Genomic DNA, 57,671 nt, shown 5'->3' with positions numbered 1-57,671 from the left:
CCAAGACCGGACCCAAACGGGGGCAATGCCATGCCTGTTTATATCGGCAAGCGACTTCTAGTCGCGATCCCGACGCTTCTGATCATTTCCATCTTCGTTTTCTCCCTGCAAAAACTTCTTCCCGGCGATCCGGTGCTTGCCATGGCGGGCGAGGAGCGTGATCCCGCGACGATTGAATTCCTGCGCGAGAAATATCGCCTCAACGATCCCGTGCCGCTGCAATATCTCAACTGGCTCGGCGGTGTCGTTACCGGCGATTTCGGCATTTCGCTGCGCACCAACCAGCCGGTGCTGGAACTGATTGGCCAGAAGCTGCCGGTCACCATCCAGCTGGCTGTCATGGCGATGTTCTTCGCCATGGTCATCGGTATTCCGATCGGCATTTTAGCCGCCGTCAAGAAGAATACCTGGATCGACTATACGGCCAATATCGTGGCGTTGTCCGGCCTGTCGATCCCGAATTTCTGGCTCGGTATCATGCTCATCCTCTTGGTGTCGGTGAAACTGGGTTGGCTGCCGGCATCCGGTTATGAATCGATCTTCGTCGATCCTGTCCGTTCCATCGAAACCATGATCATGCCTGCCTTCGTGCTGGGCAATGCGCTTGCGGCAACGCTGATGCGCCATACACGCTCGGCGATGGTGGCGGTTTTGAGTTCCGATTATATCCGCACCGCCCGCGCCAAGGGGCTTTCGCCTCGCGAGATCATCCTGTCGCACAGTTTCCGCAATGCGCTTCTGCCCGTCATCACGCTTTTGGCGCTGCTTTTCGGCGAATTGCTGGCCGGCGCGGTTCTGACGGAGCAGATATTCACCATCCCCGGCTTCGGCAAGATGACGGTCGATGCCGTCTTCACTCGGGATTATGCCGTCGTGCAGGGCATCGTGCTCTGCACCGCAGTTGGTTTCATTCTCATGAACCTTCTGGCCGATATTGCCTATGTCCTGCTCAACCCCCGCCTCAGGGCGACGATCTGAGGCTGAAATCATGACCGTTCTCGATCAAAACCTCTCCGTCCCAGCGACACGGCAGGAAAGCCGCGCCTGGAAGAAAATGAAGCGCAACAAGTCGGCGCTTGTCGGCTTGGTCATCGTGCTGTTTTTCGCCGTGCTTGCCATGGCCGCGCCGATCCTGCCGATTGCCGATCCGGTTGCGACCAGTTGGTCGGCCATCCGCAAGGCGCCGTCGGCGGCCCACTGGCTCGGCACGGATGATCTCGGCCGCGATATTCTCTCGCGCATGATCTATGGCGCGCGCGCCTCGCTGATGGCGGGCGTCGTCTCCGTGATGATCGCGGTGGTCATCGGCGTACCCTTCGGGCTGATTGCCGGTTATTTCGGTGGCTGGGTGGATATGGTCATCTCCCGCATCACCGAAGCGCTGCTCGCCATGCCCTTCCTGATCATGGCAATCGCGCTCGCCGCCTTCCTCGGCCCGAGCCTTACTAATGCCATGATTGCCATCGGCCTTTCCGCCATGCCGATCTTCGTGCGGCTGACGCGCGGGCAGGTGCTGGCCGTTAAGATGGAGGATTATGTCGAAGGCGCAAGGTCCATCGGCCTCAACCACATCGATATCATGACCCGCTACATCCTGCCGAATGTCTTTGCCCCGATCATCGTGCAGGCGACGCTGACGGTGGCGACCGCCATTATCGCAGAGGCGAGCCTTTCCTTCCTCGGTCTTGGCCAGCAAGCGCCGGCGCCCTCATGGGGTTCGATGCTGAACACCGCGAAGAATTTCCTCAGCCAGGCGCCGTGGATGACGATGTGGCCCGGCATCGCCATCTTCCTCGTTGTCATCGGTTTCAATCTTTTGGGCGACGGCCTGCGCGACGCGCTCGATCCGCGCGAAGCATGATCTTTTATAAGGAATATCGGAATGACTGAATTCACCACTCGCCCCGAAATCCTCGGCACCTTTGGCGTCGTCACCTCAACGCACTGGATCGCCTCGGCGGTTGGCATGGCGATCCTCGAAAAGGGCGGCAATGCTTTTGACGCTGCTGTGGCCACCGGTTTCGTTCTGCAGATCGTCGAGCCGCATCTGTGCGGCCCGGGCGGGGATATGCCCGCCGTGTTTTATTCCAAGCAGAAGGACAAGGTCGAAGTAATCTGCGCGCAGGGTCCGGCCCCGAGCGGCGCGACCATCGAGCACTATACGTCGGAAGGGCTGAAACTGATCCCCGGCGACGGGCTGTTGGCAACCGTTATTCCCGGCGCCTTCGATGGCTGGATGCTGATGTTGCGCGACTATGGCACGATGAGCGTGCGCGACGTGCTGGAACCCGCCATCTATTACGCCGAGCATGGGCATCCAACGCTGCCGCGTGTCTCCGCCACCATCAAGGGTCTGGCGGAATTCTTTGAGAAGGAATGGCCGACATCCCATGAGACATGGCTGCCCGGCGGTGCCGCACCTGAGCCCCACGCCAATTTCAGGAACCCGGTTCTCGCTGCGACCTATCAGCGGATCATCACCGAATCCGAAGCGCGCACCGGCCGTGAGTACCAGATCGAGGCGGCCCGCGATGCCTTCTATCGGGGTTTCGTAGCGGAAGCTATCGACAGTTACGTCAAGACGGCGGAAGTGATGGATGCCAGCGGCGCACGGCACAAGGGCGTGCTGACGGCGCAGGATATGGCCGGGTGGAGCGCGACCGTCGAAGCGCCGCAGACGCTCGACTATCACGACTGGACGATTGCCAAGACGCCCGCCTGGGGGCAGGGTCCGGTTCTCCTGCAATCGCTCGCACTTCTGAAGGGCTTCGATATTGCGGCCATGGACCCGTCCGGTCCCGATTTCATCCACACCATCGTTGAAGCCATGAAGCTCGCCTTTGCCGACCGCGAGGTCTACTACGGCGACCCTGAATTTGGCCAGATACCCACTGAATATCTTCTCTCTGAAGGCTATAATGCCGGACGCCGCGCGCTGATCGGCAGCGAGGCCTCGCTGGAGCTGCGGCCCGGCACGGTGCCGGGTTACGAAAAGCAGGTGGACGCCACCATGGCGATGCTGGCCGAGATGAGCGGCAAGGGCACCGTCTATGAGCCAACCATGTCGCATCTGACCGAAAAGCGCGGTGACACCGTGCATATCGATGTCATCGACCGCTGGGGCAACATGGTCTCCACCACGCCTTCGGGCGGCTGGCTGCAATCCTCGCCCATCGTGCCGGGGCTCGGCTTTGCGCTCAATTCCCGCGCCCAGATGTTCTGGTTGAAGGAAGGCCTGCCGACCTCGCTTGCGCCGGGCAAACGCCCGCGCACGACGCTGACGCCATCGCTTGCGCTGCATGAGGGGCGTCCTTCCATGGTGTTCGGCACGCCCGGCGGCGATCAGCAGGATCAGTGGCAGTTGCCCTTCTTCCTGCGTTATGCGCATCACGGCAAGAACCTGCAGGCGGCCATCGACATGCCTTTGTTCCACACCTCGCATTTTCCGGGCTCGTTTTATCCGCGCACCAGTTCGCCGGGCGAAATCATGGTGGAAGGCACGGTTGGTGAAGCGACACTCGAGGCGCTTCGTAGTCGCGGCCACCGGGTCACGGTCGCCGATGCCTGGTCAGTCGGGCGTCTGACGGCGGCGCGGCGGGACGCGGACGGCCTGCTGCGCGCCGCCGCGACCCCGCGGCTGATGCAGGCCTATGCGGTGGGGCGTTGACACCATGGAGATAAAACCCGTCCTTTCCGTCCGTAACCTCACCACGTCCTTTCTCGTTGACGACGAATGGAAGAGCGTCGTGCGCGATGTCTCCTTCGATGTCGCGCCCGGCGAAACCGTCGCGATTGTCGGCGAATCCGGTTCGGGAAAATCCGTGACCTCGCTGTCGCTCATGCGCCTGCTTAGCCCGGCGTCCAGCCGGATCGAAGGGGAAGTGCTGCTGAACGGGCGCAATCTGCTGGCGCTTTCCGAAAGAGAGATGCGCGGGGTGCGCGGCAACGATATATCGATGATCTTTCAGGAGCCGATGACCTCGCTCAATCCGATCTTCACCATCGGCCGCCAGATTTCGGAAGTCCTCATCCGCCACAAGGGGCTTTCAAAGCCGGAGGCGCGGGCGGAGACTGTGCGGCTTCTAGAAAAGGTTCGCATCCCCAACGCGGCCAGTCGTTTTGACGAATATCCGCACCAGTTTTCCGGCGGCATGCGCCAGCGGGTGATGATCGCCATGGCGCTGGCCTCGCGACCGAAGCTGCTCATCGCCGACGAGCCGACGACGGCACTCGACGTCACCATTCAGGGCCAGATCCTCGATCTCATCAAGCTGCTGCAGGAAGAGGAGGGCATGTCGGTTCTCTTCATCACCCACGACATGGGTGTGGTGGCCGAAATCGCCGACCGAACGATCGTGATGTATCGCGGTGACGCGGTCGAGACGGGAGCGACCGAAGACATATTCCGGCGGGGCAAGCATCCCTATACGCGGGCGCTGCTCTCGGCGGTGCCGAGGCTCGGTTCGATGCGCGACCGGCAATGGCCGACACGGTTTCCGGTGTTCGACATGAAAACCGGGCAGTCTACGCAAGCCGAGGAGGTGGCCGAGACGGTCGCAAGCGGGCAGACGCCGGTTTTGTCGGTGAAAAACCTCGTGACGCGTTTTCCCATCCGCTCCGGTCTTTGGGCGCGCCAGACGGGTGCGGTCCATGCCGTCGAAAACGTCTCCTTCGATCTCTTCCAGGGCGAAACGCTGTCGCTGGTGGGCGAATCCGGCTGCGGCAAATCCACAACCGGCCGCTCGATCATGCGGCTCGTTGAGCCGTCGTCCGGTGAGGTGTCGCTCGATGGTTACGATGTCATGCGGCTCGATACGATCGGTCTGCGCACCATGCGCAAATCCGTGCAGATGATCTTTCAGGACCCGTTTTCGTCGCTCAATCCACGCATGACGGTGGGTACGGCAATTTCCGAACCCTTCATCAAGCACAAGCTGGGCAGCAGCAGGCAGGCGAAGGAAAAGACCGCTGATCTCCTGGAAAAGGTTGGTCTGTCGGCCGATATGGCCAGCCGTTACCCGCATGAATTTTCCGGCGGCCAGCGCCAGCGCATCGCCATTGCGCGTGCGCTTGCCCTTGATCCGAAGGTCATCGTTGCCGATGAAAGCGTTTCGGCGCTTGATGTGTCCATCAAGGCGCAGGTCTGCAACCTGCTGCTCGACCTACAGCAAAGCCTCAATCTGGCCTTCCTGTTCATCTCCCATGATATGGCGGTCGTCGAACGCGTCAGCCACCGTGTTGCGGTGATGTATCTCGGCGAGATCGTGGAAATCGGCCCGCGTGCCGCCGTCTTCGACAATCCGCAGCATGCCTATACGAAAAAGCTGATGTCGGCGGTGCCGGATCCGGCAAGGCGTGGGGTGAGACGCGGCATATCCAATGACGAGCTGAAGAGCCCGATACGGGCAATGGGATATGAAACACCGACGCGAAACTACAGGACTGTGTCGCCCGGCCACCTGGTGCAGGTGGCCTGAAACGACTGCTGCAGCCTGGATGTTCTGGAGAAAAAACCTTTATCAGGAGTTCTTCGGCGGAACGCCACGCAGGTGTTCCATGAGATAGGCGTGGGTCGCGGCATTGGCGACGATCAGCGTACCGCTCTTCTCATAGAACTCCGATCCGCGGCCCCACCAGTCGGTCACGATGCCACCCGCCTCCTGAACCAGCAGGATGCCGGCGGCGGTGTCGACAAATCCTGTTTCCTCGTAATAACCCGTGAGCCGCCCGCAGGCGACATAGGCGCAGGAATTGGCGGCGCTGCCGACAACACGGACTGCGCCGATGGGTGCGCGGATGAAGTCGAGGCGCTGATAGGCGCCTGGGTAAAGCTGGAGATTGGGCGTCGGCAGGCCGGTGCCGACACACATCAGGGCGACATCCGTGCTACTGTTGACCCGCAGGCGCTCGCCGTTCAGATAGGCACCGTCTCCCTTGATTGTGGCAAACATCTCGTCGGAGACGGGATTATAGACCAGTCCGCATATGGTCTCATTGCCGCGGCGCAGGGCAATGGTGATGGTGTAATGCTGGCCGAAGAGGAAATTGGTCGTGCCGTCGATCGGGTCCACCAGCCAGCGATGATCCTGATCCGCGCCCTCGACGGGTGCGAATTCCTCGCCGGTCAGCCCCCATGGATATTGGCCGAGCAGGCGCTCGCGGATCAGCGTCTCGGAACCCCTGTCCGCATCGGAAACGAAGTCTCCCGGTCCCTTGACGCCGATCTCGATGTCGCGAAAGCGTTTGAAGTGGTCGAGCGTCAATGCGCCGGCCTCGCGGGCGGTGGCGACCATATGGTCGAGGATTCTGCTGTAATTGACTGTCATCGGCTGAAAACCTCTGCGAGCCCTTCCGGGTCATCGGTGGTGATCTGGTCGACCTTCAGCCTCAGGAGCCGCTCGACCCAATCGGTGGATTGCGGCGTCACCCTGTTGATCGTCCAGGCATCGACGCGGCGGCCTGCAGCATGGATCGGTGCGATGATATCGACACCGGCATCCTCGGCGGCAAGCACGATTTCATAGGCGAGGTAGATCATGCCCGCATCAGGCGCGGTGGCGAGGGCGCTTTCGATGAAATGCAGATAATGTCGGCTCGCCTGTAGTTCGGCAAGTGTGCCGCGATGGCAGGGATCATAGCCGGTGCGCAGGCCGGGTGCTGATCCCGCCAGCTGGGCGATGGCGTCGAAATCACCACCCGAAAGGATCACCGAACCTGAGATCGGCGAAACGCTGACCCCGAAGCCGGTGACGATCTGCGGGGTAAGCGCCTGTCGGTCTTCCTTGAAATCGAGTTGCAGCAAGGCGTCGGGGTGTACGGTTTCGCTGGCGAGAAGAGCGCTGAGGTCTTCAAGCAGCATCACCTTCGCGTCGATCGGCAGGCCTTCATTGTCGCGCAGGTGAAGTTGGCGCAGCGTGGCTGCGGAGGTGTCGCGTACCCTGCCTGTGCCGGTGGTCTCCCGCTCCAGCGTCCGGTCATGCAGCACGGCACAACCATGATCGGCATGAATGACGAGATCGACTTCAATGCTTGCGCCAAGCCGCATCGCCTCGATGATACGTTCCCCGGTGAAAACAGGGTCGGTGGCGCGGCGGCGGGCGCGATGCCATTTGAGCCAGGTCCTGTGGCCATCGCGTTCGATGAAGATCGGCGGGTTCATGTCAGCTCCGGTGGATTGGGCGATTATCGCGATAAAGGGTGACGGCGCGGGGCGTGATCCGCACCCCTTGCCCGGCCCGGAAGAGATCCGGATGAGCGACCATGGATTTGATCCTTGTCCCATCGGCAAGGTCGAGATCGACAAGGCCATGGGTGCCATAATCCGTCACCCGGTGCACATGCGCGTCAGGTGTTTCGGATGTCGCGAGATCGATTGCTTCCGGGCGAATGGCGAGGGTGGCCGGCCCATCGGAAACCGCAAGCGGAAAAGTAAAGCCGGCGCGCATGAAGCTACCGACCGAAACCGCGCCCTCGATCAGGTTCATGGTGCCGATGAAGCCGGCGACGAACGGGGTCTGCGGTTCGCGATAGATGATATTGGGCCGGCCGATCTGTTCGGTCTTGCCGTTCGCCATGACGACGATGCGGTCTGCCATGGAAAGCGCCTCGTCCTGACCGTGGGTGACGAACAGCGTGGTGATGCCGAGACGCTGCTGGATATCCCGAACCTCTTCCCGCAGCCGCTCGCGCAGATGCTGGTCGAGACTGGCGAAGGGTTCGTCGAGCAGGAGGATTTTCGGTTCGAGAACCAGCGAGCGGGCGAGCGCCACGCGCTGCTGCTGGCCGCCCGAAAGCTGGCTGGTGGCGCGCTCGCCATAACCCGAGAGCCCGACGAGTTCGAGCACTGCCTCTACTTTCTCTTTGATCACGGCAGCGGGAATGCGGCGCAACTTCAGGCCGAAAGCGAGGTTCTGGAAAACATTCATGTGGCTCCAGAGCGCGTGGCTCTGGAACACCATACCGGTCGGCCGCCGCTCCGGCGGCAGATGGGTGACGTCTTCGCCGTCGATGGTGATCTGCCCGCCGGTCGGCTGCTCGAACCCGCCAACCATGCGCAGCAGCGTCGATTTGCCCGAACCGGAAGGGCCGAGAAGGCAGACGAGTTCGCCATCGGCGACATCGAGCGAGAAACTGTCGACTGCCTTGGTGCCGCCGGCGAAGGTTTTCGTGACTTGGCGGATGTGAAGTACGGACATGCTGATTTCCTAACCGCCGAAACCGCGGGCGAAGGCACCGCCACCGATGACGCGGCGGGCGAAGATGAGGGCAATGAAGGACGGCACCCAGAGCAGGACGGAGAGGACCGCGCCATACTGGATGACCATCTGGTTGTTGATGTAGCTGATCATCAGCACCGGCATGGTACGGATGCCCGGTGCGCCGATGAGCCATGCGCCTTCGGTCTCGTAAAAAGTGCTGACGAAGCTCAAAAGCACGGCGGCGGCAATGGTTGGTCCCGCCTGCGGCAGGGTCACTGACCAGAAGACCCGGAGCGGGCTGGCGCCGACATCGCGGGCCGCCTCTTCCATGCGCCGGTCGACGGCCTGGAAGGCGGCGACCGGAATCCAGATCATGAACATCAGCGTGCCGACGAGCTGGATCAGGACAACGCCCCAGAAGGTGCCGATGAGGTTAAGCTGCAGGAAAATGGCGGCAATCGCCACCAGCAGTCCGAATTTCGGAAAGGCATGGCCGGCCAGGAAGGAGAAGAACAAGAGATTGCGGCCCGGAAAGCTCATCCGCGCAAAGGCATAGGCGGCGGGAAGGCAGATCACGGCTGAAAGCAGGGTCACCACTGTGGTCAGTTGCAGGCTCAGCATCAGGGCATTCCACACATCGGCGCGCCCCAGTGTCTGGCCCCAGAAACGGAAACCGAATTGTTGCGGGATCACGTTGGGGAAACGCCAGACCTCGGTGAAAGCCCAGGTGCCGACAACGAGCAGAGGCCCGACGATGACGACAGTGAGAAGGGTGGCGAAGATGATGCCGGGCCAGTCCATGCGTTGCCGCGTCCGTGTCAGGGTCGTCATGTCATTTCCCCTGGTTGCGCGCGACGGAGCGCACGTAGAACAGGCCGAACGCGATGCAGAAGCCAAAAGCGATGACGGCCTGGGTCATGGCGCCGACGGGATCCTGCACGTCGCGCAGCGTGCGCTGCATGAAGGGGCCGAGCATTTCGGGAGATGCGGGGCCGAGGAGATAGGGCAGGGTGAAGGAGGAAAAAATGCCGAGCACCGAAAAGGAAAGCGCAACGAGAATGGAGTTGGAAATGCGCGGCAGGATGATATGCCGGAAGACCTGAAGGGCATTGGCTCCCACGTCGCGCGCAGCCTCCACCGACTGGTTGGCGACGCTGCCGAGGCCCGCGAGCAGGATGAGCACGGTCAGCGGAATATTGTCCCAGACAAGACCGATCACCGGTCCCCAAGGCGTGAGATAGGGCGTGCGGATCTTCGGCAGATTGACTGCATTGAGCAATATATCCACCATGCCGTTCGGGCCCAGAACGCGGATGAAGGCGAAGGCGAGGATGATGGAAGGCACGAACATCGGAAAGATGGCCAGCGCCTGCACATAGGCCGGAAGACGGCCCTGCGAAAAGCGAAGATAAAGTGCGATCGGCAGGCAGATCACCAGCAGGAGCGCCGCGCAGACGAGCGTGGTCCAGAGCGTCACGGCAAGATTGTCGAGGCTGTAGCGATCCGAGAAGAAGAAAACATAGCTCGACAGATCGAAGCGTGTTTGACCTTCGGCATCCGTGCGCCAGACGGTGCGGCCGATGGCGTTGATGGCCGGCCAGATCACAAGCCAGATCATCAGGAAAACGGGAATGGCCACGAGCAGGAGGCCCACTGGCCTCCTGCCTGCCGTATTGTCGATGAGCGGGCGAACCGCTCCTTCTGCAACCTCGGTCACGCTTTGCGGTCGACGTTCGGAGCGACGTGACGATACCAGCCATCATTGATGGCGGTTTCCCATTTGCCGCCCGGGAAGGTCGGAATGGTCTGCGGGATGATATCGGCGAAGCGCTTACGCAGGTCAGCCGACACATAGTCCCAGGAAACGCCGGGAAAGCCGCCGAGTTCGGTGAGGATGGCACCCTGAATTTCTTCCGACAGCACGAAGTTCGCGAGCTTGAGGGCGGCGTCGCGATTGGCGCCGTTCGCCAGTACCACGGCGCGCGAGAAATCGCCGCAAAGCGCCAGATCCTGGAGTTGGACGAGGCCGGTTTCCTTCGGCAGAACACCCTGATCGATGGCCTTCAGCACCTGATCGGACCAGACCGGGGTCATGGTGACGACGCCCTGGGAGAGAAGCTGCAGGGATTGAGTATTGCCGGAGGAATAGGCGCCCTTGTCATAAAGCGACGGGGCGATGTCGGTCAGTAGCGCCCATGCCTTGCCCAGAGCCTTGTCGCTGGCTTCCTGGGTGTAGTTGTCGACCGTGAAGGCCTTTGGATCGAGACCGTTGGCCTGATGGATGGCGCGGCGAACGAAGTTACCGCCGGAACCGCCCTTGTCGGGACGGTTATAAACGAACTGGCCTGGATTGGCCTTGATCCAGGTGACGAGTTCATCCCAGGTCTTCGGCGCATCCGCCGGCTTCAGCTTGCTGGTGTCATAGGCAAGCAGAACCTGGCTGCCGCGATAGGGCAGACTGTATTCGCTGCGGATGGCGAGCGGGTTGACGCGCGAATAGTTAGAAAGGCCGGCTTTCGCCATGTTCACATAGATACCGGCGTCGATGGCGCCGGCGGGCAGCAGCGGATCGGCGGTTTCGAAATAATCAGCCTGCGGATCGGTGCCCGTCTGTTTTGCGGCAATGGCGCGCTCACCGATGGCGATGACACCTGCACCGTCGCCGGCATCGACGAGATTGAGCTTCAGGCCGGGATTGGCGGCTTCGAAAGCGGGCTTGATGGTGTTGGACCAGAAGTCGAGGATATTGGTATCCGAACTGGTGTACCAGTCGATCGTGCCCGGAGCGGCAAAGCTCATGCGGGGCGCAAGGGCGAGACCGGCGGCGGCGCCTGCGGCGGACATCATAAAGGTGCGGCGTTTCATCTATGTCTCCGATATTTCGGCGCGAGTGGAACTGCGAAGCGCTGACCCCTCTAACGATGGGAAAGGCGCTGCCCGATCGTTGCAAGTGGTGCATTTTCTGGACGGGCTGGCGGCGGTTCTAATGGCTTTCCTTAACGCTTTCGTGACAGGCGCCGTGGGGCGAGCGCAGCTGCCGGCCTTAACCGCTGCCACGAAAAGATCACGATTCATTCAGCCACAGTTCACCCGGCCGGGCGCTAAATCCCCCCATCCCACAAGGAGGGAGATAAGATGCGCAAGATGATTTTAACTGCCGGATTGATTTTCGGCGCCCTGTTCGGCACCGGCGCGAATGCCATGCCTGTCGGCCAACCGTCCGCTCCTTCGGCATCCCACATTCAGACGGTGGATTATGCCTGCGGACGCGGCTTCCATCTGTCGCCGCGCGGTTATTGCCGCCCGAATGGCCCGCCACGTTATGAGCGCGGCTGGGACAGGCGCGATCGCTGGGAAGGCCGCCGGGAATGGCGCGAACGCCAGGCGAGACGGGAATGGCGTGAATGGCGCGATCGCCGGGACTACCGGGATTATCGCGACCGTCGCGACTATTATCGCTACTGATCGGGCAAGGCCCTCTCCAGCCGGGAGGGCCTTTCTTTTATGCATCGGTCAACTCATCCATCCGTCCCCGGCAGCGCGTCAACACAGCGTCGCACCCGCCGATCATCATGACCCGTGACAGATTTGCATCCGGCGAGGAAACCAGGGCCGTAGTTCGGGGTTAGTCCCATATCACCGTTCATGAGGAGGATATGATGGACATCACCAGACGCACCATTCTCACCGCCGGCGCCGCAATGGCCGCGGTCGCAATCTTTCCCCGCCCGCATGTCGCGCGGGCCGCACTGCCTTTGGCACAGCCGAAGCTTCCCTTCGCCGAGGCCGATCTGGCGCCGGTCATTTCGGCAAGAACGGTCGGCCTGCATTACGGAAAACACCACAAGGCCTATTTCGACAAGCTGAATACGCTTGCGGCCGGAACCCGCTATGCCGACATGGAACTGTCCGAGATCGTCAAGGAGTCGGCCAAATCGAAGGCGGCAGCGGATGTCAAAATCTTCAACAATGCCGCGCAGGCCTGGAACCACGTCGCCTATTGGGATCAATTCGTTCCGGGTGGGCCGAACCGGCCGACAGGCGATCTCGCTGCTTCCCTCAACGAGACCTTCGGAGACTATGACGGCTTCATCAAACGCGCGGTCGATGTGTCCGATACGGTGTTCGGCACCGGCTGGGTGTGGCTGACGCGTGGTGACGACAACAAGCTCGCGATGATCGGATATGAGGACGGCAACAACCCCGTGGCCGTCGGCCGTCCGGCCTATCTCGGCATTGATATCTGGGAACACGCCTATTACCTCGATTATGAAAACCGCAAGCCCGACCATATCCGCGCCGTGCTCGACAAGCTGGTCAACTGGCAGGTCGTCGAAGAGCGGATGAAGGCCTGACGGGTCTTTGCTGCTCAAAACCTGCCGGGATCGCCCGATACCCGGCGGGTTGCCCTGAGGTGCATTTTAGCTACTATGCGCGGATGGCGAGGAGGCCATGTATAAGGAGGGTTCATGATTTACCGGTCTTCAAAACGGCGCACCGTGTTGAAACTTGCCGCAGCAGCGGTGTCTTTCGGCATGATGGGAATGACGGCGAGTGCCGAGGGCTTTCCCGATCGAACGATCACGCTGGTCGTTCCTTTCGCGGCGGGCGGCTCCACCGACGTGGTGGCGCGTGTTATCGCGCAGAAGATGGGTGATGAACTCGGCCAGCAGATCGTGGTTGAAAATGTCGCCGGGGCCGGTGGCAATCTCGGCGCCGACCGGGTGGCCCGCGCCGAGCCTGATGGCTATACGATCCTGATGGGCACCGTTGCTACCCACGCGCTCAACCCGCTCATCCTCAAGACCAAGCCTTACGATCCGCAGAAGGATTTCGCGCCGGTCTCGCTGCTGGTGGTGGTTCCGAACGTGCTGGTGGTCAATCCGAAGCTCAACGTCAACAGCGTCGAGGAGCTGATCGCCCTCCTGAAGGCGGAGCCGGATAAATACGCCTATGCCTCTTCCGGCAATGGTACGCCGCTGCATCTTTCCGGTGAGCTGTTCAAGAGCATGGCGGGTGTCAGCATGCAGCATGTGCCCTACAAGGGGGCAGGCCCGGCGCTCAACGATCTTCTCGGCAACCAGATTTCCATCATGTTCGACAATCTGCCGTCCTCGTCAGGACATATAAAATCCGGCACCTTGCGGGCGCTCGGCGTTACCACCAAGGAGCGGGCTTCGTCCTTCCCGGATCTGCCGACGATTGCCGAAACCGTGCCGGGTTACGAGACCTATACCTGGAACGCACTCTTTGCACCCGCCGGCACGCCGGCCGATGTGGTCGACAAGCTGAACGCCGCCGCCAAGAAGGCGCTTGCCGATGCGGGCGTCGCCGCACGCATGGCGGATTTCAGCGCCAAGATCGTCGCCTCCTCACCGGATGAACTGAAAGACCACGTCGCAGCTGAGATCGCCAAGTGGGAACCGGTGGTCAAGAACGCGAATGTGCAGATGGACTGATAGGGAGCGGTAAATCTCGACTTCCGGCTCACCGCCGCGCATCCTGTCTGGCTGAGCGAAGGATGATGTTCACATCGAAAATCGTGGCCGCGCCCGGAGCGGCCACGATCATGACGACCGGTCGGCTGGTGTGTTATTTTCACATCACTTGCCACAAGGTTGCAAAAACCCGCTTGGCAAGGTCGAGCGGCTCAGCTACAAAATGCTCCACCGCGTCAGATCGAACAAAGGGAGGCGTTGCATGACACCAGCATTCATCAAAACCCTCCCGCAAGGTATGTCCCGACACTAGGTCATATCCATTCGCGGCCCGCCCTATGCGCGCCCGACATGCGGTTTGTTTTCCTTCATAGCCCGATTGATCTGACGGGATCATTTTGTCTCCCGCTTGGGCTGTGCCATCCAACTTCCGTTTTTGAGGACCGGTCGTCCTGTTTGCGGCGCCGGGCTGGTTAAAATGTCAAGCAAGAAGCTCGATTTCCGCGCCGATGCCTATCGCCATGTGCTCGGCTTTGTTTTCAACCATTGGAGCCACCGAAAGGCGCTCGTGGGTTTCATCATCGTGCTGGTGGTGGCCAGCACGCTCGCCGAGGTGATGGTGCCGGTCTTTTCCGGCCGGATCGTTGATGCCATCGCTGGTGACAATGGTGGCGCCAATGCGGCTGATGGCGCGCTGCGCGCCTTCGTCATCGTGGTGGCGCTTGGCTTTACCAGCGTTGTGCTGCGCTGGTTCATCTTCAACGGCATCATCCGGCTGACGCTGAAGACCATGGCGGATGTCACCAATAACGGCTTCCACAAGGTGCAGCGTTTCTCCACCGACTGGCACGCCAACAGCTTTGCCGGCTCGACGGTGCGCAAGATCACGCGCGGCATGTGGGCACTGGATTCGCTCAACGACCTGCTGCTCGTCGCGCTCCTGCCCTCTATCGTCATGCTGGTGGGCGCCACCATCGTGCTCGGCAGTTACTGGCCGGTGATGGGTCTGATCGTCGGCCTCGGCTCGCTGATCTATATCGGCGTCACGGTCGGGCTTTCGATGGGGTATGTGTCGCCGGCGGCACGGCTTGCCAATGCCTGGGACACCCGGCTTGGCGGCGCGCTGGCAGATGCGATCAGCTGCAACGCGGTGGTCAAGGCCTTCGGTGCCGAAACCCGCGAAGAAGAGCGGCTTGGCCATGTGCTGGTGAAATGGGACAACCGGACGCGCAGAACCTGGAAACGCGGTACGCTGAACGGCACGATCCAGAGCTTCATGATGGTTTCGATGCAGGCGGGCATCCTCGGCACCGGCCTCATCATGTGGCAGAAGGGTCTGGCGACCGCCGGCGACATCACCTTCGTGCTGGCCATGTTCTTCGTGCTGCAGGGTTATCTGCGCGATGTGGGCCAGGATATCCGCAACCTCCAACGCGCCGTCAACGACATGGAAGAGCTGGTGCTCCTCGACAAGATGCCGCTGGGTGTCGAAGACAGGCCGGATGCCAAGCGGATCAATATCGGCAAGGGCGAGATCGTCTTCGATCACGTCACCTTCCAGTATGGTGCGCATGCAACCCCGCTTTATGAGGACTTCTCGGTCACCATCAAGCCGGGCGAGCGTGTGGGTCTGGTCGGTCATTCCGGTTCGGGCAAGACGACCTTCGTCAAGCTCATCCAGCGCCTTTACGACATAAAGGCGGGGGCCATCCGCATTGACGGACAGAACATCGCCGATGTCACGCAGGCAAGCCTGCGCGGCCAGATCGCCATCGTGCAGCAGGAACCCATCCTGTTCCACCGCACGCTGGCGGAAAACATCGCCTATGGCCGGCCGGATGCCTCGCGTCGTGAGATCGAGCAGGCGGCGAAACAGGCGAGCGCCCATGATTTCATCATGTCCCTGCCCAAGGGATATGAGACCATGGTGGGCGAACGCGGCGTCAAGCTGTCGGGCGGCGAGCGCCAGCGTGTCGCCATCGCCCGCGCCTTTCTGGCAGATGCGCCGGTGCTGATCCTGGACGAGGCGACATCGAGCCTCGACAGCGAAAGCGAAGTGCAGATCCAGCAGGCGATGGAACGGCTGATGGATGGCCGCACCACGCTCGTCATCGCCCACCGTCTTTCCACGGTCCGGGCGCTCGACCGGCTGCTGGTGTTCGACAAGGGCAGGATTGTCGAAGAGGGTGACCATCAGGCGCTGATCCGGCTCCATGACGGCATCTACCGCCGGCTGTTCGAACGACAGGCGCTGGAACTGACCAAGGGCCTGGTGGCCTGAAAAAAAAGAAACGCCGGGGGCATCCTCCCGGCGTTTCCTCCGGAACACTGAACCTACGTCACGAACGCGCCGCTTTGTTCGCGTAAGGGCGTTTTATCCGCAATACCAACAGGATGGTGCACCATGGATTTCAACCCGATCACAAAGCCGCAACGCCTTGTCATCAGGAGAACCCGTATCCATGCCGCATTCCATCACCCTTTCAGACCTCTCGTGGGCCACACCTGACGGTCATCCGCTTTTTTCCAACATCAATCTTCGCTTCGGCCTTGAACGCGTTGGCCTTGTGGGGCGCAACGGTGTCGGCAAGACGACGCTTCTGAAGCTGATCACCGGTGAGCTGCTGCCATCAACAGGCACGGTCTCCGTTTCCGGCAGGATCAGCGTACTGCGGCAAAGCGTGCAGGTCGGCGACGATGACACCATCGCCGACCTGTTCGAGGCGCGCCATGCGCTGCAGGTGCTTTCGCGCGCACAGGCGGGAATGGCGACGCTCGAGGAACTCGGCGATGTCGACTGGATGCTGGAGGAGACGATTGCCGAGGCGCTGGCCTGGGTCGAGCTCGATGCATCACCCGCCACACCGCTTTCCGCGCTCTCGGGCGGGCAACGCACACGGGCAGCGCTTGCCGCACAGATCCACGCCGCGCCGGATTTCCTGATTCTCGACGAACCGACCAACAATCTCGATCGCGACGGTCGCATCTTCGTCGCCGATTTCCTGGCGGTCTGGCGTGGCGGAGCCATCGTGGTCAGCCATGATCGCGAACTTCTCGAAACGATCGATGCCATCGTCGAGATGACCTCGCTCGGCGCCGCCCGTTATGGCGGAAACTGGAGCCAATACCGCGCGCAAAAGGCGTTGGAACTGGCTGCTGCCGAACAGGACCTTGCCAGCGCTCAAAAACGCCTGTCCGAGGTCAGGAAGAAGTCGCAGGAGACGTTGGAACGCAAGGCGCGCCGCGATGCGAAGGGTGCCGCAAAAGCGGCGAAGGGCGATATGCCGCGCATCGTTACGGGTGGCATGAAAAGGCGCGCTGAAAAGACGAGCGGCGATAATGCCAATCTCGCCAGCCGCCTGAAAGCCGAAGCGACGGATGATTTGCGGATGGCGCGTGAAAGTATTGAAATCATGCAGGAGGTCACCGTCACCCTGCCGCCGAGCGGCTTGCACGCGACGAAAACCGTGCTGAGCCTGCAAAAGCTGGCGGCGGGAAATTCTGCCGACCGTCCCGTGCTTGCCGATCTGTCATTCGAGATCACCGGTCCGCAACGGGTCGCCGTCACCGGTCCGAATGGATCTGGAAAAACGACGTTGCTGTCCGTGATAACAGGGGATTTGCCACCCTTTGCAGGGAGGGTTCATCTCGGTGTCAAAGCGGCGTTTCTCGACCAGCAGGTCAGCCTGCTGGATGCGGGGCTGTCGATCCGCGAGAACTTCCTCAAGCTCAATCCGCAATCGGGGGAAAATGCCTGCCGGGCAGCGCTTGCGCGTTTCATGTTCCGCGCTGACGCCGCCTTGCAGAATGTCGGAACACTGTCGGGCGGTCAGATGCTGCGCGCCGGCCTTGCCTGTGTCCTCGGTGGTCCGCAGCCGCCGCAATTGTTGATCCTTGATGAGCCGACGAACCACCTGGATATCGATTCCATCGCCGCCGTGGAGGCGGGCCTCAGAGCCTATGATGGTGCCTTGCTGGTCGTCAGCCATGATGAGGCGTTTCTCACCGGCCTCGGCATCGACCGACGGATTGAACTTGGGGTGTTATCCCGCGCGCGTCAGTAGTTCACCGTCACGACGACCGTATCGGCGTAATTTCCCGGTGCCGGCGTGTTCTGCACCGGCACGCGCCCATAGACGGTCAAAGTCTGTAGGCTGCCGTTCCCGGTGCCGGTGGCGATTTGCCCGGCAGCGCTTCCCCACACATTGGTGCGGCTTATATCGCGATAGAGACCGTAGATGATCGACGCCGCACCTTGCACCATCTGGCGCGCGGCGGGCGGGCTGTTGCTCAGGCCGCCATTCAGCGCCACACTGTAGTTCAGGCCATTGGTGCAGGTGAGATTGACGGCGCCGTTCGCATCGACCGCCGTGTTGAGCACGCCGTGACTGCCGAAGTTGATGTTCTGAGCCGAGATGATGCAGGTGGGCGCCACGGCGGCCGACACGGTGAATGGCACCTGGGTGGGGTTCTGGGTGATGGAGGAGCAGCTCGGTGGAATGAGGGTATAGCTTGTATAAGTGAAACTGGTCTCTGCTCCGGCAAAGCTGGAGAGATAAAGTCCGCGCGCCGCCGAGGACTGGCTCGCATTGATCCGACCATAGACTGTGCGGCTGGCGGTGTTGATCAGCGGCGACAGCAGCAGATCGATCGGCGGAGGCGATCCGAGTGCTGGCTGCGTGATCGATCCCCAAGAGGTTGTTCGGGCGGAATTCTGATAGAGCTGGTAATTGAGGATGTTGCTGCCCTGAAGCATCCGGCGGATGCCGCCCGACTGTCCGCCGCTGCCGGCATTGATGTTGGGGCAGATGCGAATGGAAAGCGCCAGCGACAATGGGTTGTTGCAGGTTACTGACAATGTCGCCGTGGTGTCCACGGCTGCGCCGCCCGCGAGGTTGACGAAGCCGAAATTCATATCCGACATGCTGAAGGTGCAGCTTTGCGCCAGAACCGGAGAGGCGGCGAAAGAGGCGGCGATGGCAAGCGCAGCGCGGATCGGGACCTTCATTGAACGCTCCTGCATAGGGTTTCGAGAGTTGCGCGTTGAGCGCCTGCGGCGGGAACGGTGATTTCGGCCTCACATTTTCCCCTGGTGGGTTGCGTGATGCTGAGCCGATGGGTTTCGCCGATATTGTCGAGATAGGCCTGCCCGTCATAGCCGACCATGAATTCGCGCTTGCCGTCTATCGTGCCGGTCGATCCGGTTTCTATGAAGTCACCGCTCTCGGTCTTCAGTGTCACCAGCGCCACCTGGCCCTCGGTTTCCACCTTGAAGTTGACAACTGCGCCGGCCCGCTCGGTCGGCCGCACGGTCTGTTTCGTGTGGTCGATGCGGGCATCGACCGGCAGATTGCTGGGGTCGAGCGTGATGTTGTTGATGTCGTAGGAGCGCAAGTTCGGCAGCAATATCTTGCCGCGGCGGTTCGTCTGGCCTATCGGGCGGTTTTCCAGAAGTATATCGACACCGGGCGCGCCCGCATCCACAACGGCGAAGGCGTCATCGATCCGGTTTCCGATAAAGACATCGCCGCCGGCGAGCGCGATCGATCCTTCGATCTGGGCATAGGCCTGTGTCGTGCGGTTGAACTGGTCGATGCCGGCCGAAACGCGTGCGGCACTTCCGCGATAGCTGCCGGATGCGGAGGCCATGTCGTTGCCGCCGAGCGCCCCGCGCAGCCGCCAGCCGTAACTCCCTTCCGCCTGTTCTTCGGATTTCACGACTTCCGCCGTCAGCGAATATCCATCAGCATTGGACGACATGCCGGCGGAGCCCGAGACGCCGCCGCCGAACGACCAGGAGAGGCCGGCAAAAATGCCGTAGGAGTTGCTGTCTTCGAGGTCCTTATAGGCGGTAATGAAGATATTGCCGTTTTCGCCAAAGGGCCGCGTGGCGGAGAGACCGAGAAGGCGGGACCGGCGCTCATCGAAGGTTTCGAGCTGGGTGTAGGAGAAGTTGAGGCTCGTTTCATCGAAACCCAGCTGCGTGGAAACGGAAATCTGGTCGAGGGCGCGGGGCGGTCTCACGCTCAGCAGCCCGGATATTGGCTGGATTTTCGATGTATTGGCGGAAACGGAGGCCATGTCGTTATAGTCGCCGAATGCTCGTTGCGATCGTGCATTAAGTCTCACCCCGAGCAGTTCGGCCTCGACGCTTGCGGAAAGTTGATAGCCGCTTTCGTCGCCGAAACGGCTGGATGCGCCGGAGATTGCCGCCAATCCATGGGCTCCGAGCGTGAAGACACCGCCAAGGCCGATATTGTAGAAATCCTCGCCGCCTTCCGCATGGCCTTCGACCGTGAACCCGTCCGATACGCCGTAACGCACCGTCGCCGATCCGAGCAGCCTGTCGTCGTAATCGAAGGACGAGGTTCCGTAGTCGCGCCGGGCAAAACCGAGTTCGGCCGAGAAATCGACAAGACCCTGCGCCAGCAGGTCAGGCGAGGTATAAAATGGCGTTTCCGACACGATTTCGCGGCCGAGCGCATCCCGCACCACCAGTCTTGCATTGCCCGCGCCGCTGATGACGGGAAGATTGGTGATGGAGAAGGGGCCTTCCGGCACATCCTGCGACAGGCGGCGGATATTGTTGACATAGACATCGACCGTGGAGGGCACGGCGGCGGAACCGGCAAATTCGGGCATGGGCATGGTGATGATATCCGGCCGCAGATCGAAATTTCGGCGGATTTGCAGGCCGCCCAGCCGGGTCGGCCGGGTCCAGCTCAGCCCGCCCGTGATCAGGTCACCGGCGCGATAGGTCGTCAGCGTTTCTTCGTTCGAATAGCTCCAGGTGGTATCGAGGCGCTGCGTATCGAATTCAGACAGGCGCGACGTGCTCAGAACCTGGGACGAGGACAATACGCCGAGCGGGCCGAAAACCCGGCTTTCCAGAAGGGCGGAAACGCCGTTGAAATCGGCGATGTCAGACCATGTGCCACCGCCGGACGAGCCGTAGATCGTGTAATTCACCAGACCTCCAAAGTTGCTCGCGGCCTTTTCCTCGGTCTCTTCGCCTTCTTCGTGCGTGCTTTTGCCTGACGCGTCGATCACCTTGCTCGCCCGTGCCGCCATAGGCAGGGTGAAATGCACGGACTGGGTGCTTTCATCGTAACGCGCCGTCACTCCGGGCAGCCGGGAGACATCGATCCAGCCATCCGCGCCAATTGCGCTCTCGACCGGGGAAATCCCTATATTCTTCAGCTGATCCGGCTCGATGAGAAGCGATCCGGCGTCGTTTTGGCGAAATGTCGCGATCAGGTCTGTCGAAACATCATTGATGTAGACTTCGAGCTGCAATTGTCCCGCTTCTCCTGCGGCAACAGAAGGCGCTGCTGCCGCAGGGGGAATATCCTGCGCCATGGAGAAGCTGCCCGAAAAAAAGACCGTCAAACCGGCAATCGTCAAAACGGCAAGGTCAGCCGCCCGAGACGCGCGCCGTCGCATTGACGGGGCCGCCTTCGCTGTCTGCCGAAATCTTCAACGTGCCGCCAGCCTTGCCGCCCGTTGCAGGAACGAGGAAGGTTGCGGCGGATTTGCCGAGTACATAACCCACCAGCCCCTGCTGGCGGCCAACCGGCTGGCCGTTGCCGCTTGACAGTATCAGGTTGGCGATCCTGATGCGCCTTTCGCCTGCGTTCGACACAGAGACCTTGTAACCCTTGCCCTGCGGCGTCACTTTCCAGACTGGCTCTGCGTCACCGGTGGAAGCGGGCGAGAAGAAGACGGGTATGGAGTGGCGGACCACCAGATTGACGGTGCCGGATTGCGGTTTTCCCGCCGGCGGCAATTCGTCGACGATGATGCGGTAACTTTCCTCCGCCCTGACGGGTGTTTTGGAGAGCCGGACAATGCGGATGAGATTTTCCGCGCCGCCCTTCAGCTGCGTCATCGGCGGGCTGGCGACGACGTCGTTCACCGCCGTGTAGACGTCCTGGCCGTTCTGCTGGGTCCAGCGGAAAATCCGGACCTGCACGTTGATCGGGGTTTTTGCATCGTTCCAGATGCGAAGGCTGGAGGCCGCTGTCGGGGCCTTGAGATCGAGAAGAACGGGGGCGACCCGTAAGGATGCAGCCTGTGAAGGTGAGACACTCAAACCGGCAAAAAACGCAGCCGCTAAGGTAAAAAGACGCATGCGCGATCCTCCCTATGGCGATCAGTAATTGAGCGTGGCCGTCACCGTATCGGTATAGACGCCGACCGCAGGTGTCGTCTGGGCAGGTACGCGCCCAAAGACAGTGAAATTCTGTGGCGCCCCGGTTCCCGTGCCCGTTTGCCGGTCCGTTCCCACGGTATTTCCCCACACCGTGCTATGTGCCGCAGTCGTATAAAGCGAGTAGGAAATGGTCGCACCCGCAGTCGATGTCATCAGCCGGTTGGCAACCGTCGCGCCCGAGCCGGCGCCGGCGCTGAGACCGAGGCTGAACGGCGTGCTAGCAGTGCATTGCACGACGATCTGGCTGGTGGCGTCGATCGGCGCGCCGATCACGCCGTTGGTCCCGAAATCGAGGTTGCCGGCCGAGTTGATCTGGCATGCCGCCTGAATGGTGATCTGAACGTTGAAATTTGTCGAGGCGACCTGCGCAAGGCCTGATGCCGGTGTAAGAACCAGTGCCGCCAGCGATAACAAGTAGCTTGATGTCGAAAACTTCATGCTGCCTCCCAAGCTGTCGCGCTGCCGATTTGTCCGGGGCGCGCCCTCCAATCACGCCAATAACAGGTAATTAGAATGATCTAATATTCGCGCTGATTTGGTTAACAAATCCTTAATGTGAAAGGCCCGAAAAACCACTGGCTGAAACATGCCGGTTGCCACAATCGAAAGTATAGTGCCTGGGCAGATCCGGGGGCTCGGGAGCGATGCTAATCCCGTCTACGGGTTTTTTACTGAAATGCACCATCTTGTCAGCCGGCCCCGGTTGGCGTACTCGAAATTGGTAGAAACCCGGGCCGTTGAGCAATACCGTTGGGTGGCGCTCAGTATCGGCTTAATAGACATCATGACGTTGGGATTGCGATGAACCTTTACCTGGATTACCTGGCTGAAATCAAAAGCAGAGAAACACTGGGTCTCGCGCCCAAACCCATCGATGACGGCGCGCTGACGGCCGAAATCATCGAGCTTATCAAGGATGCCGGCAGCGAACACCGCGCCGATGCGCTGAGGTTCTTCATCTACAACACCCTGCCGGGCACCACGAGTGCTGCCGGCGTCAAGGCTGCCTTCCTGAAGCAGATCATCCTTGGTGAAGTGCTGGTGCCGGAAATCACGCCTTCCTTCGCTCTGGAACTGCTTTCGCACATGAAGGGCGGCCCGTCGATCAAGGTGCTGCTCGATATCGCGCTCGGTAACGATGCCGCGATCGCCGCCAAAGCGGGTGACGTGCTGAAGACCCAGGTCTTCCTTTACGACGCTGACATGTTCCGCCTGCGCGACGCCTACAAGGCAGGCAGCGCCATCGCCAGAGACGTTCTGGAAAGCTACGCCAAGGCCGAATTCTTCACCAAGCTTCCCGATGTCGATGACGAGATCAAGATCGTCACCTTCATCGCCGCCGAAGGCGATATTTCCACCGACCTTCTGTCGCCCGGCAACCAGGCGCATTCGCGCTCCGACCGCCAGCTGCACGGCCAGTGTATGATCTCGCCGGAAGCGCAGGCGGAAATCGTCGCGCTCCAGCAGCAGCACCCCGACAAGCGGGTGATGTTGATCGCCGAAAAGGGCACGATGGGCGTCGGCTCGTCGCGCATGTCAGGCGTCAACAACGTGGCGCTGTGGACCGGCAAGCAGGCCAGCCCCTATGTGCCCTTCGTCAATTACGCGCCGATCGTCGCCGGCACCAACGGTATTTCGCCGATTTTCGCCACCACCGTCGATGTGACGGGTGGTATCGGCATCAACCTGAAGAACTGGGTGAAGAAGCTCGGTGAAGATGGCAAGCCGATCCTCAACAATGACGGCAATCCGATCCTCGAGCAGAAATATTCGGTCGAAACCGGCACCGTTCTCAAAATCGACGCCAAGAACCGCAAGCTGCGGGACGAGAACGGCACCGAACTGGTGGACCTCGCTTCTTCATTCACGCCGCAGAAGATGGAATTCATGAAGGCCGGCAGCTCGTATGCCATCGTCTTCGGCAAGAAGCTCCAGACATTCGCGGCCGAGACGCTCGGCGTCGAGGCGACCCCGGTCTTTGCACCGAACAAGGAAATTTCGATCGAAGGTCAGGGCCTCACCGCCGTCGAGAAGATTTTCAACCGCAATGCCGTCGGCGTCACGCCCGGCAAGGTGCTGCACGCCGGTTCAGACGTGCGCGTCAAGGTCAACATCGTCGGTTCGCAGGATACGACCGGTCTGATGACCGCACAGGAACTGGAAGCGATGGCGGCCACCGTCATTTCGCCGCTGGTCGACGGCGCCTACCAGTCGGGCTGCCACACGGCTTCGGTTTGGGACAAGAAGGCGCAGGCTAACACGCCGAAGCTCATGTCCTTCATGCACAATTTCGGCGTTATCACCGGCCGTGACCCGAAGGGCGTCTATCATTCGATGACGGACGTGATCCACAAGGTGTTGAACGACATCACCGTGGACGATCGTGCGATCATCATCGGCGGCGACAGCCACACCCGTATGTCCAAGGGCGTGGCCTTCGGTGCTGACTCCGGCACCGTCGCGCTGGCGCTGGCAACGGGCGAGGCGACCATGCCGATCCCGCAATCGGTCAAGGTCACCTTCAAGGGCACGATGCAGCCTTACATGGACTTCCGCGACGTGGTGCATGCCACGCAGGCGCAGATGCTTCAGCAGCATGGCGACAACGTCTTCCAGGGCCGCATCATCGAAGTCCACATCGGCACGCTGCTCGCCGATCAGGCCTTCACCTTCACCGACTGGACGGCCGAAATGAAGGCCAAGGCGTCGATCTGCATTTCCGAGGACGAGACGCTGATCGAGTCGCTCGAAATCGCCAAGTCGCGCATTCAGATCATGATCGACAAGGGCATGGATAATGCCGCCCAGACGCTCAAGGGCCTGATTGACAAGGCGGATCAGCGTATTGCCGAAATCCGCTCGGGCGAAAAGCCGGCTCTGAAGCCGGACGCCAACGCGAAATATTTCGCTGAAGTTGTGGTTGATCTCGACGTCATCAATGAGCCGATGATCGCTGACCCTGACGTCAACAACAACGACGTCTCCAGACGCTACACGCACGACACGATCCGCCCTGTTTCCTATTATGGCGCAAACAAGAAGGTCGATCTCGGTTTCGTCGGCTCCTGCATGGTGCATAAGGGCGACGTGAAGATCGTTGCGCAAATGCTGCGCAACATGGAAAAGACCGAAGGCAAGGTCGAGTTCAAAGCGCCACTCGTCGTTGCCGCCCCGACCTACAACATCATCGATGAGTTGAAAGAGGAAGGGGATTGGGAAATCCTGCAGAAATATTCCGGCTTCGAATTCGATGACATCAACCCGAAGACCTCGAACCGTACCGAATATGAAAACATCCTCTATCTGGAGCGTCCCGGCTGCAACCTGTGCATGGGCAACCAGGAGAAGGCTGCGAAGGGCGATACGGTTCTCGCAACCTCGACCCGTCTCTTCCAGGGCCGTGTCGTGGAAGACAGCGCCGACAAGAAGGGTGAATCGCTCCTGGCGTCCACCCCGGTCGTGGTGCTCTCTGCAATTCTTGGCCGCACGCCGAGCATCGAGGAGTATCGCTCTGCCGTCGAAGGGATCGACCTGACGAAGTTCGCTCCGCCCAAGACAACCCCGATCGATTCCCAGTCGGTGCATTACTAAGCATCGGATTTCGCAGGCCTCGGCCTGCGAATGTGGGCCAGCCGACCGGCATCAGATGAATGAACGCAGCGGAAAGCGATTTCCGCTGCGTTTTCATTTGTATGGAGACGATTTTTTATAATTTACTGTAACGGCAGAAAAGCGTTTTTGCGTGCCGAATTGTCAGCACTTGCATGGCTCGGGTAACACTTCATTTAGTGATTTTGTGAAATCTAAAATACGCAGGTTCCAAGGGTTCATCCGGAGCCGGTAGAACAAGCCGTGCTACCTTTGAGCTGCCCCGGCGGCGGTTCAAAACGCATCCGCTTGTCGCCCTATGAGGAGGGGCAACAGCTACCCGCGATGTTTCATCATCTGGTTCCCCGGCCTCTCTTATGTGCGGCTGGCGAGCGCTTGCCTTGAGGCCATTCATGTCTTTCCTGAAGAATACCAAGATAAAAACGAAGGTCGTTTTTGTCATCTCGTTGATGAGCCTGATGTCGCTTTCCGGAATAAGCTACGTCAGCCTGCAATATAAAAGCACCGATGCCGTCTATAGCGATTTCATCGGTCATGAGGCCCTTGCTGCGGTGCTGAATGCCAGAACCAGCGGCAATCTCAATGCGCTCGGCATGCAGATGCTGCGCGCCAGCCTCAATGACCCGGCGAGCAGCGATTTCGAAGCTGCGGTCAAAACCTTCAGGGCGGACCGCAAGCAGCTCGAAGAGCGCCAGAACAAGATCATGGAGCTGGTGCCGGCGCGCACGGATGCCGCCCGCGACATCCTCAAGGGTGTTGTCGAGGTCGAGGAGATCGGCAATCAGGTCATAACCCTCATGCAGGCGGGCAAGCAGGCTGAAGCGCAGCAGATGGCGCTCAACGTACTCAGGAAGATAACCGAGGTCTCGCCGAAGATCAGTGCGGGCAACGAGCAGCTCATCCAGGTCATGAATGATGGCAGGGAGCGTTTGTCTGCCAGCACCAACACGACGATCTGGACGGGTCTCATCACCCTCGCACTGGTGTCTCTCGCCCTGATTGCGCTTGGTCTGCTGGTCTCGTCGCGCGGCATTACCACGCCGATTGCGCGGCTTCGCGCCCGCATGGAAGCACTCGCCGCCGGTGATACCGCAAGCGAGATTGACGGCATGGACCGCAGGGATGAAGTCGGCCAGATGGCTGCCACCGTGCAGGCCTTCCGCGAAAACGCCATCGCGCGCGTGCGGCTCGAGAATGAAACCGAAGCCAACCGGTCCATGTCCGAGAAAGATCGGATCGAGCGCGAAAAACAGAAGGCGCAGGAGGCTGCGGACGTTCAGTTCGCCGTCAGCAATCTCGCCACGGCGCTCTCCAGGATCGCTGAAGGTGACGTGACCTACCGCATTGCCCAGCCTTTCGTGCCGAGCCTTGACGGTATTCGCGGTGACTTCAACCGGGCTGCGGAACAGCTGCAATCGACGCTGACACAGGTGGCGCAGAATGCACGCGGCATCGATGCCGGCGCCAATGAGATCAGGTCCGCCGCAGACGATCTGGCCAGACGCACGGAGCAGCAGGCTGCGGCGGTTGAAGAAACGGCAGCGGCTCTGGAAGAAATCACCACGACGGTGAAGGACTCCACCAAGCGGGCCCAGGAAGCTGGCCACCTCGTTGGCCGCGCGAAAATCGGTGCGGAAAAATCCGGAGAAGTGGTTCAGAAGGCCGTCTCAGCGATGGAGCAGATCGCGACCTCCGCTAATGAGATTTCCAACATTATCGGCGTCATTGACGAGATCGCCTTCCAGACCAACCTTCTGGCGCTGAATGCCGGCGTGGAAGCAGCCCGTGCGGGCGATGCGGGCAAGGGCTTTGCCGTCGTCGCGCAGGAGGTTCGCGAACTAGCGCAGCGTTCCGCCAATGCGGCCAAGGAGATCAAGAACCTGATCACGACGTCGAACGGGCAGGTTCAGCAGGGCGTGCAACTGGTTGGTGAAACCGGCAAGGCGCTGGAACTGATCGTGACTGAAGTGCAGGAAATCAACCGGCACGTCGCCGCCATCTCGGAATCGGCACAGGAACAATCCTCCGGCCTGCAGCAGATCAATACGGCTGTGAACCAGATGGATCAGGACACTCAGAAGAACGCCGCCATGGTGGAAGAAAGCACCGCGGCAAGCCATGGCCTCGCCCGCGAGGCATCGTCGCTCAACCGGCTGATTGCGCAGTTCAAGCTCTCTGAAGCCGGTTATGCGGAAACCTCAGCACCCATGCGCACGGCATCGGCGGCCGACAGGCCGGCCGCTTCGCCCGCCCGTGCCCTCGGTGGAAGGATCAGAGCTGCGTTCTCCGGCAATGCCGCGTTGAATACCGCTGCGGACAACTGGGAGGAATTCTGAGCCTCAACCGCTTTCAGCCCTTGCATCCGGCAGGGCGCTGAGGGCATCGTTTCAGACATGGACACCGGGGATCAGGCTCTGATCTCCGGTGTTCTGCTTTTTACCTGCGTCGGCACTGAGCCGCCCCCGTTCTTTGCCTTTTGCGTTCACGCCCGCTAGACTCATCGCGATTGCCTGCAATGCGCCTGAGGGGGAGCCATGATCGCGGCCTATATCGATGAAGTCATCATGTTCTGCGCGGGCCTGTGGATGACGCTGGTGGGGTTCGGTTATCTGGCCCTCTCTAAAAACCCCGCTTACCAGCCGCGCGTGGTGCGTCACTTCAAATGGATGGGGCCGATGTTGATCGTGATCGCAATCATTCTGGCCATAGCATCGTGAGGCCTGATGATCGTTCTGTGCCGGCGCTTGGCCTTCGGCGCATTTTGGGCTAACCATGCTCCATGATTAAAGCCTCGAGTATCACCTGCATCTAGCTCCCGCCTGAGCGCGAGGAGCATCCGGCGCAAAACCGGTCGGTTTTGCGTCTGGCTTATGCTTGCCTGAAGGCAGGCGAATGCGAACAGATGCAGTGGATTATTTCAATGGAAAACTATTTCGAAAGCCCGTTCCGGGGCATTACGCTCGACAAGCAGGTGAAGAGCCCAAACCTCGTGGTCGGAAAATACAGCTATTATTCCGGCTATTACCACGGCCACGGTTTCGAGGATTGCGCCCGGTATCTGCTGCCGGATGAGGGCGCGGACAGGCTGGTGATCGGAAGCTTCTGCTCGATCGGTTCGGGCGCCGCCTTCATCATGGCGGGCAATCAGGGCCATCGCAACGAATGGATCAGCACCTTCCCGTTCTTCTTCATGCCGGAGGTGCCGGAGTTCGAGAATGCCGCCAACGGTTATCTGCCGGCGGGCGACACCGTCATCGGCAACGATGTCTGGATCGGCTCGGAAGCCATCATCATGCCCGGCATCACCGTCGGTGATGGCGCGGTGATCGGAACACGGGCGCTGGTGACGAAGGACGTCGAACCCTACGCCATCGTCGGCGGCAACCCCGCAAAAACGATCCGCAAGCGGTTTGACGACGACAGCATCGCCCTGCTGCTCGAGATGACGTGGTGGGATTGGCCGGCGGAGCGGCTGAAAGCTGCAATGCCGCTGATGACCAGCGGCAACGTCGCTGAGCTTTATCGTTTCTGGCGGTCCGATAGCCTCTAGCGGTAAAAATTGCCGGCCCGTCCGATCAGGGTGGGCCGGCGCTCACCACTCTGTCAGGTCGAGTTTGCCGGCAGGCCGCGGTTTACCGCTGCCGCCCGGATGAAGGGTTGCCGCTCCAGCTCCGACCTCTGTTGCGCCCGGCGCAGATGAAGCAGGTCCTTGCGTGTGACAAGACCGACCAGACTGTTCGAAGACCTGTCGACAATGGCGATCCTGCCGGTATCGGCGCTCAGCATCAGGTCAGCGATCAAACCGACCGGGTCGTCTTCATGCCCCACCGGGGCGTCACGATCAGCCAGCTTGTCGACCAGCGTCTCTTTCTCATTCGGCGGTTCCTGTTGCCACGAGAGGATGTCTCCCCGCGATACAAGCCCCAGCAGCTTTCCGTCAGGCTGCACGACCGGATATGTCCGGTGCGTCTCCTGTGAAGCGGTGAAGAATGAAATCGCCTCCGATACCGTCATGGCGGCAGGCAGCGTATCGACCTTGCGGATCATGATCTCCGACGCCCGGGTCAGTTCGAAGGAATCGATCGCATATTCGCGTGTGATATGCTGGCCGCGCCGGGCGATCTTTTCCGTCAGGATCGAGCGCCGCATGAGGAGGACGGTCACGGAATATGCGGACACGGTGGCTATCATGAGCGGGATCGCGGTGCTGAGATCACCGGTGATTTCGATTGCGAAGAAGATCCCGGTCAGCGGTGCGCGCATGGTTCCACCCATCATGGCCGCCATGCCAAGCAACCCCCAGAGAGCGGGTTCGCCGGGCAGGAACGTTCCGGTCAGATAACCCAATGATCCGCCGAGGATGAGGAGCGGCGCCAGCACGCCGCCGGATGTGCCCGACGACAGGGCGATGAGCCATATTCCGGACTTGACCAGCAGAATGGTGACGACGGCCTGCATGGCGAGATTGTTGTTGAGGAGGTCGGCGATAATGTCGTAGCCGACGCCGAGCGCTCGTGGCTCCATCAGGCCACCGAGGCCGACGGCGAGACCGCCGAGAGCGGGCCACCACATCCAGTGGATCGGAAGCTTTTCGAACAGGTCTTCGATCTTGTAGAGCAATATGGTCATCAGCCCTGACTGCAATCCGGCGAGCACGCCGATCAATATGCAGGGTGCAATTCCCCACCATGGCAGGTCATAACCGAAATTCGTGGGAAACAGGGGGCCTGCGCCGAAGAAGAACGGTCGCCAGCTGATGGCAACTGCTGCGGCGACTGCAACCGGTATGAAGCTTCTAGGCTTCCATTCGAACAGCAGCAGTTCGACGGCCAGCATGACCGCGGCGATCGGTGAACCGAAGATTGCCGTCATGCCGGCGGCTGCCCCGGCAACGAGCAGGGTTTTGCGTTCCGCGCTGCTCATGTGAAAACATTGGGCGAAGAGGGAACCGATCGCGCCACCCGTCATGATGATCGGGCCTTCGGCGCCGAAAGGGCCGCCGCTGCCGATTGAAATGGCCGAGGAAAGCGGCTTCAACAGCGCCACTTTCGGCGACATGCGGCTGCCGCCGATGAGGATGGCCTCGATCGCTTCCGGAATGCCGTGCCCCCGGATTTTTTCGGAACCGAAACGGGCCATCAGGCCGATGACGATCCCGCCGAGAACCGGTGCCGCGACCATCCACAGGGAAGGATGTATCTCCGCGAAACTGACATCCTGCGTGCTGAAGCGGCCAAGCCAGACGATGTTGGTGACAAGCTGGATGAGGCTGACGAGAAACCGGGCGGCAAGGGCGCCTAACGAGCCGACGATGGTCGCCATGACGATCAGCAGCAGCACGCGTTTGTCCGTCGTGAAATCTCCAGCCTGCCGCCGTGGAAAACCGGTGCCGAATTGGCTTGATCTGGAAGACGAGGAGGCTTGGGTCAACGGCTTATCCTTGCGTGCATGAAAACAGTGGCGCGACAGATATATCGTAATACGATATAAATCAACCGGTTTGTGGTCCGTTAAAATGCGATGTTCATTCGCGGACAGCCGGGCTAAAGAACAATGAGAGGTGACCAGCATAAGGGCTTGCGAAATATGACTTTACCCACCCAGTCGGAGTATGAGGCGCTTGCCGTCTTTCGCCACACCCTCAAGAAATTTATGGATTTCAGCACCTCGGCCGCGCAAGCCGCCGGCGTGCCGCCACAGCAGCATCAGGCGCTGCTTGCCATCAAGGGGCTGCCGCTGGGTGAGGTCATGACGGTCGGGCTTCTTGCGGAGCGGTTGCTAATCGCTCCGCATTCCGCAACGGAACTCGCCGGTCGTCTGTTGAGCGGCGGTTTCATTACGCGCGAAGCAGACCCGTCGGATCGGCGCCGCCAGACATTGCAGCTGACGGAAAAGGCCGACCAGGCAATGGCGCATCTGAGCGCCATCCACCTGACCGAAATCCGCGAAATGGCACCGCAACTGATCGCCATATTGAGTGAGCTTGGAAACGTGAAGAAGGCGTAGAGAAAAGACGTATCCGTCACCGAGGCGCCGGTTCGGCCGGCGCCCCGTAGCATGATCAGGACAGATGATGCGGCTTTTGCAGCCCATAGACGGGTGTCTTCAGCCCCGCCTGTCTGGCCTTGAGCTGGAGCGACAGATATTGCGAATAGTGCCGTGACTGATGCAGGTTGCCGCCGTGGAACCACAGGGCGTCCTGCCGGGTCGGCTTCCACATGTTGCGCTGTTCACCTTCCCACGGGCCGGGATCCTTTGTCGTGTCGGAGCCGAGGCCCCAGCATTTGCCGACCTTGTCCGCCACTTCGCGCGAAATGAGATCCGCTGCCCAGCCGTTCATCGAACCATAACCGGTGGCATAGACCACCAGATCGGCAGGCAGTTCCGTGCCGTCTTTCAGCACCACGGCATTTTCGGTGAGATGTGAGACGTCCACGCCGGATTTCAATTTGATCGAGCCGTCGATCACCAGATCGCAGGCCCCGACATCGATGTAATAGCCAGAGCCGCGGCGCAGATATTTCATGAAGAGACCGGACTCGTCATCGCCGAAATCAAGCATGAAGCCGGCTTTCTCCAGCGCCGCGTAAAAATCGGCATCCTGTTCGCGGATCCGGTCGTAAATCGGAACCTGGAATTCATGCATGATCCTGTAGGGCAGGGAGGCGAAGATGAGGTCGGCCTTGCGCGTGGTCATGCCGTTCGCAACCGCGCGCTCGGAGTAGAGATCACCGAGGCCGATCTCCATCAGCGAGTCCGATTTGACGATATGGGTGGAGGAACGCTGCAGCATGGTGACGTCAGCGCCCGCCTCCCAGAGTGCTGCGCAGATATCATGCGCCGAGTTGTTGGAGCCGATCACCACGACCTTTTTGCCGGCATAGGCGTCCGGGCCGGGGTGCTGCGAGGAATGCTGCTGCTCGCCCTTGAAGACGTCCTGACCGGGGAATTTCGGTATATTAGCCTTGCCGGACATGCCGGTCGCTAGCACCAGCTGTTTCGGCCGCAGTACGACTTCCTTTCCGGCGCGATCGACGACCACCGTCCATTCGCCGGTCGCCTCGTCATATTGCGCCGATTTGCAGGTGGTGGAGCCCCAGTAATTCAGCTCCATGACCCGGGTGTACATTTCCAGCCAGTCGCCCACCTTGTCCTTCGGTGTGAAGACCGGCCAGTTTTCCGGGAAGGGAATATAGGGCAGGTGGTCGTACCAGACCGGATCATGCAGGCAGAGCGATTTATAGCGCTTGCGCCAGCTGTCGCCGGGCCGCTCGTTCTTTTCGATGATGATCGTCGGCACGCCGAGCTGGCGGAGGCGCGCGCCAAGCGCAATGCCGCCCTGTCCGCCGCCAATGATGACGACATAGGGCTGCTCCGCATAGCCGAGTTCCGCTGCCTCGGCCTCGCGCTTTTCCTTCCAGGTCCGGCGGCCGCGGTCATGGCCGTGTTCGGCGCCCATGGGCCGGCGAATGCCCTTTGGTTCCTCGTGGCCTTTCAGTTCGCTCATGGTGGTGAGCAAGGTCCAGATCAGCCCGTCCTTCAGGCGGATATGGCCGTAACCGCGGGCGACCCCGGTCTCGAACTCGAACCAGCCTTCGGTGACGCCACCGCCTTCCGAAGCCTGCTCCTTCACATCCTGTACAAAACCGGAAGGTTTTATCGCCGCAAGCTGGCTGGTCAGCATGTCGTGGACCTGTTCGCGGCCCTCCAGCGTCTTCAGGTTCCAGGTAAAGGTCACGAGATCGCGCCAGTAACAATCGGCCTGAAACAGGTTGACGGCGGCGTCTATGTCGCCGGCTTCGAGTGCGTTGCCGAGCTTCGAAAGAACCGTATCGATTTTGGTGGCGGGACTGACATCAAGCATATTCATCTCCTCCATGGTGCTTGGTCTGATGGCGGAGCGGCGGTGTCGCCGCCCCGAAAGCCAATGGCCTGCGCAAACCGGGCTCCTCTTCCCGGCATGCGGATGCGAAAAGCTTATTTCGAAAGATCGATCAGGATTTTCAGATGCGTGCCGGCGGGGTCGAGCAGGGCATCGAACCCCTCGGTAACGGCCGTATCGAGCGTGATGCGTTTGGTGACGATCTTCGTCGCCGGCAGCAGGCCGGAGGCAATGAGCCGGATGACGCGCGGCCAATAGTGTGTCGGATAGGCCCAGGAGCCTTTGATCTCCAGATCACGGAACGTCACCTGGAACCAGTCGATCGGGTTTTCATGCGGGTGCAGCCCGGTTTGCACGACGACGCCCTGCTTGCGCACGGCGTCAACGCAGGCCTTGAGTGCATGTTCATTGCCCACGCATTCAATCGCCACCTCGCAGCCAACCTTGCCTTCGGTTGCCGAGCGGACGACATCACCGACATTGTCGCGCTTCGGGTTGATGGTGATGACATCGGGGATAATACTGCGGGCGAGTTCCAGGCGGGCATCGTTGAGATCGGAGACGAAAAGCTGCGCTGCTCCGGCTGCGCGGGCCGCCAGAAGCGTCAACATCCCGATCGGGCCGGCGCCCGTCACCAGAACGCTGTTACCGGCGGTGACGCCACCACGATCACAGGCATAAACGGCAACGGCCGTCGGCTCCACCAGTGCGGCCTCTTCGTCGGTCATGTCGTCCGGAATTTTCTGGACGTTATAGTCGTTGACCAGTGCTGCTTCCGCCATGCCGCCGCCCTCCCAGCTGAGGCCCACCAGTGCCAGCTGTGTGCTGAGATGGAAAAGGCCGCGATCAGCAAAATAATCGCCGGATCGCGGCATGACGAGCGGCTGGATGGAGACACGGTCACCGACGCTGACGGAGGTTACGCCTTCGCCGATTGCCTCAACCACGCCACCGAATTCATGGCCCAGAATTTGAGGGCCATGGGCACCGGTGAAGGGATGCGGTTCGGTGGGAATGAAGATCGGGCCGTAGCTGTATTCATGCAGATCGGTGCCGCAGATGCCGACGAAACGGTTGCGGACGAGGACCTGTCCCGGACCGGGCCGTTTCGGTTCGGCAATGTCTTCGATCCGCAAATCCTTGGCTGCATGAAATCTGAGCGCGCGCATATTTTCTCCTCGATGGCACTTGATGCCAGAGAAGGTGCAATGCCCATGCCAGCAGGGTTTTCTCCACCGGAGGCCTGAAATTGCTGGGTTTTACGGAAAGGCCCGTTTTCCATCCCGCCACAGCTGTGGCGCTACAGCTGTGGCATATGCCTCACCTTCAGTGCGGTTTTCCAATGCCGAGGCGCCGCATGCGGCGATGGAGGGTCGTGCGGTCGACGCCGAGCCGGCGTGCCGCCTCTGAAATGTTGCCGTTGCAGGCTACAAGAAGTGCGCGAAGATCGGTGCCGCGGCTGTCGATCATGGGCGTGGTGGATGCGGACATGAGCTGATCCGGGAGGTCCTCCACCGTAATCAGCCCGTCGTCGCAAAGGGCTGCCGCAAAGGCAATCGCATTGTCCAGTTCACGGATATTGCCCGGCCAGCGGTGGTGCAGGAGCGTCAGGTGGGCAGCGTTGGAGAGCGTCAGCGGCCGGCCGGGCAGGCCGTGTTTTTCGAGTATCCTGTCGAGAAGCCACGGAAAATCGTCGCGTTCGCTGAGTGCCGGCAGCGTCAGGACCGCCGCGTTCAGCCGGTAATAGAGATCTTCGCGGAATGCACCTGTTCGCACCATGTCACTCAGGGGACGGTGAGATGCGGAAATCACTCTGAAAACCACTTTCTGCGGGGTGGAGCCACCAACAGGCAGAACCTCGCCTTCCGCCAGAACGCGCAAAAGCCGGCTCTGCGCCGCAAACGGCATGTCGCCGATCTCGTCGAGGAAAAGCGTTCCGCCCTGCGCCTCTTCCACCAGCCCCTTGCGCCCTTTCGCCAGAGCGCCGGTGAAAGCTCCCGGCATATAACCGAACAGTTCGCTTTCGATCAGCTGTTCGGGAATGGCGGCGCAATTGACGGCGACAAAGCGGCCTGAAACGCCGCTGGCATCGTGAATGATGCGTGCGAGATGTTCCTTGCCGGTGCCGGTCTGGCCCTGCAAAAGGATCGGCAGTCTTGCGGGCGCGAGTTTCTCCACCTTCCGCCTCAGATTTCGAACCACCGGGCCGTCACCGCCGATCCTCTCCGTCATCGGCTGCGGTTTCATGCGCGCAAGCGGAACGGTCGACCTGCGCTGTTGTGGCTCGATGGCGTGTGCATAAAGCACGGTGCCGTCTCTGACGACGATGCGCCTGTCCTGCGGCAGGCTGGAGCGGGTCAGCGACGCAAGCTCATCGAAATCGGCTTCGAAAAACTCCTCCACCCGCTGTCCGAGAAGACGTTCAGGCCTGCGCCAGTCGAGGCCGCGGGAGGCGGCGAGGAGACGGGCTGCGGCGTGTGTCATGCCCGTGATCCGGCCGGAACCGTCGACCGACAGGGCCGCTTCCGGGTCGACATCCAGAAATTCCGGCGCACCCGCAAAGCGCAGAACGAGATCATGGCGGCTGCTGGCCATCAGATTGGCAAGCTCGATCCTCCGCACGGTGGAAGAGACCAAATGGCGGGCCATGTTCTGGCTCGTTTTCAGGATCGGTGAGCTGAGCAGTGAAATATCGAGCACAGCCGTCAGCGCGCCCTGCGTATCGTAGATCGGCGCTGCGGTGCAGGAGAGCGGCGTGTGCGTCACATCAAAATGATCGGTCTGGTGGATGGTGAGCGGCTCGCCGGTTGCGATGCAGGCACCGACGGCACAGGTGCCGGCGCGCGGTTCCGACCATTCCGAGCCAAGATAGAGCCCGGCCTTGCGCAGATTGTTGTTGAAGCAGGGATCGCCCAGGAACTCGACCGTCACGCCCTGCCGGTCGGAAAGGAGGAGGACGTAATTCTGCTCGGCCACCTGTCGGTAAAGCCGTTCCAGGCCGGAGCGGGCGATGTGCACGAGGTCTTCCGCCTGCTGGCGATGCTCCCGAAGACGTGTCTCGGAGACGATGACCGCTTCACGCGCCTTGGTCGGATCAAGCTGATAGGTGTCGAGGCAACGCCGCCAGGATTCCAGCACCACCGCATCCCGGCCGGTATTCCTGCCCTGACCGACGGTCTCGATTTCCTTGATATGATCCGAAAAACCCATAAACCACCGGCTCTGGACAGCCGCCTCCCGTGATTTTTCCGGCGATCATAACCAGTTTTATGAAGCCTGGCTAATCTTCCGGCGATTTTTTGGCATATGGAATCGAATGAACTTGCGCTGCCATCAACTGGCACTCCGGCTGCGCGTCTGCAGCCGCCGCAACCGGACCTCCATCTGCTTTTTCGCCTGTATGTCACCCCGTCTGATGGCCACTGCCACGCCTTCCACCCAGGCCGCGGCGGCACCGTCATGATCTCCCAGCCGCGCTCGGCATTCACCGAGTGCCGCCCAGACTGCCGAATAGTCGGGATTCTGCCGGATGGCCTCCAGCAGATGGTGCGCGGCGTCTTCGAATTGCCGCGCGTTCATCAGGGCCTTCGCGAGGGAAAAGCGCAGGACTGCGCTATCCCTTCCACTTTCCAAGACCTTCATGAGCTTTTCAATCATCGTTATTCCGTTGCAATGGTGGTGCCTGTTGCAAATCGGTACGACGTCAAGCGCGGTTGAGGTCAAGCGGAGATTTCGGCACTTTCGTGCATGCGTTTCACTTTGCCATACGGCGCAACGCAACCGGGTCCCATATGTCGTCCAGCGGTCCCTTAAGGGCGGTTCGTGGTGGGATGAGTTGCGGTTCGATGATGGTGACGTCGGGCTCCGTCCGGTTTTCTTCCAAGAGATCGAAGCCTTTTTCGAGCATCTGCGCGATATCTGGTTTGATCATGTAAACAGGGAAGGGAAGAAAAGACGCGAAAGGGTCATAGTCGAAGCAGCCGACGACGATGTCGCCGAATGCCTCGCCGTCATGGCGCCCCATGAAACGAAGCAGTCCCTCGAAATTGATCGATGAATTGACGAAGAAACAGCGGGGAAGGCGGCCCCTGCGGGCGAAGAAACGTTCGAAAGCCAGTTCCGTCATATGCGGCGAATAGCCTGTGATTTCGATATCGTCACCGCCCTCAACGCCGAAATAATCGGCTTTCGCGGCATGGAAGCCGTCTATGCGCTCGCGGCTGGCGTGGTCGTCATGGCCGCCGAACAGGATGACATCGTCGGGGCCAAGAGGACCTCCTTTTGCCGCATGGGCTAGGATCGCCGCTGTCAGCATTTCCGCGCCGTGCCGGTTATTGGAGATGACGGAGGACGCAAATTTGCCCGGTAGGTCGATGTTCACATGCGGAAGGGCCGCGCGCGCGCAGACCTGGTGAACGCCGTCGGGATCGGTCACGCCGGCAATGAAGAGGGCATCGATCGAATAGGCGATCAGGGTCTCGACGGTGCGTCGTTCTTCCTCGGGGTCGCGCCGGCCGGAAACCACCATGGGCGACAGGCCACGTTTGCGGGCCTGCCCCTCGAAGGTCTGCGCCATCGATGAAAAGAACCGGTTGTCATAAACCGGCACCAGAAGCCCGACGAGGCCGGATTTCGAACTTCTGAGGCCGCGCGCCTGCAGGTTGGTGGTGTAGCGCTGGGCCTTGGCGAGCGAGAGAATCTTGTCTGCGGTTTCTTCCGAAATCCGCCGCTTGCGCCATGATCCGTTCAACACCGCACTGACCGTCGAGGCGGAAGCGCCTGATAATATCGACAAGTCATAAATGGTGGCTTTCTTTGAACTTATGCCCGTCACTGTGATCTCCCCAACTGATTCCGATTATTAGAGCACGCATCCCCTTGACGGAAGGGCGCTTCATGTTATGGTTATTGCACCATCGATTGTGCAATTTGGCAATATCGATTGTGCATGATGGTTGCTGTGGGAGTGGCAAGGGAGAGTCTCGAATAAGCGAGATGAGGGATTTTTGAACGCGTCCGGGAAAAACGGGCTGCGGGCGGATTTCGTTTGCCGAATTTTTGAGGAGGAACATCAATGAAGAAAATTATTGCTGCGGCGGTTGGTCTGTCGCTTGCGTTGCTCTCATCCGCAGCTTTCGCCGAAGGGCCGAAGGTTGGCGTCGTTGTCAAGATCGGCGGCATTCCGTGGTTCAATGCCATGGAAGCCGGTATCAAGGAGCAGAGCAAGAAGCTCGGCGTTGACGGTTTCATGGTCGGCCCGACCAGCGCCGACCCGGCGCTGCAGGTGCGCGCCATCGAAGACCTGATCGCCCAGAAAGTCGATTTCATCGGTGTCGTGCCGAACGACGCCAAGGTGCTGGAACCGGTGCTGAAAAAAGCGCAGGCCGCCGGCATCAAGGTCATCACCCATGAATCCCCGGAACAGCTCGGCGCCGACTGGGATTTCGAGCTCGCCTCCGCCAAGGGTTTCGGTGAAGCGCATGGCAAGCTGCTGGCGGAAAAGATGGGCGGCAAAGGCTCCTATGCCGTCTTCGTCGGTTCGCTCACCGTTCCGCTTCACAATGCCTGGGCCGATGCCGCCATCGCCTATATCAAGGCCAATTATCCTGACATGAAGCTCGTTGGCGACCGTTACGGTGTGGCGGAAGACCTCGACAAGAGCCGTTCGACCGCGCTTGACCTGATGTCTGCCAATGCCGACCTCAAGGGCTTCCTCGCCTTCGGTTCGCAGGGGCCGATCGGTGCGGGACGTGCGGTTGAAGAGCGCCGGAAGGATGGCAAGGTCTTCGTCATCGGCCCGTTTTCGCCGGGGCAGGGCGCCAAGCTGATCAAATCGGGCGCCCTGACGGGCGGCTTCATGTGGAACCCGAAACAGGCCGGTGAGGTCTTCATCACGCTCGCCGACCGTATCGCCAAGGGTCAAGCACCCAAGTCCGGCGACAATATCGAAGGTCTCGGCACCATCAATCCCGAGGGTAACACCATCGTCGTCGATCAGCTTTTGAAGATCGACAAGGAAAGCATCGACAAGCTCGTTTCCATGGGCCTCTGATCCTCCCCAAGGCCGAAGGCGTCGCGCGGGAGAAAATGCCCGCGCGACGCCCATCCGAAATTTATGCCGAGCGCCACGTCTGCGATGCTTTCGCGGCGAAAGGAGAGATACGCTATCATGAGCGCAGAACCGCTCCTGTCCCTCAAAAATGTCAAGGTCACCTTTGGTGGCGTGCGCGCCCTGAAGGGTGTTTCCTTCGAGGTCAATCCGGGTGAAGTGCATTGCCTAGCCGGCGAAAACGGCTGTGGCAAAAGCACGCTGATCAAGGTCATTACCGGTGTCTACACGCCGCAAAGCGATGCCGAGCTTTATTTCGATGGCAAACCCATCGCTGCTATGACCCCGACACTTGCGCAATCGCTGGGCATCCAGGTGATCTGGCAGGATCTGGCGCTGTTTGATGAAATGACTGTGGCCGAAAATATCGGTTTCCAATATGCGGTGAACGGCAAATTCGGGCTGGTCGACAAGCGCGCAATCGAGAAAGCTGCCGAAAAGGCGCTGGCGCGTCTTGGCGTCTCGTTCGATCTCGACAGGCCGCTCAAGGAGTTGCCGATTGCCCAACGCCAGATCGTCGCGATTGCCCGCGCGCTGGTCGGCGAAGCCCGTCTCGTTTTCATGGATGAACCCACCGCATCGCTGACGCAGTCGGAGACGGATTATCTGATCGACATCGTCCGCAACCTCTCGGCGTCCGGCGTCGCGGTCGTGTTCGTCTCGCACCGGCTGGCGGAAGTGCTCGAGATATCGGATCGCATCACAGTTTTGCGGGATGGATCGCTCGTTGGCGTTTTCCCGGTTGAAGGCATGACCCAGTCGCGCGTGACCGAACTGATGACCGGCCGTAACTTCGACAGTGCCGTCATTGCCGCCGATCACGATGACAAGCCCGTCGTTCTTTCCGTGCGCGGGTTGGCCCGCGCCGGCGAGTTCGAGGATATTTCGTTCGATCTGCGGCGCGGAGAAACGCTTGGTATCACCGGCCTGCTCGGGGCCGGGCGCACGGAACTGGCCTTGACGCTGTTCGGCATGCACCGACAGCAGTCGGGTGAAATCCTGATCGATGGAAAGAAGATGGATTTCCATTCCAACCGAGATGCGATCCGGGCAGGCGTCGCCTATCTTTCCGAAGACCGGTTGTCGCTTGGCCTGAACCAGCCCCAGTCGATTGCCGACAATCTCGTCATGGCCTCGCTCGATAAGCTGTTGAGCGGCGGCCTTATCTCCACGTCGAAAAAGGCGGATGTCGTTTCCCGCTGGATTTCAGCGCTCGGCGTCAAGATCGGCCTGCCGGAAGATCCGATCCGCACGCTCTCCGGCGGCAACCAGCAGCGTGTGGCCATTGCCAAATGGCTGGCGATCGGACCGAAAATTCTTATCCTCGATGCGCCGACCGTGGGTGTCGATGTCGGTGCCCGCGCCGGCATCTTCGAAATCGTCCGCAAGCTCGCCGCAGAAGGCCTGTCGATCATCGTCATTTCCGACGAAGCGCCGGAAGTCTATTTCAATACAGACAGGGTCATCCACATGGTCGAAGGCCGGTTCCACGCCACCTATGATCCGCGACGTCTGTCGCTGACCGAACTGGAGGCCGCCATCTATGCGTAGGCTCATCCTCGGACATACGACCGAATTCACCCTGCTTGTGGTCATGGTCCTGCTCTGCACGGGGCTGTCCTTCGCCACCGACCGGTTCCTCACCATTTCGAACGCCTTCGATGTGCTGAATGTCTCGGCGGTCAACATCATCTTCGCGGTCGGCCTGCTCGTCGTGCTGATTTCAGGCGGCATCGACATCTCCTTCGCCGTTGCCGCCTCCGTCGTTCAATATGTCACGGTGCTGGCGCTCAATGCGCTCGGCGGCGGCAATTGGGCGGAAGGTTTCATCATCGCCGGTGCCGTCGGCCTCGGCCTCGGTTTCGTCAACGCCTTTCTGGTCTGGCGGCTCAACATCATCTCCATCGTCGCGACCATCTCCACCTTCAACATCTTCTTCGGCCTGTTGATGTTCTTCACCAAGGGCGTGTCGATCTATGACCTGCCGGAATGGCTTTCGACGCGCGTGGTGTTTTACGAGCGCGAGATGCCCGATGGTTCCTGGGTCGAATTGACGCTGCCCGTCGTGGTCATGATCCTCTGCTGCGTTGCCACCTGGTTCATGATTTCCCGTACCACTGTTGGACGCAAGCTTTATGCTTTCGGTGACAATCCGGAAGGCGCGCGCCGCTTTGGCATCAATATCGGCGCCATGCATTACATTTCCTTCGGCTGGCTCGGCCTGATGGCGGGTATTGCCGGGCTCATGCAGGCGCATTACGCGCAGGAGGTCGTGCCCAACGCGCTTTATGGTCGCGAACTGGATGTGCTTGCTGCCACCGTGCTTGGCGGCGCGCGGCTTGGCGGTGGCAAGGGTTCGGTGATCGGCTGCGTGCTCGGGGTCTTGATGGTGTCGATAACCCAGAACGGCCTCAACCTGATGGGCGTATCGCCCTTTGCCTTCAAGATGATCGTCGGTGCCATCATTCTCGCCGCAATCACGCTGTCCTCCACCCGCTTCGACAAGCTTCTGCCGAGTGCGCTCCGCACGTCCACGAAAAAGGGGAGCGCCCAGCGGTGAACCACCTCATCCGGAAATTCAACGCGATCTTCGGGGCCGACATGGCAGGCCCGGTGATTGCCCTCATCGCCGTCATGCTCATCTTCGGAACCTTTGCGGACAACTTCCTGTCACCAGCAACATTCGGTTCGGTCGCCTTCCAGCTGCCTGAGCTTGGTCTCTTGACACTGGCGATGCTGCTGCCGCTGCTGACGGGCGGGATCAATCTGTCCGTCACCTTTGCGGCCAATCTGTCCGGGCTTGCCGCAGCCTGGGTGCTACAGGCCCATGGCGGGGTGGATGCGCCACCGAGCGCCTTCCTGTTTGCCTGCCTTGCCGCACTTGTCACCGGCGGAGCCGCCGGAGCGATGACGGGAGCGGCGATCGCCTACACCCGCGCGCACCCCATTCTGGTGACGCTGTCGATGATGATCTTCCTGCGCGGACTGGGCGAGTTTCTGACGCGCGGCGGCGATGTCTCCGGTTTTCCAGCCTATATGGCGCCGCTCGGTCACGGCACGCTTCTCGGCCTGCCGATCCCGCTTCTGATTTTCATCGTCTGCGTCGGCCTCTGGCATGTGCTGTTGACGCGCACCAAGCTCGGCTTCGGCCTGTTGATGATAGGCTCGAACATCGAGGCCGCGCGTTATTCCGGCCTCAACACCCGCAAGATTCAGGTGCTCGTTTATACGCTTTCGGGTCTGATGTGTGCGGTTGCCGGCATCATCATGCTTGCCCGTTTCAACTCCGTGCGTGTCGGCCATGGGGAATCCTATCTGCTGATCACGGTGCTGGCGGCCTTTCTCGGCGGCATCAATCCGTTCGGTGGTGTCGGCCGGGTGCTACCCGTCTTCGTCGCGCTCATCGTCCTTCAGCTCCTGTCGTCGGGCCTCAATCTTCTCGGCGCCAACCAGCATCTGGCCACCGCGCTGTGGGGCGTGCTGATGATCGTCGTCATGGCGGCACGCGGCCTGTTTTCCAGTTACTTCGCATCTCTCAGAAAGAAGGTATGACGTGAAAGGCCTCGGTGTTCACGCAATGATGTGGTCTCTGAAATGGGACCATGAAAATGCTGCCCGCGCCATTGCCGGTGCAGCGAGCTATGGTCAGGATTTCATCGAAATCCCGCTTGTCGATATCCCTTCCGTCGATGCGGAACACACGCGCAATCTGCTGGAGCAATATGATCTCAGCGCTGTCTGTTCGCTCGTGCTGCCGGAGCCGGCCTGGGCTTCGGTCCGTCCCGAGGCAGCTGTCGAGCATCTCAAGGCCGCCCTCGACAAGGCTGCCGCCATGGGGGCGAAAGGGCTGACCGGTGTCACTTATGGCGGTACAAATGAGCGCACCGGTTTTCCGCCGACGCAGGGTGAATATGACAATCTGACAAGGGCACTCTCCGAAGCTGCCGGCCACGCAAAAACACTCGGCCTGCAATTCGGCATCGAGACCGTCAACCGTTACGAAAACCATCTGCTCAACTCCGCCGAACAGGCAGTGGCGCTGGTGGAGCGCATCGGCGCCGACAATATCTTTATCCATCTCGATACCTTCCATATGAACATGGAAGAAAAGGGCATCGCCAATGGCATCATCGCTGCCCGCAACCATCTGAAATATATGCATATGTCGGAAAGCGACCGCGGCACGCCGGGTTTCGGCAACGTCGCGTGGGACGAGGTGTTTTCGGCGCTCGCAGCCATAAGGTTCAACGGCGTCCTTGCCCTCGAGGGCTTTGCCGCGATGCCGGAAGAGATGGCGGGCGAGATTTCGACGTGGCGGCCCGTCGCTGCCAGCACTGAGGAGTCCCTGGATAAGGGGCTGGCCTTTCTACGTGACAAGGCAAACCAGTACCGGATTTTCGCGTAGCCGGTAGCGATAACCACTTTTCGAGGCGAGGGGCACCTTGAGTAAAATTGACGATAATGCCGGTGAAATCGCAGGCCTCGCGCTGAAACGTTTCGCCAGCTCGAATGGCCGGCGCGTGATGATTGCGATTGCCGGCGCTCCCGGGTCGGGAAAATCAACCATCGCCGAACGCGTGGTCGATGCACTGAACGCCGGCGAAGGCGCATCCGCTGCGCTGTTTCCGATGGATGGCTTTCATTATGACGATGCCGTCCTTGAGCAAATGAACCGCCGTGCCTTCAAGGGCGCCATCGATACCTTTGACGCCCACGGGCTGCGCCATATGCTGGAGCGTCTGAAAGCCAATGAGGACGATGTCGTTGCCGTGCCGGTCTTCGATCGCGCGATCGAGATTGCCCGCGCCGGCGGGCGGTTGATCCCGCAATCCGTCGAGATCATCGTCTGTGAGGGCAATTATCTCCTCGCCAGCCAGTCGCCATGGGATCGTCTCAAACCGATCTTCGATCTCACTGTCTTCGTCGATGTCGATGAGGACGATCTGCGTGCGCGGCTGCGGGGCCGCTGGCTGAGCTTCGGTCTCGGCGAGGAGGAGATCAACCGCAAGGTGGAGGAGAACGATCTTCCCAATGGCCGCTTCATCACATCCACAAGCGCGGAGCCGGATATTCGCATCAGAAATCCGGGAAAAGGCGCCGCGTCCTGAGCCTGCCTGGACGACTGCGACTCCCTATTCAAAGCCAAGCGAAACAGAAAAGCGAAAGAGACACCAATGAAACACGGCATCTATTATTCTTACTGGGAACATGAGTGGAGCGCCAAGTTCGGCCCTTACATCGAAAAGGTCGCCAAGCTTGGTTTCGATATCATCGAAGTCGCCGCCCACCACATCAACGACTATAGCGACGCCGAACTCGCGACCATCAGGCAGAGCGCGAAGAATAATGGCATCATTCTCACCGCCGGCATCGGTCCATCGAAAACCAAGAACCTGTCGTCGGAAGATGCTTCGGTGCGTGCGGCCGGCAAGGCGTTCTTCGAACGGACCCTTTCCAATGTCGCCAAGCTCGATATCCACACCATCGGCGGTGCATTGCACTCCTATTGGCCAATTGATTATTCGCAGCCGGTCGACAAGGCAGGCGATTATGCGCGCGGCGTCGAAGGCATCAACGGCATTGCCGATTTCGCCAATGATCTCGGCATCAACCTATGCATCGAAGTCCTCAACCGCTTTGAAAACCACGTCCTCAACACGGCGGCCGAAGGCGTCGCTTTCGTGAAGGATGTCGGCAAGAACAATGTGAAGGTCATGCTGGATACCTTCCACATGAACATTGAGGAAGACAGTTTTGGCGAGGCCATCCGCACGGCCGGCCCGCTTCTGGGGCACTTCCATACGGGTGAAAGCAATCGCCGCGTCCCCGGCAAGGGCAGAATGCCCTGGCACGAAATCGGCCTTGCGCTGCGTGATATCAATTACACCGGTGCGGTCGTCATGGAACCCTTCGTCAAGACCGGCGGCACCATCGGCTCGGACATCAAGGTCTGGCGTGACCTTAGCAATGGCGCCGACGTTGCGAAAATGGACGAGGATGCCCGCAATTCATTGGCATTCTCCCGCTTCGTCATTGGTGGCTGATTTGCGATAATATCCTGACCGGGCGGCCGCCATCTGCCGTCGCCCGGTTCGGAGCTGCCACCATCCGCGAGTTGAACTGGCCATCGCTTGCGGCTAAAGCTCCAGTGTCTCTTCCGGATCAAGACGATCCGCCCAAGGCCGCTGGTTTTCATGATCCCTGTCGCACTGCCATCCGTCGAAGCGCTGCTTTTCCTCGCCTTCCTTCTCGCCACGACCGTCGTCTGGGTCTTCTGGACATTGGGGCTTCTCATTCAATATGCCCGCGGACGTTGGAAGCGCCCGATGCTGCTGCCCTATGGGCTGGTAACCGCTGTCGCACTCTTCACCCTGTGGCAGATCGGCGATTTTTATCTCCAGATGCATGGCTATGAAAAAGAGAGGACGGCAAGCTATCGCCCGGAACTCTCGGAACCGACGCGCCTTGGCCAGATCGATATGCCCAAAGGCACGAAACTCGAACTGTCGGTCGCCGATATACCGGGGTCTTTCAATCGTGCCCTGTTTCCGCATCCCGTGTCCGTCGCGGATATCGATGCCGTGGAGATCGCCCGTCATATCTCGATCAAAACCAACGAGAATTACGAGACGATAGGCTTTATGCCTGATAATATGCGGATAACCGGCAAGGGCGTGACCACCCAGAGCGGCTGGCGCTGTGACGCGACACAGCCTGTGCAATTCGACCTGAAGCCCGATGGCGGCATATCCGCCTTCTACACATGCATTCTCGCCGACGGCAATGTCGTTGATGGCATCACCTTGCCGAAAGGCACGTCCCTGCGTTCCTCCACCGGCAATGTCTATACCGATGGTTTCGTGGATTCCGATAGATGGGTTCTCGATACGCCGGAAGGTCAGATCGTCCGGATCGACAATTTCGATCTTTCGGAAGCAACGCTTGCTCTTGATGGCGAGCGAAAGCTCTATGAAGTCAGGAGTGCGGTCTTGTCCAAAGACAAAACGGCCGGGACTAGTCCTTATGCGCCCGGCGCCGAAATCCGCCTGAATTCCCGGCATTTGCGTGAAGAGTATTCCGGCGCGTGGCTGATAAAGCCGCCTGCCAATGCCAACCAGTCAGCGCCGGAACCGCCACAATCGATCGTGCTGAGCCGGGATGGAAAGGTTCTGGCCACCCTTGCCGATTAAGCGCAAGGACTAAACGGCAGGTGGACGTTCACCGTAAAACAGACGACAGAAACTCGCGTGTCCGTTCTTCCTTTGGCTGGCCGAAAATCTCGTCCGGCTTCCCCTGTTCGCAGATGCGTCCCTTGTCAAAGAAGCAGACTCGATCTGAAACCTCCCGGGCAAATCGCATCTCATGGGTCACGAGGAGCATTGTCAGATCGTGCTCATGGGCAAGATCGCGGATGACGGAAAGAACCTCGCCCACCAGCTGCGGGTCGAGTGCTGAGGTCGGCTCATCAAAAAGCAGGACACGCGGACGCATGGCAAGTGAGCGGGCAATGGCGACGCGCTGCTGCTGCCCGCCGGAAAGCTGCACTGGATAGTGATCCTTTTTTTCGGCCAGCCCGACCATCTTCAGTAGCTCGATTGCCCGCGCTTCCGCTTCCGCGCGGGCGATGCCCAGCACCCGCACAGGCGCTTCCACGATGTTGCGTAGCACCGTCATATGCGGGAAGAGGTTGAAGCTCTGGAAAACCATGCCGACGTGGTTGCGGATCTGGCGCAGGTGTTTTTCCGAGGCCTTGAAGGGGCCTTTGCCTCCCTGCTCGTGATAGGAGATGTCCGCCAGCGTCAGCTTTCCCTCCTGGAACGGTTCCAGCGTCATGAGAATGCGCAGAACCGTCGATTTGCCGGAGCCGGAAGGGCCGATGAGGGTGACTTTTTCGCCTTTTGCCACGCTGAAATTGAACTGATCGAGAACCGTCAGAATACCGAAGCGCTTCGTGACATCGGAAAATTCGATCAGCGGCTGATTGGTGTTGTTTGTCATCGCAAGGGTATTCCTGCTTTTGGAAGCGCCCTTTGCAGGCGGCTGAGGCCTGCCGAGCAGATTATGGTCAGGAGGAGGAAGATCAGGCCGACAAGCGTCAATGGCACCAGATACTCGAAGGTGCGCTCGCCGATCATGTTGGCAAGGCCCATCATTTCGAGAACCGTGACGACGGAAAGGACCGGCGTTTCCTTGATCATGGCGACAAGATAGTTGCCCATGGCCGGGACGATGCGGGGGATGGCCTGCGGGATGATTATATCCCGATAGGTCTGCATGGCTGTGAGATTAAGCGCCGTCGCGGCTTCCCACTGGCCGTGATGTACCGCCTCGATGCCGCCGCGATAGACCTCCGAGGTATAGGCTGCATATTGCAGGCCGAGTGCCAGTGCGCCGGTGAGAAACGCCGGCAGCACGATGCCGAAATCCGGAAGCACGTAGTAGAGAAAGAACAGCTGCACCAGAAGCGGTGTATCGCGAAGAAATTCGACCACCAGCGCGGTCGGCCAGGAAACCATCTTCACCCGGCTGCGGCGCAGCAGCGCAAAGATGAGCCCGAGAACCAGCGCGATCGCAAAACCGGCGGCTGCGGCCTTCAGCGTTACCGTCAGGCCGATCAGGATGATGGGCAGGATGGAGGTTGTGTAGGTGAGCCAGGTGGTCGTGTCCCATTCGTAACCATACATCATGACGGAATATCCTTACGAATGGCGGGTGCGCGGAAAGACGTTGCCGCGCCGCACGAAATGTTCGATCACCCGGATGACGACCATCAGGATCAGGGACATCGCGAAATAGCAAAGCAGCGTGATCGAATAGATGCTGGTGCTGTCGAGGGTCAGGTTGCGGATCGACTGCGCCGCGAATGTCAGGTCGGCAATCGAGATCAGCGACACGAGCGAGGATAGTTTCAGCGTTTCTATGGCCAGATTGCCGAAGGCCGGCATCATCTCAACGACGGCCTGCGGCAGTGAAATGCGAAACAGCGTCTGCATCCGTGTGAAGTTCAGCGCTCGTGCGGCTTCCATCTGCTGCACTGAGACGGAAGACAACGCGCCGCGTACGATCTCGGCACCGTAACCGCCTGCGTGGGCGGCAAGCACCAACACGCCGGTGGTGACCGGATCGAAACTCAGACCGACCAGCGGCAGGGCATAATAGAACCAGAAAAGCTGAACCAGCAGTGAGGTGCCGCGAAACACTTCCGTGTAACAGAGCGCAACGGTCGAAAGGATTGGTCCCCCCTCGACGCGCAGAATGCCGAAGAAGAAGGCGAGCATTGTCCCGACAACGAGCGCTGCCAGTGTGATCGTCATGGTGACGACGGCGCCTTGCCATAGCATCGGCAGATAGGCGGTCATGTCCATTTGGCGTTTTCCCAAGTTCCAGTGGAACGGCGCCCGGCCAGGGCCGAGCGCCTACTGCGGTTACTTGCCGGCGCAGAGATCGGCGACCTTCTTTTCGGCCGCTGCCGCAATACTCTGTTCGGATAGGCCGTATTTTGCGAGGATCTTCTTGTAATCGTCGGTCTTGCGGAATTCGACCAGCGCGACATTAAACGCGTCGCGCAGCTCCTTGTCTTCCGGCCGGAAGGCAAAGCCACCGTAGTTGCGTACCGGCGCATCCTTCACGACAGGATCAACGAAGGGTTTGACCTGCTCGACATTGGCCTGGCCCTTGGCGAGCTCCGAGACCGTCAGCTCTGTTGCGGCGTAGGCGTCGGCACGGCTCTGAACAGTGGGGATGGCATCGGCATTGGCGGGAATGAAGACAATCTGCTCTTCCTTGACGCCGACGGCCCGCAGGAAATCGACATTGTTGGCGCCGGACACCACGGCCACTTTCAACGCTGGATCCTTGGCGATATCGGCATAGGTGGTCAGCTTTTTCGGGTTGCCCTTCTTCACCAGCAGGCCTTCGCCATAGGAGGAATTCGGTTCCGTGAAGGCAACCTGCTTGCAGCGCTCGGGCGAGATGTTCTGTTCGGCGGCCGCGAAATCGAAGCGGCGCGCCTTGAGACCCGGAATGAGCGTGCCAAACGGCGTCACCGTCCAGTTCACCTCCTCTATGCCCATCGATTTCAGAACCGCATTCGCCACGTCAGGGCCGATGCCGGCGGAGGTGCCGTCGGGCTGCATGTAGGAATAGGGCACTTCATTGGCCGTGGCGGCGCGGATATAGCCTTGGCTCTTGACCTCCTCAACGGTCAAGGCGCTGGCTGAGGTTACACCGATGGTAAGGGCGAGGGCGGAAAGCCCGGCAAGTCTGATCATGTTCATGTTCTTACTCCTCTGGTTGGGTTGCGTGGTCCGTTTTCGGATCTCACGGGATTTTTTGACTAGATGTTCTCCGTGACCGTGGCGATGACGGAAAGGCAGTCGCCGGCCTTGATGAGGCCGGGAACGTGGCGCGCTGCGAGCACGCCGCTGATGGACGCGCGGTAATCGACCGGCGTGAGGCCGGTTTTCCCAACAGGGTAGACCCTGGCGATGATCTCACCCGCCGTGACCGCATCTCCCAGATCGCGGACGAAGGCGACGAGCCCGTCATCTTCGGCAAAGGTGAAGCAATCGCTGGAGGGCATATCCAGCCAGCGGCTCGGCGCCGGCGCCGGTGCGCCGGTCAGGATGCCGGCGTGACGCAGCAGGTTGATGGTGCCTTTGCGGGCGATGTCGATCGATTTCGCGCTCGCCGTGCCTGCGCCGCCAAGCTCGGTGGTGACGAAGACCTTGCCCAACTCCTCGACTGTCGTGTCCAGCATGCCGACGGCGTCAATCTCCAGCATCTTCATCGAATAGGGTGCAGCAAAAGCCGCCACCGCCTCGAAACACCGGGCTTCCTGCGTCTTGTCGGGTAATTCGTGAGCTGCGGCATAGGGCAGGAAATCAAGCGTTCTGCCTCCTGAATGGAAGTCGAGCACGATATCCGCGAGCGGTATCAAATGACGGGTCACGTAGTCGGCGATCTTCTCCGTCACGGAACCATCGGCCCGGCCGGGAAAGCTGCGGTTCAGGTTGCCGCGATCGATCGGCGAAGTGCGTGTTCCCGCGCGAAAGGCCGGATAGTTGAGTGCCGGCACGATGATGATGCGCCCGCTCACTTTGGCCGGATCCAGCGTATGAGCGAGCTCGAAAAGTGCCGCCGGTCCCTCATATTCGTCGCCGTGATTGGCGCCTGTCAAAAGTGCTGTCTGTCCCTCGCCATTGGCGATGACGCAGATCGGGATCATCACCGAACCCCAGGCACTGTCATCGCGGCTGTATGGCAGCCGCAGGTGACCGTGCTGTATGCCTTTCTTGTCGAAATCGACCGACGGCGTGATCGGTGAGGGGCGTAGCGCGGTACTCAACATCGTCTCAGCCTTTCACGAAGAGTTGCCGCGGCACATTAGACAGGCATTCGACACCGGTTTCGGTGATTGCGATGCTCTCGGTGATTTCGAGCCCCATGTCTTCCAGCCACAGACCGGTCATGAAATGGAACGTCATGCCGGGTTTCAGCTCCGTGCGGTCACCGGGCCGCAGGCTCATGGTGCGCTCGCCCCAGTCCGGTGGATAGGAAAGGCCGATCGGATAGCCGGTGCGGTTATCCTTGATGATCCCGTATTTTTTCAGCACCGCGAAAAACCCATTGGCGATGTCTTCGCAGGTATTGCCGGGTCTGGCCGCCGCAAGACCGGCCTCCATGCCTTCGAGCGTCGCCTTCTCCGCGTCGAGAAACGCCTGCGTCGGCTTGCCGAGAAAGACCGTGCGCGACAGAGGGCAATGATAACGCCGGTAAGCGCCGGCTATTTCGAAGAAGGTGCCTTCGCCCAAGCGCATCGGCTTGTCGTCCCATGTCAGATGCGGCGCGGACGCGTCGGCGCCAGATGGAAGGAGCGGAACGATGGCGGGATAGTCGCCGCCGAAATCGGCGGTTCCACGAATGCCGGCATCGTATATTTCGGCCACGAGATCGCATTTGCGCATGCCGGGCTCAACGACATCGACAATGCGCTTGTGCATCAGCTCGACGATCTTGCCGGCCTTGCGCATATAGTCGAGTTCAGTCGGGCTTTTCACCGCGCGCTGCCAGTTCACGAGACCGGCTGCATCCTTGAAACGGGCGTTCGGCAGATGTTTCTGCAACGATGCGAAGGCGGCGGCCGAGAAATAATAATTGTCCATCTCGACGCCGACCGTCACGCCTGCCCAGCCCCGGTCTTCAATGATTTGCGACAACAGATCCATCGGGTGCCGTTCGGTCGACTGAACGTAGTGGTCCGGATAACCGATGATGTTGTCATGGGCGAGGTAGGCCGTGCGCTTGGCGCCGTTGGCATCCTGCTTGCGGCCATACCAGATCGGATCGCCATCCGGCGGCACCAGCACGCATTGGTGGACATAGAAGGACCAGCCGTCATAACCGGTCAGCCAATGCATGTTGGAGGGGTCGGTGACAACAAGAAGATCGATGCCGGCCTTTTCCATGGCATTGCGGGTTTTGGACAGGCGCGCGGCATATTCCTCGCGCGTGAAATTCAGCGATACGCTCACGCTGCGTCTCCCATTTTCACACTGTTTTCGATGATTTGTCCGCTATTCGCGTCTTTTGCGCGGGTAAAGGCGAGATTGGCGATGGCGGTATCCTGCACGCCCGTGCCCGTCAGATCGGCGAAGGTGATGTCTTCCCTCGACACTCGGCCCCGTGCCTTGCCGGCAATGATGGCACCGAGTTCGGCAAAGTGTTGATCCGGCTCTGCACGCCCCGCCTCGATGGCGTGGTGCAATTCGCCGAGTATGCGGGTCTGCGAAAGCCGGTCTGCAATATAGCGCGCCCTTGCAAATACCGCCGGATCGATTTCGTTCTTGTGTTCGGCATCCGATCCCATGGCGGTCAGATGCTGGCCTTCTTCCAGCCAGTCGGCAAACAGGATAGGCCTTTCGGCAGGCGTCGTGGTCACGATGAGATCGGCGCCCCGCATTGCAGCCTGTGGATCAGCCACGGCGGTCACCTCGATACCGTGTTCGCGGGCTAGATCGCCTGCAAGCCTCTCAGCCTTTTGATGGTCCCGCGCCCAGAGGCGTGCGGATTGGATCGGGCGTACCAGTTTCAGCGCGTCGAACTGCAGACGGGCCTGCATGCCGGCTCCAAAGATTGCGGCAATGGAAGCATCCTCGCGGGAGAGATGACGTGCCGCGACTGCGCCGGCTGCGGCGGTGCGTACATCCGTGAGATAGCCGTTATCGAGAAGAAGGGCCTCCACAAGTCCGGTTCTTGCACTGAAAAGGATCATCAGACCGTTGAGGCTTGGCAGACCGAGCTTGGGATTGTCGAAGAAGCCGGGGCTGACCTTGATGGCGAAACCGTCGAAACCCGGCACATAGGCCGTCTTCACGTCCACCTCGCCACGAAACTCAGGGATATCGAGCCGCAGGATCGGCGGCATGGCGACCGCTTCGGTTGCGAGCGCTGCAAAGGCCCGCTCCACGCAGTCGATAGCGGAGAGGTCAAGCTTCACGACAGCGCGCAGATCTTTTTCGGTCAGGATGGTGATGCGGCTCATGCGGCTGACCCTTCGATGATCGTCTTATGGACGGCCGGATCGATATTTCCACCCGACACGATGATGGCGGTCGGGCCGGTGATGTCGATCTTGCCGGAGAGGACCGCCGCGAAACCAACGGCGCCGGCGCCCTCGACCGTCAGACCTTCTTCGTGCATCGCGTGGCGGATGCCGGCCGCGATCTCATCCTCGGAAACCAGCACGATCTCATCGAGAAGGGCCTGGCAGAGCGTGAAGGTCACACGGTTGTTCAATCCAATCCCGCCCCCCAGTGAATCCGCCAGCGTTTCTTCTTCCTGAACGGTGACGGGCCGGCCGGCAATGACTGACGCATGCATGGCCGCGCCCCGCTGCATGGAAATGCCGATGACCCGTGCCTGTGGCTTCAGCGCTTTCACAGCAACGGCGATGCCGCCCGCAAGGCCGCCGCCGGAGAGAGGAACAAGCACTGTCGCGAGCTCAGGCATCTCCTCGACAATCTCGATGCCGATCGTCCCCTGGCCCGCCACGACGTCAGGATCATCAAAGGGTGGGATCGCGGTCAGGCCAAGGCTTGCGGTCAGGCGCTCCACCTCTCCCTGTGCGTCATCCTGCGACCTGCCAACAATCCGGATATCTGCGCCAAGCGCACGGATCGCTTCGACCTTGTTCGCCGGTACAAGTGCCGACATGCAGATCGTGGCGGGAATGCCGAGTTTGGCGGCCGCATAGGCCACGGCCCGGCCATGATTGCCAGTGGAGGCCGTGACGAGGCCGCGCCTGCGCGCCTCGTCTTCAAGCGAAAGGATGGCGTTCATCGCACCGCGCAGCTTGAAGGCGCCGATGGGCTGGAGTGTCTCGAGCTTCAGGTGAATGGGGGTGCCGTAGCGTTCGGACAGACTGTCCGAGCGCACGAGCGGGGTGCGTTCCACCTGACCGGCAATCCGCGCTGCCGCCTGCTTGATCGCGGCCAGTGAGACCGGAAGCGGATTTTTGTCAGGGGATATGGACAGGTTTTCGCTCTTCATGATTGTCATGTTGAGAGCGAAGTAAAATCATGTCAATTATTATATTGTAATGATTCAATGATTTTCCGGCTGTCACCTCAACCAATCGAACCTATATCGTAAACCGGCGGCAATTGTTCGAATGCCTGGCGGACGGTGGTCAAAGCCTTGGCTAGGCTCTGCTGGTTGAGGCGGCCGCCAAGACAGATGCGGATGCCGCCGCCATGGCCGGGACCGGCGACAAAGGGTTCCGATGACGTGACCGCGACATTCTGGTTTGTCAGCGCGCGCACCAGCCCATCCTCGGTCCAGTGCGGCGGAACCTTGAGCCACGCACAGAAGGAGAGGGGATGGGTCGAGGCGATGTGCTCGCCGAGAATGTCGCCCGCAATCGTCTGCCGCGCGAGGACTTCAGTGCGTTGGACCTGCAGCAACCGGCGTGCCGTGCCGTTTTCGACCCAGCGTGTGGCGATTTCGGCGGTCAGATAGGTTCCGCTCCAGCTTGACACACGCAGGATCGAGGCGGCACGGATGGAGTAGGCCGGCGGCACGACGAGATAACCGACCCGCAGCCCGGTCAGCACCGTTTTGGTGAAGCTGGTGACGAAGAAGCCCAGATCCGGCAGCATCTCGGAAATAGAGGGCAGGTCATCCTCGATGATCGGGCGATAGACTTCATCCTCGATGACAAAAACACCGTGCCGCTCTGCAATGGCGGCAATCGCACGTCTTCGCTCGGCGCCTGCAATGTGCCCGGTTGGGTTGTTGAGGGTCGGGATGAGCACGAGCGCGCGCACGCCGCCTGCTGTGCATGCCGCCTCCAGTGTATCCGGCAGGATGCCTTCTTCGTCGGTGGGCAGGCCCTTGAGGCTGAAACCCAGGATGTTCGATAGGCCAATAATGCCGTGATCGGTCAGGTTTTCACAGAGAACAACGTCGTTAGAGCGGACGATGCAACTGAGGGCGAGAAAAATACCGTGCGCTGCGCCATTGGTCACGAGAATACGTTCCGCCCCGGCGGTGACGCCCATCATGCCGAGCCAGCTCCGGGCGGTCTCGCGATGGCTGTCCAGACCGGCCACGGGTCGGCACGGACGCATGAAGCCGGAATTGTCGCCCTCCGCCAGTTCCCGAAGGATCGCGCGCGAGGCGGTTTCGTGCTCCTCGAGATAGACCCCCCGGATGATGGAAAGATCAAGCACTTCCGTCGGGCTGTGATCCAGCATCATCCTGCCGGCCCGATCGGTCACCCGCGTCTTGACGAAGGTCCCGCGCCCTATCTCGCCGCTCAGATAACCGAGCCGCTCAGCCTCCTTGTAGGAAAGGCTGACGGTCTGCACCGAAAGGCCAAGCTCGCGCGCGAGATCCCGGTGTGTCGGCATACGATCCATCGGCTTCAGGACGCCGGCGTTGATATCAGCGATGATGCGCTCCGTTAGCGCGGAATGTTTTGTTTCACCCTTCTGTTTGGCCAGGGTCGGTCGCCATACGACCGGTTTGGTTGCGGAAACCGGATCAAGGTTAAGCGGATTGGCTTGACGACGCATGAAATTGTCTCGTTTTTACGAAGCTCATTTCATGACATTATGCATGGTTCCGAAAAAAGATGAAGCCTTAAGCGTTACGCATGACGACTGCACGGCAAATAGGCGCAGTCGTCATGTCATTGCTTTTCGGATAGGCAATACCAGCCGCCGAGTTCAGAGGTGTCAGATCAGATTTTTTCACCCGCCTGAACGAGGTCGTCCATGACGCTTCGGACAGCGGCTTCGGCAATGGCGATGATCTCGTCCACCTCCTCCCGGGTCGTAACAAGCGGCGGCGCAAAGCCGAGAATATCGCCATGCGGCATGGCGCGTGCAATGAGACCGCCGTTGCGCGCCGCTTTGGAAACGCGAGCGCCTACCGTGAGATGAGGGGCAAAGCGGGTCTTCTTTTCCCGATCAGCGACGAATTCGATTGCACCCATCAGGCCGACGCCACGCACCTCTCCCACGATCGGAAGCTGCGCGAACTTCGCCTTCAGCTGCTCCTGGAAATAGCTGCCGACGGATCGAGCATTGCCCGGCAGGTCCTCCTTTTCCACGATGTCGAGCACGGCGTTTGCGGCCGCCGCTCCGATCGGGTGGCCGGAATAGGTGTAGCCGTGCGAGAATGCGCCGACACGATCCGCCCCGTCCTCCATCACCTTGTACACCTTCTCTCCGACGATTGCGCCGGAAAGCGGGAAATAGGCCGAGGTCAGCCCCTTCGCAACGGTGATCAGATCAGGCTCCATTCCATAGTGTTGCGAGCCGAACATGGAGCCGGTGCGGCCGAAGCCGGTGATCACTTCATCGGCGATCAGCAGGACGTCGTATTTTTTGAGAACATCCTGGATAGCCGGCCAATAACCTTCCGGCGGCGGTGTGATGCCGCCCGTTCCTAGCACCGGTTCGGCAATGAAGGCGCCGATCGTGTCCGGTCCTTCACGTAGAATGAGTGCTTCCAGCTCTTTGGCGCGCCGCTTTGAAAATTCGAGTTCCGTTTCGCCGGCTTCCGCACCCCAATAGTGATGCGGAACGCCAGCATGGAGGATGCCCGCGCGCGGCAGGTCCATATGATCGTGATAAAAACTCATGCCGGTCATGGAGCCGGAAACCACGCTGCAGCCGTGATATCCCCGTTCGCGGGAGATGATTTTCTTCTTCTGCGGCTTGCCGCGCAGGTTGTTGTAGTACCAGACCAGCTTGGCCTGGGTCTCGTTGGCGTCGGACCCCGACATGCCGTAAAAGACCTTGCTCATCTTGCCGGGCGCCATCTTCACCAGGCGATCGGAAAGGATGGCCAGTTCGTCCGTCGTGTGGGCGGCGTAGGAATGGTAATAAGCAAGCCGGTAGGCCTGACGCGAAATCGCCTCCGCCACCTCAGTGCGGCCATAACCGACATTGACGCAATAAAGACCGGCAAAACCATCGATCAACTGCTTGCCGTGGGCGTCCTGAATGCGGATGCCCTTGCCGGTTTCAACGATGGTGGGTTCACCGAGTTTGCCGCTGGCGAAATCCTTGAGCTGCGTGAAGGGATGCAGAACGGCGTTTCGATCCATTTCCGCGATTTTCTTGATGTCGATAGTCATACGCAGGTTCCTTTCAGGCAGCCAGATTGCCGAAGCAGACATATTTGGGTTCGAGATATTCCATGAGACCGTGACGCGAGCCTTCGCGGCCAAGGCCCGATTGTTTCCAGCCCCCGAATGGAATAGGCGCGCCGGTGAATTTGGGCGTGTTGACGGCCACCATGCCGTATTCGAGCTGGTCGGTCAGGCGCATCGCCCGGCCGAGATCATTGGTGTAGACATAGGCCGCCAGTCCCATCTCCGTTGCATTGGCGCGGCGGATCACCTCCACCTCGTCATCGAAGGGCAAGATGGCGGCCACCGGGCCGAAGGTTTCCTCGCGGGCGATCAGCATGTCGTCGTTCACATCGGCGAGTACGGTCGGTGTGACGAAGTTGCCGCCGAGCGGACTGTCCTGTCCGCCGAAGACGAGCCGCGCACCGGCCGACAGCGCCTGGGCAATCTGCTGGCGGCACTTTTCGGCGACGGATGGCCGCGTCATGGGGCCGATATCGATACCCGACTGAAGGCCGTGACCGACTGTCAGCCGAGAGGTCGCATCGGCAAATCGCTCAATGAAGCGATCATAAAGCGCTC

Annotated in this window: 50 protein-coding genes (1 of these 50 only partly in view); 22 read left to right on the top strand and 28 right to left on the bottom strand. The window is 60.3% G+C overall.

What is annotated here, in order from left to right:
* Positions 1–30 precede the first annotated feature (30 nt).
* From CFBP5499_RS15505 to CFBP5499_RS15490, 4 genes are read left to right on the top strand one after another with little or no spacing between them, the layout of a single operon-like run.
* The gene (locus CFBP5499_RS15505) at positions 31–978 is read left to right on the top strand and encodes an ABC transporter permease (protein ID WP_006311351.1); all 948 of its coding nucleotides are present in this window, start codon (positions 31–33) and stop codon (positions 976–978) included.
* 10 nt (positions 979–988) lie between these two features.
* On the top strand, positions 989–1,861 hold the full coding sequence (locus CFBP5499_RS15500) for an ABC transporter permease (RefSeq protein WP_173990819.1): 873 nt from the start codon (positions 989–991) through the stop codon (positions 1,859–1,861).
* Between the two features lie 21 nt (positions 1,862–1,882).
* A complete protein-coding gene (locus CFBP5499_RS15495; protein WP_080829987.1) occupies positions 1,883–3,667 on the top strand; it encodes a gamma-glutamyltransferase family protein in 1,785 nt (594 codons plus the stop codon).
* A 4-nt stretch (positions 3,668–3,671) separates the two neighbouring features.
* A complete protein-coding gene (locus CFBP5499_RS15490; RefSeq protein ID WP_080830252.1) occupies positions 3,672–5,477 on the top strand; it encodes an ABC transporter ATP-binding protein in 1,806 nt (601 codons plus the stop codon).
* Between the two features lie 42 nt (positions 5,478–5,519).
* Here CFBP5499_RS15490 and CFBP5499_RS15485 read toward each other — a convergent pair whose 3' ends face one another.
* Genes CFBP5499_RS15485 through CFBP5499_RS15460 form a run of 6 tightly spaced genes read right to left on the bottom strand, consistent with a single transcriptional unit; the run spans position 5,520 to position 11,063 of the window.
* Positions 5,520–6,326 (bottom strand): inositol monophosphatase family protein, encoded by an 807-nt coding sequence (locus CFBP5499_RS15485; protein WP_080829988.1) that lies wholly within the window; start codon positions 6,324–6,326, stop codon positions 5,520–5,522.
* Positions 6,323–7,159, bottom strand: coding sequence for a glycerophosphodiester phosphodiesterase (locus CFBP5499_RS15480; protein WP_080829989.1), 837 nt, complete (start codon positions 7,157–7,159; stop codon positions 6,323–6,325). The genes CFBP5499_RS15485 and CFBP5499_RS15480 overlap by 4 nt, the downstream gene beginning before the upstream one ends.
* 1 nt (position 7,160) lies before the next feature.
* Positions 7,161–8,195, bottom strand: a complete 1,035-nt coding sequence (locus CFBP5499_RS15475; protein WP_080829990.1) for an ABC transporter ATP-binding protein — start codon at positions 8,193–8,195, stop codon at positions 7,161–7,163.
* 9 nt (positions 8,196–8,204) lie between these two features.
* Positions 8,205–9,029, bottom strand: coding sequence for an ABC transporter permease (locus CFBP5499_RS15470; protein ID WP_080829991.1), 825 nt, complete (start codon positions 9,027–9,029; stop codon positions 8,205–8,207).
* A 1-nt stretch (position 9,030) separates the two neighbouring features.
* Positions 9,031–9,915 (bottom strand): ABC transporter permease, encoded by an 885-nt coding sequence (locus CFBP5499_RS15465; protein ID WP_080829992.1) that lies wholly within the window; start codon positions 9,913–9,915, stop codon positions 9,031–9,033.
* Positions 9,912–11,063 carry an extracellular solute-binding protein gene (locus CFBP5499_RS15460; RefSeq protein ID WP_080829993.1) on the bottom strand — a complete coding sequence of 384 codons (1,152 nt, stop codon included), beginning with the start codon at positions 11,061–11,063 and terminating at the stop codon, positions 9,912–9,914. The genes CFBP5499_RS15465 and CFBP5499_RS15460 overlap by 4 nt, the downstream gene beginning before the upstream one ends.
* A 270-nt stretch (positions 11,064–11,333) precedes the next feature.
* On the opposite strand from CFBP5499_RS15460, the gene CFBP5499_RS15455 reads away from it, so the two are divergent.
* From CFBP5499_RS15455 to CFBP5499_RS15445, 3 genes are all read left to right on the top strand, one after another.
* Positions 11,334–11,663 (top strand): GCG_CRPN prefix-to-repeats domain-containing protein, encoded by a 330-nt coding sequence (locus CFBP5499_RS15455; protein WP_080829994.1) that lies wholly within the window; start codon positions 11,334–11,336, stop codon positions 11,661–11,663.
* 194 nt (positions 11,664–11,857) lie between these two features.
* Positions 11,858–12,553 carry a superoxide dismutase gene (locus tag CFBP5499_RS15450; RefSeq protein ID WP_080830254.1) on the top strand — a complete coding sequence of 232 codons (696 nt, stop codon included), beginning with the start codon at positions 11,858–11,860 and terminating at the stop codon, positions 12,551–12,553.
* Positions 12,554–12,667: 114 nt separating this feature from the next.
* Positions 12,668–13,657 carry a Bug family tripartite tricarboxylate transporter substrate binding protein gene (locus CFBP5499_RS15445; RefSeq protein ID WP_080829995.1) on the top strand — a complete coding sequence of 330 codons (990 nt, stop codon included), beginning with the start codon at positions 12,668–12,670 and terminating at the stop codon, positions 13,655–13,657.
* Positions 13,658–13,796: 139 nt separating this feature from the next.
* Here the strand turns inward: CFBP5499_RS15445 and CFBP5499_RS30055 are convergent, their stop codons facing one another.
* Positions 13,797–14,033: a hypothetical protein gene (locus CFBP5499_RS30055; protein WP_130932566.1), complete on the bottom strand. Its 237-nt coding sequence runs from the start codon at positions 14,031–14,033 to the stop codon at positions 13,797–13,799.
* Between the two features lie 81 nt (positions 14,034–14,114).
* On the opposite strand from CFBP5499_RS30055, the gene CFBP5499_RS15440 reads away from it, so the two are divergent.
* Positions 14,115–15,917, top strand: coding sequence for an ABC transporter ATP-binding protein (locus tag CFBP5499_RS15440; RefSeq protein WP_080829996.1), 1,803 nt, complete (start codon positions 14,115–14,117; stop codon positions 15,915–15,917).
* Positions 15,918–16,098: 181 nt separating this feature from the next.
* Positions 16,099–17,700, top strand: a complete 1,602-nt coding sequence (locus tag CFBP5499_RS15435; RefSeq protein WP_080829997.1) for an ABC-F family ATP-binding cassette domain-containing protein — start codon at positions 16,099–16,101, stop codon at positions 17,698–17,700.
* Here CFBP5499_RS15435 and CFBP5499_RS15430 read toward each other — a convergent pair.
* Genes CFBP5499_RS15430 through CFBP5499_RS15415 form a run of 4 tightly spaced genes read right to left on the bottom strand, consistent with a single transcriptional unit; the run spans position 17,694 to position 22,286 of the window.
* The gene (locus CFBP5499_RS15430) at positions 17,694–18,644 is read right to left on the bottom strand and encodes a Csu type fimbrial protein (protein ID WP_080829998.1); all 951 of its coding nucleotides are present in this window, start codon (positions 18,642–18,644) and stop codon (positions 17,694–17,696) included. The genes CFBP5499_RS15435 and CFBP5499_RS15430 overlap by 7 nt on opposite strands.
* A complete protein-coding gene (locus CFBP5499_RS15425; RefSeq protein ID WP_080829999.1) occupies positions 18,641–21,079 on the bottom strand; it encodes a fimbria/pilus outer membrane usher protein in 2,439 nt (812 codons plus the stop codon). Before CFBP5499_RS15425 ends, CFBP5499_RS15430 begins: the two co-directional genes overlap by 4 nt.
* Positions 21,051–21,767: a fimbrial biogenesis chaperone gene (locus CFBP5499_RS15420; RefSeq protein WP_080830000.1), complete on the bottom strand. Its 717-nt coding sequence runs from the start codon at positions 21,765–21,767 to the stop codon at positions 21,051–21,053. Before CFBP5499_RS15420 ends, CFBP5499_RS15425 begins: the two co-directional genes overlap by 29 nt.
* A 21-nt stretch (positions 21,768–21,788) precedes the next feature.
* Positions 21,789–22,286: a Csu type fimbrial protein gene (locus tag CFBP5499_RS15415; protein WP_080830001.1), complete on the bottom strand. Its 498-nt coding sequence runs from the start codon at positions 22,284–22,286 to the stop codon at positions 21,789–21,791.
* A gap of 363 nt (positions 22,287–22,649) precedes the next feature.
* On the opposite strand from CFBP5499_RS15415, the gene CFBP5499_RS15410 reads away from it, so the two are divergent.
* The 4 genes from CFBP5499_RS15410 to catB all read left to right on the top strand — a co-directional run bounded on the left by CFBP5499_RS15410 (position 22,650) and on the right by catB (position 29,007).
* A complete protein-coding gene (locus CFBP5499_RS15410) occupies positions 22,650–25,439 on the top strand; it encodes a bifunctional aconitate hydratase 2/2-methylisocitrate dehydratase (protein WP_080830003.1) in 2,790 nt (929 codons plus the stop codon).
* Between the two features lie 410 nt (positions 25,440–25,849).
* A complete protein-coding gene (locus tag CFBP5499_RS15405) occupies positions 25,850–27,793 on the top strand; it encodes a methyl-accepting chemotaxis protein (protein ID WP_080830004.1) in 1,944 nt (647 codons plus the stop codon).
* A 198-nt stretch (positions 27,794–27,991) separates the two neighbouring features.
* Positions 27,992–28,174, top strand: a complete 183-nt coding sequence (locus CFBP5499_RS15400) for a hypothetical protein (protein ID WP_080830005.1) — start codon at positions 27,992–27,994, stop codon at positions 28,172–28,174.
* A 203-nt stretch (positions 28,175–28,377) separates the two neighbouring features.
* Positions 28,378–29,007 carry a type B chloramphenicol O-acetyltransferase gene (gene catB, locus CFBP5499_RS15395; protein WP_080830255.1) on the top strand — a complete coding sequence of 210 codons (630 nt, stop codon included), beginning with the start codon at positions 28,378–28,380 and terminating at the stop codon, positions 29,005–29,007.
* Positions 29,008–29,060: 53 nt separating this feature from the next.
* Here catB and CFBP5499_RS15390 read toward each other — a convergent pair whose 3' ends face one another.
* Complete coding sequence (locus CFBP5499_RS15390; RefSeq protein WP_233284205.1) at positions 29,061–30,887, bottom strand: chloride channel protein; 1,827 nt, start codon at positions 30,885–30,887, stop codon at positions 29,061–29,063.
* Between the two features lie 156 nt (positions 30,888–31,043).
* On the opposite strand from CFBP5499_RS15390, the gene CFBP5499_RS15385 reads away from it, so the two are divergent.
* Positions 31,044–31,463 carry a MarR family winged helix-turn-helix transcriptional regulator gene (locus tag CFBP5499_RS15385; protein WP_080830007.1) on the top strand — a complete coding sequence of 140 codons (420 nt, stop codon included), beginning with the start codon at positions 31,044–31,046 and terminating at the stop codon, positions 31,461–31,463.
* Between the two features lie 55 nt (positions 31,464–31,518).
* Here CFBP5499_RS15385 and CFBP5499_RS15380 read toward each other — a convergent pair whose 3' ends face one another.
* From CFBP5499_RS15380 to CFBP5499_RS15360, 5 genes are all read right to left on the bottom strand, one after another.
* Positions 31,519–33,321, bottom strand: a complete 1,803-nt coding sequence (locus tag CFBP5499_RS15380; protein ID WP_080830256.1) for an NAD(P)/FAD-dependent oxidoreductase — start codon at positions 33,319–33,321, stop codon at positions 31,519–31,521.
* Positions 33,322–33,434: 113 nt separating this feature from the next.
* Positions 33,435–34,508 (bottom strand): 2,3-butanediol dehydrogenase, encoded by a 1,074-nt coding sequence (locus CFBP5499_RS15375; protein ID WP_080830008.1) that lies wholly within the window; start codon positions 34,506–34,508, stop codon positions 33,435–33,437.
* 157 nt (positions 34,509–34,665) lie between these two features.
* Positions 34,666–36,549, bottom strand: coding sequence for a sigma-54-dependent Fis family transcriptional regulator (locus CFBP5499_RS15370; protein ID WP_080830009.1), 1,884 nt, complete (start codon positions 36,547–36,549; stop codon positions 34,666–34,668).
* Between the two features lie 123 nt (positions 36,550–36,672).
* Complete coding sequence (locus CFBP5499_RS15365; RefSeq protein WP_080830010.1) at positions 36,673–36,996, bottom strand: tetratricopeptide repeat protein; 324 nt, start codon at positions 36,994–36,996, stop codon at positions 36,673–36,675.
* 97 nt (positions 36,997–37,093) lie between these two features.
* Positions 37,094–38,173, bottom strand: a complete 1,080-nt coding sequence (locus CFBP5499_RS15360; protein WP_080830011.1) for a LacI family DNA-binding transcriptional regulator — start codon at positions 38,171–38,173, stop codon at positions 37,094–37,096.
* 240 nt (positions 38,174–38,413) lie between these two features.
* Between CFBP5499_RS15360 and CFBP5499_RS15355 the strand changes: the two genes are divergently transcribed.
* The 8 genes from CFBP5499_RS15355 (at position 38,414) to CFBP5499_RS15320 (ending at position 46,638) form a co-directional block, all read left to right on the top strand.
* Positions 38,414–39,391 carry a substrate-binding domain-containing protein gene (locus CFBP5499_RS15355; protein ID WP_080830012.1) on the top strand — a complete coding sequence of 326 codons (978 nt, stop codon included), beginning with the start codon at positions 38,414–38,416 and terminating at the stop codon, positions 39,389–39,391.
* A 117-nt stretch (positions 39,392–39,508) separates the two neighbouring features.
* The gene (locus CFBP5499_RS15350; protein ID WP_080830013.1) at positions 39,509–40,999 is read left to right on the top strand and encodes a sugar ABC transporter ATP-binding protein; all 1,491 of its coding nucleotides are present in this window, start codon (positions 39,509–39,511) and stop codon (positions 40,997–40,999) included.
* On the top strand, positions 40,992–42,008 hold the full coding sequence (locus CFBP5499_RS15345) for an ABC transporter permease (protein WP_080830014.1): 1,017 nt from the start codon (positions 40,992–40,994) through the stop codon (positions 42,006–42,008). The genes CFBP5499_RS15350 and CFBP5499_RS15345 overlap by 8 nt, the downstream gene beginning before the upstream one ends.
* The gene (locus CFBP5499_RS15340) at positions 42,005–43,000 is read left to right on the top strand and encodes an ABC transporter permease (protein ID WP_080830015.1); all 996 of its coding nucleotides are present in this window, start codon (positions 42,005–42,007) and stop codon (positions 42,998–43,000) included. Before CFBP5499_RS15345 ends, CFBP5499_RS15340 begins: the two co-directional genes overlap by 4 nt.
* Before the next feature lies 1 nt (position 43,001).
* Positions 43,002–43,853: a sugar phosphate isomerase/epimerase family protein gene (locus CFBP5499_RS15335; protein WP_080830016.1), complete on the top strand. Its 852-nt coding sequence runs from the start codon at positions 43,002–43,004 to the stop codon at positions 43,851–43,853.
* Between the two features lie 37 nt (positions 43,854–43,890).
* On the top strand, positions 43,891–44,556 hold the full coding sequence (locus CFBP5499_RS15330) for a nucleoside triphosphate hydrolase (protein ID WP_080830017.1): 666 nt from the start codon (positions 43,891–43,893) through the stop codon (positions 44,554–44,556).
* 66 nt (positions 44,557–44,622) lie between these two features.
* Complete coding sequence (locus CFBP5499_RS15325; RefSeq protein ID WP_080830018.1) at positions 44,623–45,492, top strand: sugar phosphate isomerase/epimerase family protein; 870 nt, start codon at positions 44,623–44,625, stop codon at positions 45,490–45,492.
* Positions 45,493–45,642: 150 nt separating this feature from the next.
* Positions 45,643–46,638 (top strand): hypothetical protein, encoded by a 996-nt coding sequence (locus tag CFBP5499_RS15320; RefSeq protein ID WP_080830019.1) that lies wholly within the window; start codon positions 45,643–45,645, stop codon positions 46,636–46,638.
* 28 nt (positions 46,639–46,666) lie between these two features.
* On the opposite strand, the gene ehuA is transcribed toward CFBP5499_RS15320, so the two are convergent.
* The 11 genes from ehuA to CFBP5499_RS15265 all read right to left on the bottom strand — a co-directional run.
* Positions 46,667–47,446 (bottom strand): ectoine/hydroxyectoine ABC transporter ATP-binding protein EhuA, encoded by a 780-nt coding sequence (ehuA, locus tag CFBP5499_RS15315; RefSeq protein WP_080830020.1) that lies wholly within the window; start codon positions 47,444–47,446, stop codon positions 46,667–46,669.
* A complete protein-coding gene (gene ehuD, locus CFBP5499_RS15310) occupies positions 47,443–48,135 on the bottom strand; it encodes an ectoine/hydroxyectoine ABC transporter permease subunit EhuD (protein WP_080830021.1) in 693 nt (230 codons plus the stop codon). Before ehuD ends, ehuA begins: the two co-directional genes overlap by 4 nt.
* 12 nt (positions 48,136–48,147) lie before the next feature.
* Positions 48,148–48,813, bottom strand: coding sequence for an ectoine/hydroxyectoine ABC transporter permease subunit EhuC (gene ehuC, locus CFBP5499_RS15305; RefSeq protein ID WP_080830022.1), 666 nt, complete (start codon positions 48,811–48,813; stop codon positions 48,148–48,150).
* A gap of 60 nt (positions 48,814–48,873) precedes the next feature.
* On the bottom strand, positions 48,874–49,725 hold the full coding sequence (gene ehuB, locus CFBP5499_RS15300) for an ectoine/hydroxyectoine ABC transporter substrate-binding protein EhuB (protein WP_080830023.1): 852 nt from the start codon (positions 49,723–49,725) through the stop codon (positions 48,874–48,876).
* A gap of 59 nt (positions 49,726–49,784) precedes the next feature.
* Positions 49,785–50,798, bottom strand: a complete 1,014-nt coding sequence (gene doeB / locus CFBP5499_RS15295; RefSeq protein WP_080830024.1) for a N(2)-acetyl-L-2,4-diaminobutanoate deacetylase DoeB — start codon at positions 50,796–50,798, stop codon at positions 49,785–49,787.
* Between the two features lie 4 nt (positions 50,799–50,802).
* The gene (gene doeA, locus CFBP5499_RS15290) at positions 50,803–51,981 is read right to left on the bottom strand and encodes an ectoine hydrolase DoeA (RefSeq protein ID WP_080830025.1); all 1,179 of its coding nucleotides are present in this window, start codon (positions 51,979–51,981) and stop codon (positions 50,803–50,805) included.
* Positions 51,978–52,991, bottom strand: a complete 1,014-nt coding sequence (gene eutC / locus CFBP5499_RS15285) for an ectoine utilization protein EutC (RefSeq protein ID WP_080830026.1) — start codon at positions 52,989–52,991, stop codon at positions 51,978–51,980. Before eutC ends, doeA begins: the two co-directional genes overlap by 4 nt.
* Positions 52,988–54,007: a hydroxyectoine utilization dehydratase EutB gene (eutB, locus tag CFBP5499_RS15280; protein ID WP_175416796.1), complete on the bottom strand. Its 1,020-nt coding sequence runs from the start codon at positions 54,005–54,007 to the stop codon at positions 52,988–52,990. Before eutB ends, eutC begins: the two co-directional genes overlap by 4 nt.
* 68 nt (positions 54,008–54,075) lie before the next feature.
* Positions 54,076–55,524, bottom strand: a complete 1,449-nt coding sequence (locus tag CFBP5499_RS15275; RefSeq protein WP_080830027.1) for a PLP-dependent aminotransferase family protein — start codon at positions 55,522–55,524, stop codon at positions 54,076–54,078.
* Positions 55,525–55,691: 167 nt separating this feature from the next.
* Positions 55,692–57,095: an aspartate aminotransferase family protein gene (locus tag CFBP5499_RS15270; protein ID WP_080830028.1), complete on the bottom strand. Its 1,404-nt coding sequence runs from the start codon at positions 57,093–57,095 to the stop codon at positions 55,692–55,694.
* Between the two features lie 13 nt (positions 57,096–57,108).
* On the bottom strand, positions 57,109–57,671 hold the 3' portion of the coding sequence (locus tag CFBP5499_RS15265) for an NAD-dependent succinate-semialdehyde dehydrogenase (protein WP_080830029.1). The gene runs 916 nt beyond the window's last position; the window shows 563 of its 1,479 coding nt (coding positions 917–1,479); its start codon lies off the right edge, out of view; its stop codon occupies positions 57,109–57,111.

It is taken from the genome of Agrobacterium tumefaciens (assembly GCF_005221325.1).
In the GTDB taxonomy this organism is placed as follows: domain Bacteria; phylum Pseudomonadota; class Alphaproteobacteria; order Rhizobiales; family Rhizobiaceae; genus Agrobacterium.
This window is presented reverse-complemented; position numbering and strand designations above follow the sequence as displayed.

What these genes read in the sequence shown, in the direction of transcription:
- CFBP5499_RS15470 (WP_080829991.1), bottom strand. Translation starts at nt 9,029, where the DNA reads ATGACGACCCTGACACGGACGCGGCAACGCATGGACTGGCCCGGCATC.
- CFBP5499_RS15320 (WP_080830019.1), top strand. Translation starts at nt 45,643, where the DNA reads ATGATCCCTGTCGCACTGCCATCCGTCGAAGCGCTGCTTTTCCTCGCC.
- CFBP5499_RS15365 (WP_080830010.1), bottom strand. Translation starts at nt 36,996, where the DNA reads ATGATTGAAAAGCTCATGAAGGTCTTGGAAAGTGGAAGGGATAGCGCA.
- CFBP5499_RS15380 (WP_080830256.1), bottom strand. Translation starts at nt 33,321, where the DNA reads ATGCTTGATGTCAGTCCCGCCACCAAAATCGATACGGTTCTTTCGAAG.
- CFBP5499_RS15270 (WP_080830028.1), bottom strand. Translation starts at nt 57,095, where the DNA reads ATGACTATCGACATCAAGAAAATCGCGGAAATGGATCGAAACGCCGTT.
- eutC (WP_080830026.1), bottom strand. Translation starts at nt 52,991, where the DNA reads ATGAGCCGCATCACCATCCTGACCGAAAAAGATCTGCGCGCTGTCGTG.
- CFBP5499_RS15345 (WP_080830014.1), top strand. Translation starts at nt 40,992, where the DNA reads ATGCGTAGGCTCATCCTCGGACATACGACCGAATTCACCCTGCTTGTG.
- CFBP5499_RS15505 (WP_006311351.1), top strand. Translation starts at nt 31, where the DNA reads ATGCCTGTTTATATCGGCAAGCGACTTCTAGTCGCGATCCCGACGCTT.
- ehuC (WP_080830022.1), bottom strand. Translation starts at nt 48,813, where the DNA reads ATGGACATGACCGCCTATCTGCCGATGCTATGGCAAGGCGCCGTCGTC.
- CFBP5499_RS15370 (WP_080830009.1), bottom strand. Translation starts at nt 36,549, where the DNA reads ATGGGTTTTTCGGATCATATCAAGGAAATCGAGACCGTCGGTCAGGGC.
- CFBP5499_RS15385 (WP_080830007.1), top strand. Translation starts at nt 31,044, where the DNA reads ATGACTTTACCCACCCAGTCGGAGTATGAGGCGCTTGCCGTCTTTCGC.
- eutB (WP_175416796.1), bottom strand. Translation starts at nt 54,007, where the DNA reads ATGACAATCATGAAGAGCGAAAACCTGTCCATATCCCCTGACAAAAAT.
- CFBP5499_RS15275 (WP_080830027.1), bottom strand. Translation starts at nt 55,524, where the DNA reads ATGCGTCGTCAAGCCAATCCGCTTAACCTTGATCCGGTTTCCGCAACC.
- CFBP5499_RS15490 (WP_080830252.1), top strand. Translation starts at nt 3,672, where the DNA reads ATGGAGATAAAACCCGTCCTTTCCGTCCGTAACCTCACCACGTCCTTT.
- CFBP5499_RS15440 (WP_080829996.1), top strand. Translation starts at nt 14,115, where the DNA reads ATGTCAAGCAAGAAGCTCGATTTCCGCGCCGATGCCTATCGCCATGTG.
- catB (WP_080830255.1), top strand. Translation starts at nt 28,378, where the DNA reads ATGGAAAACTATTTCGAAAGCCCGTTCCGGGGCATTACGCTCGACAAG.
- CFBP5499_RS15455 (WP_080829994.1), top strand. Translation starts at nt 11,334, where the DNA reads ATGCGCAAGATGATTTTAACTGCCGGATTGATTTTCGGCGCCCTGTTC.
- CFBP5499_RS15500 (WP_173990819.1), top strand. Translation starts at nt 989, where the DNA reads ATGACCGTTCTCGATCAAAACCTCTCCGTCCCAGCGACACGGCAGGAA.
- CFBP5499_RS15475 (WP_080829990.1), bottom strand. Translation starts at nt 8,195, where the DNA reads ATGTCCGTACTTCACATCCGCCAAGTCACGAAAACCTTCGCCGGCGGC.
- CFBP5499_RS15460 (WP_080829993.1), bottom strand. Translation starts at nt 11,063, where the DNA reads ATGAAACGCCGCACCTTTATGATGTCCGCCGCAGGCGCCGCCGCCGGT.
- CFBP5499_RS15410 (WP_080830003.1), top strand. Translation starts at nt 22,650, where the DNA reads ATGAACCTTTACCTGGATTACCTGGCTGAAATCAAAAGCAGAGAAACA.
- CFBP5499_RS15405 (WP_080830004.1), top strand. Translation starts at nt 25,850, where the DNA reads ATGTCTTTCCTGAAGAATACCAAGATAAAAACGAAGGTCGTTTTTGTC.
- CFBP5499_RS15445 (WP_080829995.1), top strand. Translation starts at nt 12,668, where the DNA reads ATGATTTACCGGTCTTCAAAACGGCGCACCGTGTTGAAACTTGCCGCA.
- ehuA (WP_080830020.1), bottom strand. Translation starts at nt 47,446, where the DNA reads ATGACAAACAACACCAATCAGCCGCTGATCGAATTTTCCGATGTCACG.
- CFBP5499_RS15480 (WP_080829989.1), bottom strand. Translation starts at nt 7,159, where the DNA reads ATGAACCCGCCGATCTTCATCGAACGCGATGGCCACAGGACCTGGCTC.
- CFBP5499_RS15430 (WP_080829998.1), bottom strand. Translation starts at nt 18,644, where the DNA reads ATGAAGGTCCCGATCCGCGCTGCGCTTGCCATCGCCGCCTCTTTCGCC.
- CFBP5499_RS15495 (WP_080829987.1), top strand. Translation starts at nt 1,883, where the DNA reads ATGACTGAATTCACCACTCGCCCCGAAATCCTCGGCACCTTTGGCGTC.
- CFBP5499_RS15485 (WP_080829988.1), bottom strand. Translation starts at nt 6,326, where the DNA reads ATGACAGTCAATTACAGCAGAATCCTCGACCATATGGTCGCCACCGCC.
- CFBP5499_RS15420 (WP_080830000.1), bottom strand. Translation starts at nt 21,767, where the DNA reads ATGCGTCTTTTTACCTTAGCGGCTGCGTTTTTTGCCGGTTTGAGTGTC.
- CFBP5499_RS30055 (WP_130932566.1), bottom strand. Translation starts at nt 14,033, where the DNA reads ATGATCCCGTCAGATCAATCGGGCTATGAAGGAAAACAAACCGCATGT.
- CFBP5499_RS15350 (WP_080830013.1), top strand. Translation starts at nt 39,509, where the DNA reads ATGAGCGCAGAACCGCTCCTGTCCCTCAAAAATGTCAAGGTCACCTTT.
- ehuD (WP_080830021.1), bottom strand. Translation starts at nt 48,135, where the DNA reads ATGATGTATGGTTACGAATGGGACACGACCACCTGGCTCACCTACACA.
- CFBP5499_RS15400 (WP_080830005.1), top strand. Translation starts at nt 27,992, where the DNA reads ATGATCGCGGCCTATATCGATGAAGTCATCATGTTCTGCGCGGGCCTG.
- ehuB (WP_080830023.1), bottom strand. Translation starts at nt 49,725, where the DNA reads ATGAACATGATCAGACTTGCCGGGCTTTCCGCCCTCGCCCTTACCATC.
- doeB (WP_080830024.1), bottom strand. Translation starts at nt 50,798, where the DNA reads ATGTTGAGTACCGCGCTACGCCCCTCACCGATCACGCCGTCGGTCGAT.
- CFBP5499_RS15435 (WP_080829997.1), top strand. Translation starts at nt 16,099, where the DNA reads ATGCCGCATTCCATCACCCTTTCAGACCTCTCGTGGGCCACACCTGAC.
- CFBP5499_RS15325 (WP_080830018.1), top strand. Translation starts at nt 44,623, where the DNA reads ATGAAACACGGCATCTATTATTCTTACTGGGAACATGAGTGGAGCGCC.
- CFBP5499_RS15450 (WP_080830254.1), top strand. Translation starts at nt 11,858, where the DNA reads ATGGACATCACCAGACGCACCATTCTCACCGCCGGCGCCGCAATGGCC.
- CFBP5499_RS15375 (WP_080830008.1), bottom strand. Translation starts at nt 34,508, where the DNA reads ATGCGCGCGCTCAGATTTCATGCAGCCAAGGATTTGCGGATCGAAGAC.
- CFBP5499_RS15415 (WP_080830001.1), bottom strand. Translation starts at nt 22,286, where the DNA reads ATGAAGTTTTCGACATCAAGCTACTTGTTATCGCTGGCGGCACTGGTT.
- CFBP5499_RS15425 (WP_080829999.1), bottom strand. Translation starts at nt 21,079, where the DNA reads ATGCGACGGCGCGCGTCTCGGGCGGCTGACCTTGCCGTTTTGACGATT.
- CFBP5499_RS15355 (WP_080830012.1), top strand. Translation starts at nt 38,414, where the DNA reads ATGAAGAAAATTATTGCTGCGGCGGTTGGTCTGTCGCTTGCGTTGCTC.